This window comes from Pseudomonas sp. UYEF17 (assembly GCF_040546125.1).
GTDB classification, from domain to species: Bacteria; Pseudomonadota; Gammaproteobacteria; order Pseudomonadales; family Pseudomonadaceae; genus Aquipseudomonas; species Aquipseudomonas putida_Z.
Window position 1 is genome coordinate 1 of sequence record NZ_JBEPNE010000021.1, and the last position, 57,352, is coordinate 57,352.

Genomic DNA, 57,352 nt, shown 5'->3' on the forward strand with positions numbered 1-57,352 from the left:
ATGGCTGGGCCGGCCTCTTCGCGGGTAAACCCGCTCCCACAGGGACTGTGTCGCACTTGAGGCCTATGCAAATCCTGTGGGAGCGGGCGAGCCCGCGAATGACGATTATCTGCGTAGCCAGGGTGTAGTGGTCTGATTGAAGCGGCGGCCTGGCCATCTTGTATGGCTGGGCCGGCCTCTTCGCGGGTAAACCCGCTCCCACAGGGACTGTGTCGCACTTGAGGCCTATGCAAATCCTGTGGGAGCGGGCGAGCCCGTGAATGACGATTATCTGCGTAGCCAGGGTGTAGTGGCATCTTGCATGGCTGGGCCGGCCTCTTCGCGGGCATGCCCGCTCCCACAGGGACTGCGTAGCATTTGAGGCCTATGCAATTCCTGTGGGAGCGGGTTCACCCGCGAAGAATCCACCGCCGGTCCCTCAGGCTGGCACTGCCCGACGAATAATTCGTTAGCCTGCTTTCATTTCCTTCGCGCAACGGCCATGATGGGGCCACGCCCAACCGCCCGCCCGCGAACGTGCCCATGACCGCGCAACAACCCGCCCCCGCCAGCAACACGCTGCACATCACCCTGCAGATCCTGTCGATCGTTTTCTACACCTTCATTGCCTTCCTCTGCATCGGCCTGCCGATCGCCGTGCTGCCCAGCCATGTGCACGACCAGCTGGGGTTTGGCGCGGTGGTCGCCGGGCTGACCATTGGCCTGCAATACCTGGCCACGCTACTCAGCCGCCCGTTTGCCGGGCGCGTGGCCGATACCCTGGGGGGCAAGCAGGCGATTCGCTTCGGCTTGCTGGGGATTGCCGGCTGCGGGGTGTTGACCCTGCTATCGGCCTGGACCCTGACGCTACCGCTGCTGAGCCTGGCGCTGTTGCTCGGCGGGCGCCTGCTGCTGGGCATCGCCCAAGGGCTGATCGGCGTGGCCACGCTGAGCTGGGGCATCAGCCAGGTCGGGCCCGAGCACACCGCCAGGGTGATTTCCTGGAACGGTATCGCCTCCTATGGCGCCATCGCCATTGGTGCCCCCTTGGGCGTACTGGCCGTGGACGGGCTGGACTTCAGCGTGCTGGGGCCGGCATTGCTGGTGCTGGCGGTATCGGCCCTGCTGGTACTGCGCAAGCGGCCGGACGTGGTGGTGGTGCGTGGCGAGCGCCTGCCCTTCTGGTCGGCCTTCGGCCGGGTCGCACCCTGTGGCCTGGGCCTGACCCTGGCCTCTATCGGCTACGGCACCCTGACCACCTTCGTCACCCTGTATTACCTGGAGCGCGGCTGGGCGGGCGCGGCCTGGTGCCTGAGTGCCTTTGGCGTGTGCTTCATCATTTCCCGGCTGCTGTTCGTCAACGCGGTCAACCGTTTTGGTGGCTACAACGTGGCGGTCGCGTGCATGGCCACCGAAGTGCTCGGGCTGAGCCTGCTGTGGCTGGCACCGTCGCCGCCGTGGGCGCTGATCGGTGCCGGGCTTACCGGTTTCGGGCTGTCGCTGGTGTACCCGGCGCTGGGGGTGGAAGCGATCAAGCAGGTGCCCAGCAGCAGCCGCGGCGCAGGGCTGGGTGCCTACGCGGTGTTCTTCGACATGGCCCTGGCCATCGCCGGGCCGGTGATGGGCGCGGTGGCCGCTCACCTGGGTTATGCCTCGATCTTCTGCGTGGCCGCCCTGCTCGCCCTGGCCGGTGTCGGCCTAACGCTGTTGCTGGCGCGGCGCGCCGCTCGCGGCTGAACGCTCGGCCGGCTGCGGCGCGCCCAACGCCTGGCTGAAAAACACCGCGGCTTCACGTTGCAGGGAATGGTGGATGTGCCGGCGGTCCACGCCTGCGGCATCCTTGCACAGCGCCGGCATCCGCACGGACTGCTCGGCATCGCAATGGGCCATGAACACGAAGTGGCCGGCGCCGGCCAGCAGGCGATAGTCCGGTGTGACCGGCAACTTGCGGGCCAGGGCTTCGGCGTTGCGGTCCACCGCCACCAGCTGGTCGCTGTCGCCACTGTAGATCAGTGCCGGCACCTGCACCCCGGCCAAGGCATGGCGCCCGAACAGCAGGCTAAGCGGCGCCATCAGCATCACCGCCCCCACCCGCTGGTCGGCCTCTGGCACCAGCTCGCTGCGGTCGGCAATCAGTACGCCGTGGGTCCTGCAGGCGTCGGCGTCGTTAGGGCGCTCCAGGCAGTACTTGCGCAGGCGGTCCAGATCGGGGCGCGCGCCTGAGAGAATCAAGGCGGTTTCACCGCCGGCCGAGTAGCCGATCACCCCAACCTTGCCACCGTTCAGGTAGGGCCCCAGCAAGGCATCATCGCGGGCGGCCGTAATCGCGGCACTGACTTGCAGCGGCCGGCCATACAGGTTGCTCAGGGTGCCCAGGCGGCTGTGGTCGCGGGCGTTGTCGCCGGGGTGCACCACCGCCACCACGATAAAGCCCTGGCGCGCCAGCGACGTCGCCAGGTAGTGCAAGGCCAGCGGGCTGCCGGTATTGCCGTGGGACAGCACCAGCAACGGGAACTGGCCCAACGCTACCGGCGCCTCTTCACTCACATCGATCGGGTAGCCGTCTATCCGGCTGCTGCGGGTATTGCCGATGGCCGGGTAGAACGCCAGCGCCTGCATGGGCCGGGCGTCGACCGGGTCGGCCAGGGTCATATGGTGCAGGCCGGCAACCCAGGGCGCGGCCTCGGCTTGGGCCAGCAGGCTGCCGAACAGGGCCAGCGCCAACACGCAGCGTGGGAGAGTCATCGGCCGGCGGTTCCTTGCAGGGCGAAGAGATAGCCCAGCATAGAACCGGCCTGGGCTGCACCGGATGAAACCTGGATGAAAGCGAAGTCATGCACTTCACGCTCGCGCCCTATGCATTTGCGCTTTTCGTCGAACCCGTGGCATAGATGCAGGTCCACGTCTCTACGTGACCGTTTCGCGCCAATGAAGGAGATTCATGCATGAGCAAGCCCGCCTACGTGCCACCCAAGGTCTGGCGCAACGACGCAGCGTCCGGCGGCCAGTTCGCCAGCATCAACCGCCCGGTTGCCGGCCCGACTCACGACAAGGACCTGCCGCTGGGCAAGCACCCGCTGCAGCTGTACTCCCTGGCCACGCCCAATGGCGTCAAGGTCACCATCGCCCTCGAAGAGCTGCTCGCGCTGGGCCACCCGGGCGCCGAATATGATGCCTGGTTGATCCGCATTGGCGAGGGTGAGCAGTTCTCCAGCGGCTTCGTCCAGGTCAACCCCAACTCGAAGATCCCCGCCCTGCTCGACCGCAGCGTCGAGCCGCCGGTGCGGGTGTTCGAGTCGGGTTCGATCCTGCTGTACCTGGCGGAAAAGTTCGGTGCCTTGCTGCCGAAAGCGCCAGCTGCACGCACCGAAAGCCTGAACTGGCTGTTCTGGCAAATGGGCGCGGCGCCATACCTGGGCGGCGGCTTTGGCCACTTCTACGTGTATGCGCCGGAAAAGTTCGAGTACGCGATCAACCGCTTCACCATGGAAGCCAAGCGCCAGCTGGATGTGCTTGACCGGCGCCTGGCCGAAAGCCGCTACCTGGGCGGCGAGGAATACAGCATCGCCGACATCGCCGTGTGGCCGTGGTATGGCCAGCTGGTGCGCGGCCACCTGTACGGCGCGGCGGAGTTCCTGGCGGTGGACGAGTACCCGAATGTGCAGCGCTGGGCCGAGGAGATTGCCTTGCGCCCGGCGGTGCAGCGTGGCACACGGGTGAACCGGACCTGGGGGGATGAGGCCAGCCAGGTGCCGGAGCGGCATGCAGCGGCAGACCTGGACGGTTGACGCGGCACCCTTGTGGGAGCGGCCTTGCGTCGCGAAAGGGGTGCGAAGCGCGCCCAGGGTCTTCGTAACACAGTGAAATCATTGGGGCCGCTTTGCGGCCCTATCGCGACACAAGGCCGCTCCTACAAGGGGTCGCGCCGGGCTTGGGAGGCCCGACAATGCCCGCCTGCAAAAAACCATTTGCCCCCGCGCAAACCTGCGCCCGCCAAGCCCTTCTTGTACACTCCTCGCATTAGCCCCCACCTGCACATTTTTTTGGTGAACGCATGATCGAGGTAACCGAGGTTTCCATTGCCGAGCTGCGCGACGCGCTCGAGTCGGGCCGCACGACGGCGGTCGAGCTGGTCCAGGCCTACCTGGCGCGCATCGACGCCTACGATGGCGCCGACACCGCCACTGCCCTGAACGCCGTGGTGGTGCGCAACCCCGAGGCGCTGAAAGAGGCCGAAGCCTCCGACGCCCGTCGCGCCAAAGGCCAGGTCCTGAGCCCGTTGGACGGTATCCCCTACACCGCCAAGGACAGCTACCTGGTCAAAGGCCTGACCGCTGCCTCCGGCAGCCCGGCCTTCAAGGACCTGGTGGCCCAGCGCGACGCCTTCACCATCGAACGCCTGCGCGCCGCCGGCGCCGTGTGCCTGGGCAAGACCAACATGCCGCCCATGGCCAACGGTGGCATGCAACGCGGCGTGTATGGCCGCGCCGAAAGCCCGTACAACGCCAACTACCTGACCGCACCGTTCGCCTCGGGCTCGTCCAACGGTGCCGGCACCGCCACCGCCGCCAGCTTCAGTGCCTTCGGCCTGGCCGAAGAAACCTGGTCCAGCGGCCGTGGCCCGGCGTCCAACAACGGCCTGTGCGCCTATACCCCGTCGCGTGGGGTGATTTCGGTGCGTGGCAACTGGCCGCTGACACCGACCATGGACGTGGTGGTGCCGTATGCCCGCACCATGGCCGACCTGCTGGAAATCCTCGACGTGGTCGTAGCCGACGACGCCGACAAGCGCGGCGACCTGTGGCGCCTGCAACCTTGGGTGCCAATCCCGGCGGCTTCGACGGTGCGCCCGGCTTCGTACCTGGACCTGGCCGTGGATGCCAGCGCGCTCAAGGGCAAGCGCTTTGGCGTGCCGCGCATGTACATCAATGCCGATGCCGAGGCCGGTACTTCCGAGAAGCCTGGCATTGGCGGCCCGACTGGCCAGCGCATCAACACCCGCGCCACGGTGATCGACCTGTGGCAGCAGGCCCGCCAGGCACTGGAGGCGGCTGGTGCCGAAGTGCTGGAAGTGGACTTCCCGCTGGTGTCCAACTGCGAGGGCGACCGCCCGGGCGCACCGACCGTGTACAACCGCGGCATCGTCAGCAAGGAGTTCCTGCATGACGAGCTGTGGGAGCTGTCGGGCTGGGCCTTCGACGACTTCCTGCGCGCCAACGGTGACCCCAGGCTCAACCGCCTGGCCGATGTCGACGGGCCGCAGATCTTCCCCCACGACCCGGGCACCCTGCCCAACCGTGAGGACGACCTGGCCGCCGGCATGGACGAGTACGTCAACATGGCCAAGCGTGGCCTGAAGACCTGGGACCAGATCGAGACCCTGCCCGACGGCCTGCGCGGCCTGGAGCAGACCCGCAAGATCGACCTGGAAGACTGGATGGACAACCTGGGCCTGGACGCGGTGCTGTTCCCCACCGTGGCCGACGTGGGCCCGGCCGATGCCGACGTCAACCCGGCATCGGCGGACATCGCCTGGAGCAACGGTATCTGGGTGGCCAACGGCAACCTGGCGATCCGCCACCTGGGCGTGCCGACCGTGACGGTGCCGATGGGCGTGATGGCCGATATCGGGATGCCGGTGGGGCTGACCTTTGCTGGCCGGGCTTACAGCGACAATGCGCTGCTGAGCTTTGGTGCGGCCTTCGAGGCGACCGGGTCGCGTCGGATGATCCCACCGCGTACTCCGGCCCTGGGCTGAGTACTGGGGCTGCATCGCCGCCTATCTACCTCGATGCGCAATTCCTGTAGGAGCGGCCTTGTGTCGCGATAGGGCTGCAAAGCAGCCCCAACAATCTGAGCTTGTACGCTGAAATCCTGGGGCTGCTTCGCAGCCCTATCGCGACACAAGGCCGCTCCTACAGGGCTGTGCAGTCCACAATAGATCGTAAAATTCAACTTTATGTGTAAAAATACACAAAACGTTGATTTTACGATCTGCCATGCCTATCACCCCCAGCGAAGAACGCCAGCTCACCCTCACCGTCCTCAAGGCCGCCATCCAGGCGCTGGGCAGCGTTGCCGCGCGCAACATGGAAATCCTCCTGCACGACCTCGACCACCCGGAACACTCCGTGGTGGCGATCGTCAACGGCCACCTTTCTGGCCGCAGCGTCGGTAGCCCGATCCTCGCCGCCCCGGAACAGGACCAGGGTTTCAAGGCACTGATGCAGGCCTCGGCCGATCAGCACGGCTGTGAGCCGGTGGTGCTGCCCGATTACCCCACCACGCTGAAGGGCCGCACACTGCGCAGCGCCACGGCCATCTTCCGTGACAGCAGCGGCCACCCCTTCGCCAGCCTTTGCGTCAACACTGACGTCACCGGCCTGGATGCCGCCATTAACTTTCTCCAGCAGTTCCAACCGCTGGGGGCCACACCTGCCGTCAGTGAACCCGCCGACATGGAACTGCTGATGAGCGAGATAATCCAGGCATCCCTGCAGCGCAGCGGCCAGGGGCGGATGAACAAGCAGGCCAAGGTCGAGGCCGTGCGCGTGATGCAGGAGCGTGGCCTGTTCATCGTCAAGGGCGGCGTGGAAAAGGCCGCCAGCGCCCTGGGTGTGACCCGCTACACCGTTTACAACTACCTCGAGCAACTGCGCGGAGCCAGCCAATGACCTTGCATATTCATACCCCCCTGATCGAATCCCGCCCGCTGTCGCTGGCCGCGGGCAGCAACGTCTGGCTCAAGCTCGATGCCCTGCAGCCCTGCGGCTCGTTCAAGCTGCGCGGCGTGGGCCACGCCTGTGAGGTGCACCATGCCCGTGGCGCGCGGCACTTCGTGTCTTCCTCGGGCGGCAACGCGGGCCTGGCAGTGGCCTATGCCGGGCGCAAGCTCGGCGTGCCGGTGACCGTGGTAGTGCCCGAGACCACCACCGAGCGGGCCAAGGACCTGCTGCGCCTGGAGGGCGCCAAGGTGGTGGTGCATGGCAGCTCCTGGCAAGAGGCCAACGCCCTGGCGCAGACCTTGGTCGGCCCGGATGACGCCTTCATTCACCCATTCGACGACCCGCTGCTGTGGGCCGGGCATGCCAGCCTGGTGGATGAAGTCGCCGAGGCCGGCGTGAAACCGGATGCCGTGGTGTTGTCGGTAGGCGGTGGTGGTTTGCTCAGTGGCGTGGTCGAGGGGCTACAGCGCAACGGCTGGGGCGATGTGCCGGTGCTGGCGGTGGAAACCGAGGGCGCGGCATCGCTGCATGCGGCCATGCAGGCGGGGCATTCGGTGGAGCTGGAACGTATTGCCTCGGTGGCGACCTCGCTGGGGGCCAAGCGTGTGGCAGACCAGGCGCTGGTGTGCGTGAAGGAGCATCCGGTGCACAGCCATCTGGTCACTGACCGCGCTGCGCTGGAGGCATGCGAGCGGTTCCTGCTGGACCATCGCGTGCTGGTGGAGCCTGCCTGTGGGGCTGCTTTGGCGTTGGCCTATGCACCGAGCGCCCTGGCGCAGTACCAGAATGTGCTGGTGGTGGTTTGCGGCGGGGCTACCGCCACGCTGGAGCAGATCCAGGCGTGGTTGCAGCAGGTTGATTGAGGTTGCCTGTACCGGCCTCTTCGCGGGTAAACCCGCTCCCACAGATTGGACTGCACAGGATTGAAGTAGCAACAGGACTGTGCAAGGTTTGAAGCAAGCGCAGCCCCTGTGGGAGCGGGTTCACCCGCGAACACGGGCGTAGCCCGTGCCATCCAGCACAGAACGTTGCTCATCGGATTCTCCTTGCGGCACCCGGCTGCTGATTACGATAGTCACATGCCGCTGTTCTACTGAGCCCGCCGCAACCGGAAAAATCCTCTCGCAACAGCGTCAACCACGACGAAATGCGTAACCCACCCTTTCGGTCTGCGGCAAGTGAAGGCACAATGCGTGTCCTTTTTTTGGCCGGCCTGGCCGGGGGCCTTTAAATGATCAAGACGCCGTACTACCTCATCGATAAAACCAAGCTGCTGGGCAACATGGAGAAGATCGCCTACGTGCGCGAACACTCCGGTGCCAAGGCGCTGCTCGCCCTCAAGTGCTTTGCCACCTGGTCGGTCTTCGACCTGATGCAACAGTACATGGACGGCACCACCTCTTCGTCGCTGTACGAGCTCAAGCTCGGCCGCCAGAAGTTCGCCGGCGAAACCCACGCCTACAGCGTGGCCTGGGCCGACGACGAGGTCGAGGAAATGCTCGATAACTGCGACAAGATCATCTTCAACTCGATCGGCCAGCTGCAGCGCTTCGCCGAACAGTCCGAAGGCAAGGTCCGTGGCCTGCGCGTCAACCCGCAGGTCAGCAGCTCCGACTACCTGCTGGCAGACCCTGCCCGCCCGTTCAGCCGCCTGGGCGAATGGGACCCGGCCAAGGTCGAACAGGTGATCGAGCAGATCTCCGGCTTCATGTTCCACAACAACTGCGAGAACGGCGACTTCGGCCTGTTCGACAAGATGCTCACGCACATCGAAGAGCGCTTCGGTCACCTGCTGCACAAGGTCGAGTGGGTAAGCCTCGGTGGCGGCATCCACTTCACCGGTGAAGACTACGCGCTGGACGCCTTCTGCGCGCGCCTGAAAGCCTTCTCGGAAAAATACGGCGTGCAGGTGTACCTGGAGCCGGGCGAAGCAGCCATCACCAACAGCGCCTCGCTGGAAGTGACCGTGCTCGACACCCTGTACAACGGCAAGCACCTGGCCGTGGTCGACAGCTCGATCGAAGCGCACATGCTCGACCTGCTGATCTACCGCCTCAACGCCAAGATGGCCCCCAGCGACGGCGCGCACACCTACATGGTCTGCGGCAAGTCGTGCCTGGCCGGTGACATCTTCGGCGAATACCAATTCGATCGTCCGCTGGCCATCGGTGATCGCCTGTCGTTCGTCGACGCGGCGGGTTACACCATGGTCAAGAAAAACTGGTTCAACGGTCTGAAAATGCCATCCATCGTGGTCAAGCAACTCGACGGCAGCGTCGAAGTGGTGCGCGAGTTCGGTTTCGAAGACTACGTTTCCAGCCTGTCGTAAGACCGGCTTTCAGTAAGGAGCAAGGGATAAATTGAAGAAGAACGTTCTTATCATTGGTGCAGGAGGTGTCGCCAAGGTGGTGGCCCACAAGTGCGCGCAGCATAACGACGAACTGGGTCGTATCGCCATCGCGTCACGGAACATCTCCAAATGCCAGGCCATCATCGACAGCGTCAAGGCCAAGGGTAGCCTCAAGGTACCCGCCGACATCCAGGCCTTCTCGCTCAATGCCCTCGATGTCGAGGCAACCAAGGCGCTGATCCGCGAGACCGAATCGCAGATCGTGATCAACGTTGGTTCCGCCTTCCTCAACATGTCGGTGCTGCGTGCCTGCATCGATACCGGTGTCGCCTATCTGGACACCGCCATCCACGAAGAGCCGGGCAAGATCTGCGAGACCCCGCCGTGGTACGGCAACTACGAGTGGAAACACCTCGAAGAGTGCCAGGCAAAGAACATTACCGCCATTCTCGGCGTCGGTTTCGACCCGGGTGTGGTGAACAGCTACGCCAAGCTGGCGCAGCAACAGTATTTCGACAGCATTGACTCGATCGACATCCTCGACGTCAATGCCGGTTCGCATGGCAAGTACTTCGCCACCAACTTCGACCCGGAAATCAACTTCCGCGAGTTCACCGGGCAAGTGTGGAGCTGGCAGAACAGCCAGTGGACCAGCAACACCATGTTCGAGGTCAAGCGTACCGACGACCTGCCGGTGGTAGGTTCGCAGAACCTGTACCTGACCGGCCACGATGAAGTTCACTCGATTTCGAAGAACCTCAACGTGCCGAACGTGCGTTTCTGGATGAGCTTCGGCGAGCACTACATCAACGTGTTCACCGTGCTGAAGAACCTGGGCCTGCTCTCCGAGCAACCGGTGAAAACCGCCGAAGGCCTGGAAGTGGTACCACTGAAAGTGGTCAAGGCCGTGCTGCCGGACCCAGCCTCGCTGGCCCCGGGCTACACCGGCAAGACCTGCATCGGTGACCTGGTCAAGGGCACCAAGGATGGCCAGCCGCGCGAAGTGTTCATCTACAACGTGGCCGACCACGAAGAAGCCTACGCCGAGACCGACAGCCAGGGTATTTCCTACACCGCTGGTGTACCGCCAGTGGCTGCCGCCCTGCTGGTCGCCCGTGGCGAGTGGGATGCCAAGCGCATGGTCAACGTCGAGGAGCTGCCAGCAGAGCCGTTCCTCAAGGCGCTGGACGTGATGGGCCTGCCGACCCGCGTCAAGGATGAAAAAGGCGATCGTCCCTGGGACGCTGAAGCCTAAGCAGCAAGACAGAGGGGGCGCCATCAAGGCGCCCCTTCTGTTTTTGCAGGCCCGGCCTCTTCGCGGGCACGCCCGCTCCCACAGGGTTTTCGCCGGCCTCAGGTGGGGCCCTGTGGGAGCGGGCGTGCCCGCGAAAGGGCCGGCACAGGCTTACCTCTACTTCCGAGCCTCCAGAATCAGGTTGAACGGTGTCTGCGTCGCCCGCCGGAACCGACCAAACCCCGCCTCCTCGAACACCGCCCGCAACCGCGCTTCCCCCGCTTGCGCACCCAGCCCCAACCCCACCTCCTGCGACAACGAGTTCGGCGTGCAGATAAACGTCGACGCCGCATAGAACAAGCGCCCGACCGGTGTCAGGTTGCCCTCCAGCGAATCCTCGGCATAAGGCTCCACCAGCATCACCGTGCCGTCGGCCTTCAACGCACGGTAGGCATGCTTAGCAGCCCCCACCGGGTCGCCCATGTCGTGCAGGCAATCGAAGAAGCACACCAGGTCATGGTCATGCCCCGGGTAGTCCTTGGCGCTGGCCTGCTGGAAGCTCACCCTCCCCGCCAACCCCGCCTCGCGCGCACGCTCGTTGGCGGTGGCGATGGAAGGCCCGTGGTAGTCGTAGCCGACGAAGGTGGATGCCGGGAACGCCTGGGCCATGACCAGCGTGGAAGCGCCATGCCCACAGCCCACATCCGCCACCTTGGCGCCCGCCTGCAGCTTGGCCACCACGCCCTCCAGCGCCGGTAGCCATTCGGCCACCAGGAAGGTGCGGTAACCCGGCCGGAAGAACCGTTCGGTGCCGCTGAACATGCAGGGGTGATGGTCGCCCCAGGCCAGCCCGCCATCGCCGCGCATGGCCGCGACCAGCTTGTCCTTGTCGTGGAACAGCGCGGCCACCACCGCCGCACCACCGGCCATGTAGGCCGGGGAATCCTCCAGCGCCAGGGCCATGGCCTGCTCTTCGGGCAACACGAAACGGCCCTTGTCATGCACCATGTAGCCCGAGGCGGCCTGGGCGCTGAGCCATTCGCGCACCAGCCGCGGGTGGCAGCCGGTCTTTTCCGCCAGCGCCTCGGGGGTGGTCGGCTGGCTGTCGGCCATGGCCCGGTACAACCCCAGCTCATCGCCAAGAATCACGTTGGCCAAGGTCGCCGCCGCGCCCATGTCGCCCACCAGCTTGCCCATGAAGTCGTGAAGCCTTGCCTCGTCCATGACCTGCCCTCCTCTGCAAAGAAGGCCATCGCCAGCGAGGGACATCCGCTCCGGGGAGGCGGTGGTCGGTTGAATGGTATGGGCCTGCCGAGCGTTGCCCGATGCAGGCCACTTGTAAGTCTAGATGCCTTGATCAGAGGGCTTTGCCTGCCCGGCCAACTTTTCCAGCAGTACCTTGGCCAGCGCCTTGTCCGAGAACGGGTTCTGCCCGGTGATCAGTTCGCGGTCCACCACCACATTGGGTTGCCAGGCCTTGGCGTAGGCCATGTCGCCCCCTGCCATTGCCACGGCGTTGGCCGGGTAGAACAACAGCCGCTGGTCCTTGAGCGAAGCTTCGAACACCTGCTCCTCCGGGTCGGAGAAGATGGTCATTTTGTAACCCTTGTACAGCCAGTCGGTGGCTGCCGGCTTTTCACCACGCGCCAGCGCCGACTGGTAGCTCGCCGGGTCCTGCTGGGCCGAGAGCAAGGCGATGGGGCCGTGGCAGATGGCGGCTGTGGGCTTGCCGGCCTGGTGGAAATGCCGCAGCAAGGCGCCCACGTCCGGGTTGTTGGCCAGGTCGATCAAGGGCGCATGGCCGCCGGGGATGAACAGCCCGGCATAGCGGCCCAGGTCACCTGCCAGGACCTCTTTCACCGACAGGGTATCGTCAATGCCCGGCAGGCCTTGCACGACTTTCTCGATCCGGCGCATCTCCACCGCATCACCGGCAAAGTAGCGCGGGTCGATCGAACGCTGGTCGACGCTAGGGGCATTACCTTTGGGGGTTACCAGCACCAGCTTGTAGCCAGCCTTGAGCAATTGGTCGGCAGGCACACCGAACTCGTTGAGGTAGTAGCCAGTGGCGTAGCGCTTGCCGTCCTGCAGGGGCAGCTGGTGCTCGCTGGACAACAGCACCAGCACCTCTCCCTTGGGCGCAGCGTGGGCGCCGGCGGCAAGCAGGGTGCTGGCAACAGCCAGGGCAAGCCGGGACATCTTGGTCATGCAACAATCTCCTGATCAGGCAAAAAGAGCTGTCCGCTCATATCGGCGGGATGCGTTCATGCTAATGGCAAGGCTATGATTCGATAATTCGAAAGCTCTCATGTCTGCGATCCAGAAAATGAATATCTCCAGCAAGGACCTCAACCTGCTGTACCTGTTCCATGTGCTGTATCAGGAACGCAACGCCACCCTCGCAGCCCAGCGCATGGCGCTGAGCCAGCCCGCGCTCAGCCACAAGCTCAACAAGCTGCGCCATCAGTTTGGCGACCCGCTGTTCGTCCGCGCGCCCAGGGGCCTGACCCCGACGCCACGCGCCCACGAACTGGCGCCCGAGGTAGAACGCCTGGTAGTGGGCCTGGAAGGCTTCTATGAACGCTGCGAAGGGCAGGACTTCCTTGCCCGCCCTGCCCGCCTGCACCTGTACAGCACCGATTATGTAGAACAGACGCTGTTGCCCAGGCTGCTGCCGATCCTGCGCAGCCAGGCGCCGAACCTGACGCTGGTCACCCACAACACCCGTGGCCAGCTCCCTCGCGAAGAGCTGGAGAAAGGCACCTGTGACCTGGCCGTTGCCGGGTTCTATACCGACCTCCCGGAAACCTTCCACCAACAGCGCCTGCTCACCGAACACTTCGTTGTGCTGGCCTCGCGCAGTCATCCAGCCGCGGACCAAGGCCTGGGCCTGGATACCTTCCTCGCCAGCGACCACCTGCTCACCACCCTCACCGGCGACCTCGATGGGCTGGTCGACCGCGCCTTGCGCAGCCAGGGCATGCAACGACGGGTCGTGGCTGGCCTGTCGAGCTTCGTGGCCCCCACGCGCCTGCTGCGCGGCACCGACCTGCTGCTCACCTGCCTGAGCTCGCTGGCCATCGAAGCCACCGAGCGTGATGACGACCTGCGCATGTACCCGCTGCCGCTGCCATTGCCCGCAATCGAGGTGATGCAGATATGGCATGAACGCACCCATGCCGACCCGTTGCGGCGCTGGTTCCGCCAGCAGCTGTGGAACGTCGCCCAGGTAGCAGCGGCCTGCGCAAGTAACAATATCTAAACAACGTTGTGACATTTTTTTTCAGCTTTCTCGCCAAGGAGCTGTCAAATGAAGGTCACGGTTTTCGGTACCGGCTATGTCGGCCTCACCCAGGCAGTGTGCCTGGCCCAGGTGGGGCACTCGGTGTTGTGCATGGATGTCGACGCCGAGCGGGTCGCCAGCCTCAATGCAGGCCATTGCCCGATCTTCGAGCCCGGCCTTGCGCCGATGCTGGAGAAGAACCTGGCCTGCGGTCGCCTGCGTTTCACCACCGACGCCAGCGAAGCGGCCAACTACGCCAAGTTGCAGTTCATTGCCGTCGGCACCCCGCCACAGGCCGATGGCAGCGCCGACCTGAAGCACGTGTTCGCCGTAGTCGACAGCATCCTCGAACATGCCGACGGCCCCAAGCTGATCGTCAACAAATCCACCGCGCCGGTCGGCACGGTGCACCGCATCAAGGCGCGCATCGCCCAGGCCGTGGCCGATACCAGCCGCTTCCACGTCGTCAGCAACCCCGAGTTCCTCAAGGAAGGCTCGGCAGTCGATGACTGCATGCGCCCGGAGCGCATCATCATCGGTGGCGCGGAACCTGCCGAGGTGGAGTTGCTGCGCGAGCTGTACCTGCCGTTCAGCCGCAACCGCGAAAAGCTCATGGTCATGGATGCGCGCAGCGCCGAGCTGACCAAGTACGCGGCCAACTGCATGCTGGCGACCAAGATCTCGTTCATCAACGAAATCGCCAACCTGGCCGAGCATCTGGGCGCCGACATCGAAATGGTGCGCCGTGGCATCGGTTCGGACCCGCGCATCGGCTACGACTTCATCTATGCCGGCTGCGGTTTTGGCGGCTCGTGCTTCCCCAAGGACCTGCAAGCCCTGCGCCGCAGCGCCGAGGCCGAAGGCTTCGAGCCGCAACTGCTGCGTGCGGTGGAGTCGGTCAACGAGCAGCAAAAGGGCCGGCTGTTCAGCAAGATCCAGCGCCACTACCCACGCGGTCTGCGGGGCAAGGTCTTCGCCTTGTGGGGGCTGTCGTTCAAGCCCAATACCAATGATATCCGCGAGGCCTCCAGCCGGGTCCTGCTGGAAGCGCTGTGGGCCGCCGGCGCGCGGGTGCAGGCCCATGACCCGCAGGCCATGGAAGAAATCCAGCGGCACTATGGCCCGCGCGCCGACCTGCAACTGGTGCCGTGCAAGGACGATGCTCTGCACGGCGCCGATGCCCTGGTGATCGTCACCGAATGGCAGGATTACCGCGTGCTCAACCTGGACAAGGTGCCGCAACAGCTGGCCGACCGGGTGGTGTTCGACGGGCGCAACCTGTTCGAACCCGAACACATGGCCGCCGCCGGCCTGACTTACTACGGCATCGGCCGTGGCCAGGTGCAGCCAGCATGCCCGTACTGATTACCGGCGTGGCCGGCTTCATCGGCTACCACGTTGCGCGGCGCCTGTGCGAAGCAGGCATCGAGGTGGTCGGCATCGACAACCTCAATGCCTACTACAGCGTCCAGCTGAAGCTGGCGCGCCTGCAGCAGCTGTTCGGCTTTGCCAATTTCCGCTTCCACACGCTCGACATCGCCAACCCGAGCGAACTGCAACAGCTGTTCGCCGGCCAGGCGTTCAGTGAGGTGATCCACCTGGCAGCCCAGGCCGGGGTGCGCTATTCGCTGGACAACCCCGGCGCCTATGGCCAAGCCAACCTGGTCGGCTTTCTCAACATCCTCGAGGCCTGCCGCCAGCAGCCGCCTTGCCACCTGATCTATGCCTCCAGCAGTTCGGTGTACGGCGCCAACGCCAAGCTGCCGTTCAGCGTCGACGACCCGGTCGAGCAACCGTTGTCGCTGTATGCCGCCAGCAAGCGCGCCAATGAACTGATGGCGCACAGCTACGCGCACCTGTACCAGCTGCCGACCACCGGCCTGCGCTTCTTTACCGTATACGGCCCCTGGGGCCGCCCCGACATGGCGCCGTTCAAGTTCACCCGCACCATCCTCGAGGGCCGGCCGATCGAGGTCTACAACAACGGCCTGATGGGGCGCGACTTCACCTACATCGACGACATCGTCGAGAGCATTGTGCGCCTGCGCCTGAAGCCGCCACTGCCGGCCGAGGGGCAGCCGCCCTGCCAGCTGTTCAACATCGGCCGAGGCCAGCCGGTACGCCTGCTGCATTTCGTCGAATGCCTGGAGCGTGCCTTGGGCATCAAGGCCCGACGCGACTACCTGCCGCTGCAAGCAGGTGATGTGCTGGAAACCTGGGCCGACGTCGGCTCGCTGGCACGCTGGATCGACTACACCCCCGGCACATCGCTGGAACACGGCGTCAACGCCTTCGTTGGCTGGTACCGGGATTTCTACCGGGTCTGAGCCGCGCAATCACAACAAGATCACAGGTAGCCTCATGACAGATCCACTTGACCTCTCGGTGCTCATTCCCGCCAGGAACGAGGTCGACAACCTGCCGTCACTCTTGATGGAAATACGCACCGCACTGGCGGCTGAAGACCATGAAGTACTGGTGGTCGATGACGGCAGCAGCGACCGCACCCTGAGCGTACTGCTGCAACTGAAAAGCCAGGGCTACACGCAACTGCGCATCCTCCGTCACGAGCGCTCGCTGGGCCAGAGCACCTCGCTGTGGCATGCCGCCCAGGCGGCGCGCGGGCGCTGGCTGGCGACCCTGGACGGTGACGGCCAGAACGACCCGGCGGACATCCCCGGCATGCTGGCCCTGGTGCGCGCCAACCAGGACCTGGCCGGCGGCGTCAAGCTGGTGGCCGGGCACCGGGTCAACCGCCGCGACAGCGCCAGCAAACGCTGGGCGTCGCGGCTTGCCAACGGCCTGCGCAGCCGCTTGCTCAAGGACGCCACGCCAGACACCGGCTGCGGGCTGAAGCTGATCGAGCGCGCGGCCTTCCTGCGCCTGCCCTACTTCGACCACATGCACCGCTTCATCCCGGCGCTGATCCTGCGCCACAACGGCCGCATGCTGGTGCACCCGGTGAACCACAGGCCACGTCAGGCCGGGGTGTCCAAGTACGGCAACCTGGACCGCGCCCTGGTCGGCATCCTCGACCTGTTCGGGGTCTGGTGGCTGATCCGTCGCACCCGCCTGGACACGCGCCCCCAGGAGTTCGAAGGATGACCCGCGAAACCCTGTGGCTGGTCATCGGTTTCGCCGGCCAGGCCGTATTTACCGGGCGCTTCGTGTTGCAGTGGCTGTACAGCGAGTTCAAGCGCCGCAGCGTGATCCCGGTGGGTTTCTGGTACCTGAGCATGCTCGGCAGCGCGCTGCTGCTGACCTACGCCATCTATCGCCAGGACCCGGTGTTCATCATCGGCCAGAGCTTCGGCTTCCTGGTCTACCTGCGCAACCTGCAGCTGATCGCCCGCCACCAGGAACAGAAGGAATAGCCCTTGCCTAGGTTCAACACGCTCGGGGCCGAACGCCTGGCCCTGATTGCCCTCGCGGTGTTGCTGGTGGGCGCGGGTATCGGCTGGCGCCAGCCAATGAACGTGGATGAAGAACGCTTTCTCGGCGTCGCCCTGGAAATGCTGCAGAGCGGCAACTGGTTCATCCCGCACCGGGCGGCGGAAATCTACGGCGACAAGCCGCCGCTGTTCATGTGGACCGTGGCCCTGTTCAGCCACCTCTCCGGCTCGCCCAAGGTTGCCCTGTACCTGCCAGGGCTGCTGTCGGCGGCGACCATTACCTGGGTGCTGCATGACCTGGGGCGGCGCCTGTGGAACCGGCGCATCGGCGTGATCGCCGCCTTGTTGTTCCTGGCCACCTACCAGAGCTACAGCATCCTGCGCACCGGGCAGATCGACAGCTTCCTGTGCCTGTGGGTGGCACTGGGTTTCTACGGCATGCTGCGCCACTTGCTGCTCGGGCCGGCCTGGGGCTGGTTCTACCTGGCCTGCGCGGCGATGGGTCTGGGCATCATCAGCAAGGGCGTGGGCTTTGTCCCGGCGCTGCTATTGCTGCCCTATGCCTGGGCGGTGCGGCACCGCTGGCACGGGGTGGTGGCCATGCCCGGCCAGGGTTGGCGCTGGAGCCTGGGGCTGGCGTGGCTGCTGGCCGGTTGCGCGGTGTGGCTGCTGCCATTGCTGGTTTCGATCGCCCATGGTGGTGGCGCGGCGGAGCTGGCCTACCTGAAGGAAATACTCCTGCGCCAGACCGCCAGCCGCTATGCCAATGCCTGGGACCATCGCGAACCGTTCTGGTACTTCTTCGTCAAGGTCATCCCCAAATACTGGCTGCCACCGGTGCTGGCCCTGCCCTGGCTGGTACCGGCCTGGCGCCGGCAGCTGCAAAAACGCGACGGGCGCTTTCTGCTGCTGCTCGGCTGGGTGGTGCTCGTGCTGTTGTTTTTCAGCCTCAGCAGCGGCAAGCGCAAGCTGTATATCTTCCCGGCGCTGCCGGGCCTGGTGCTGGCCATCGCGCCACTGCTGCCGTGGCTGCTCAAGCGCTGGCTGCAGCGCCGGCCAGCCTGGCGCAAGGCGTTCACTGCCGTGGCCCTGGCATGGTTCGCGCTGTGGTTCGCACGCGGCTTCGTCGAGCCGCTGAAGGAAGGCCGCAACCCGCATGAAACATTGATGAGTGAAGCCGCACGGGCCACCGGCGGCGCCGAGTTGGTGCTGGTCAACTGGCGCGAGGGGCATTGGCTGTTTGCCCGGCAACCGATCGTGCACTTCGGTTTCACCGGCCAGTCCAGGGCGGACACGGCCGCTTACTGGCTGCGTCACAACCCCACGGCCTTCGCCCTGGTCCCGGCTTCGGAACTGGGCCGCTGCTTCAGTGCCGACAAGGCACGCAGGCTGGGCGAGACCTCGCGCGCAGAGTGGTATGTGGTCGGTGCCGATGCCGATAACGGCCAGTGCCAGGCCACGGCCCCCAGCCACGTCTACCACTTCGCCTGGACGGGCTCGCCTTAGTGCCTGCCAACGTTTCTGCAGGACTTCGCGGGCACGATTGCTCCCAAAGGTTTGGCGCCGAGCTCAAGCTACGCGCTATCCCTGTGGGAGCGGCCTTGTGTCGCTCCCACAGAGGATCGCGCCACTTTTTCGGGGGCAGTCCAGGTTCCTGCCCGCCAAGGTAGTCGGGCATGGCCGGCGCACAATCGCTTGCAATCCGTCACATCTCAAAATACTGTATGAATATTCAGTATCACAGGTCAGCCCCATGCAACTCATCGCCAAACTCGGCATCCTTGCCGATGCTGCCAAGTACGACGCATCCTGCGCCAGCAGCGGCGCGCCCAAGCGCAACTCGCGCGGGGCTGATGGCCTGGGTGCTACCAATGGCATGGGCATCTGCCACAGCTACACTCCCGATGGGCGCTGCGTCTCGCTGCTCAAGGTGCTACTGACCAACTTTTGCCTCTACGACTGCCAGTACTGCGTCAACCGCCGCTCCAGCAACGTGCCACGCGCGCGCTTCAGCCCCGAGGAAGTGGTCCGGCTGACCCTGGACTTCTACCGGCGCAACTGCATCAGCGGCCTGTTCCTCAGCTCCGGCATCATCCGCTCGGCGGACTACACCATGGAGCAGTTGATCCGCGTGGCGAAGCTGTTGCGCGAAGAACATGAGTTTCGCGGTTACATTCACCTCAAGACCATCCCCGATGCCGACCCGTTGCTGATCGAAGAGGCCGGGCGCCTGGCAGACCGGCTCAGCGTCAACATCGAGCTGCCGACCGACGCCAGCCTGAAACGCCTGGCACCGGAGAAACAGGCGCACACCATTCGCCAGGCCATGGGCGTGATCCACCAGGGCCAGCAAGCCGTGGCCCACGAACCCAAGGCGCCACGCTTTACCCCGGCCGGGCAAAGCACCCAGGTGATCGTCGGGGCCGACAGCACCGATGACAGCACATTGCTGCGCAATGCCGAATCGCTGTACCAAGGCTATGGCCTCAAGCGCGTGTATTACTCTGCCTTCAGCCCCATCCCTGACAGCCCCGGCAGCGTCCCCCTGGCCGCACCACCGCTGCTGCGCGAGCACCGCCTGTACCAGGCTGACTTCCTGCTACGTGGCTATGGCTACAAGGCCGGCGAGCTACTGGGCCAGAGCGGCAACCTGGCACTGGACATCGACCCCAAGCTGGCCTGGGCGCTGGCCAACCGCGAAGTGTTCCCGCTGGACGTGAACCGTGCCGAGCCGGCGCTACTGGCGCGCATCCCCGGCATCGGCCTGCGCAGCGTGCAGCGCCTGGTAGCCCTGCGACGCGAACGGCGCATTCGCTACGATGACCTGATCCAGCTGCGCTGCGTGCTGGACAAGGCGCGGCCGTTCATTGTCACCAGCGACTACCGCCCGGCCCAGGCCGAGCTGCGCAGCGGCCTGCTGAGGGCGCGCTTGCGTGAGCCGCAGGCGCCGGTGCAGATGGGCTTGTGGGGATGATCGCGCTCGACTGCGACGGCCTGTTCGCCACCTGGCGTGACCAGGCCCGGGTGTTGTTGGGGCATGGCATCGACCCGTCGGAAGTTACCTGGGCACAAGGGCCGGTGGCTGATTTGCTGGCCGTACCGACAGCGCTGCCGGAAGGCTCCGGTCCTTTTCGCGCCAAGGTGCCAGCGGCGCTGCTGAGCCAGCTGGAACAGGCCGCCCGCTACCGTGGCGAGCACCGCTGGAACCTGCTTTACGAGGTACTTTGGCGGGTGGCCCATGGCGACCGCACTGCAATGCTGGCGGGTGACCGACTGGGCAGCGAGCTGCAAAGACGGATCAAGCAGGTCAATCGCGAAGCGCACCACCTGCATGCGTTTGTACGCTTCGTGCCACTACCCGAAGTATTGGCTGAACAGCTGCAACTCGACCTGGTGGCCTATCACGAGCCGGCGCATGACATTCTGGAAAGCGCCAGTGCGCATTTCGCCGACCGCCTGGGGCGTTTGCGCTGGATGATTGCCACGGCGCACGACGGCATACGCTTCGATGGCCAGGCATTCGACTACCAGCGCCAGTGCCCCGAGCCTTGGCGCCAGTGGGCCCGCAACGCCGAAGACCCTGGCGCCGAATTGTGGCGCACCTACTATCGCCATACCTTCAACCCTGCCCGCCTCAACCCCGACGCCTTGCGCCTGCACATGCCCGGGCGGTTCTGGCGTCATTTGCCGGAGGGCATGCTGATTCCGCAGCTCGAAGGCCTGGCTCGGCAAGGCAAGCAACGGGACGGCCAAGCCCTGGAAGTCGCCTCCCAGGCTGGCAAACAGATCAGCAAGCCCACACGGTAGTTGCGTATTCGCAAACCTTGATCAGTGGGGATTTCTTCGCGGGCATGCCCGTCCCCACAGGTATTGCACTGTTCTCAACGTGTGTGGAGATCCTGTGGGAGCGGGCGTGCCCGCGAAGCAGCCAAACCATACTCAAGCCGAACGATCAGCCGCCACAGCCGTCATAACCTGAGCCGCTGCCGACACGCAAAGAGGACGCGAAATGACCCAACCCGACCCGTCATACGTCAAATGGCTCGAAGACCGCGCCATGCTCAGGGCCTCCCAGCAACGCACCCACCTGTACTCGGGCCAGTCGCGCCTGTGGCAACAACCCTACGCCGAAGCCCAGCCCCGCCGCGCCACTGAAATCGCTTCGGTCTGGCTGACCGTCTACCCCGACGCCATTATCGCCCCCGAAGGCTGTTCGGTGCTCGCTGCCCTGGCCCACGAAGCGCTGTGGAAGCGCCTGTCGGAGATCGGCATCCAGGGCCTGCACACCGGCCCGATAAAGTTGTCCGGCGGCATTCGTGGCCGTGAACTCACCCCCAGCGTGGACGGCAACTTCGACCGCATCAGTTTCGACATCGACCCGCTGTACGGCAGCGAGCAGGAGCTGATCCAGATGAGCCGCATGGCCGCCGCACACAACGCCGTGACCATCGACGACCTGATCCCCTCGCACACGGGCAAGGGTGCCGACTTCCGCCTGGCCGAGCTGGCCCACGGCTCCTACCCGGGGCTGTACCACATGGTCGAAATCCGCGAGGAAGACTGGCCGCTGCTGCCCGAAGTGCCTGCCGGGCGCGACGCGGTCAACCTGCTGCCGGCCCAGTGCGACGAGCTCAAGGCCCGCCATTACATCGTCGGCCAGCTGCAACGGGTGATCTTCTTCGAACCAGGTGTGAAGGAAACCGACTGGAGCGCCACGCCGCCGGTGACCGGTGTGGATGGCAAGACCCGGCGCTGGGTGTACCTGCACTACTTCAAGGAAGGCCAGCCGTCGCTCAACTGGCTGGACCCGACCTTCGCCGCCCAGCAGATGATCATTGGCGATGCCCTGCACGCCCTGGACTGCCTGGGTGCACGCGGCCTGCGCCTGGATGCCAACGGCTTTCTCGGCGTGGAGACCCGCGCCAGCGGCACTGCCTGGTCGGAAAGCCACCCACTGTCGATCGTCGGCAACCAGCTGATCGGCGGCATGATCCGCAAGGCCGGTGGTTTCAGCTTCCAGGAACTGAACCTGACCCTCGACGACATCGCGCAGATGTCCAGGGGCGGTGCCGACCTGTCCTACGATTTCATTACCCGGCCGGCCTACCAGCATGCGCTGCTGACCGGTGACACCGAATTCCTGCGCCTGATGCTCAAGGAGATGCATGCCTTTGGCATCGACCCGGCCTCGCTGATCCATGCCCTGCAGAACCATGACGAGCTGACCGTGGAGCTGGTCCATTTCTGGACCCTGCATGCCCATGACATGTACCTGTACAAAGGCCAGACCTTGCCCGGCGGCATCCTGCGCGAGCACATCCGCGAAGAGATCTACGAACGGCTGTCGGGCGAGCATGCGCCGTACAACCTGCGCTTCGTCACCAATGGCATAGCCTGTACCACGGCCAGCCTGATCGCTGCCGCACTGGGCATCCGCGACCTCGGGCAGATCGGGGTTGCAGAAATCGAGCTGATCCAGAAGGTGCACCTGCTGCTGGTCATGTACAACGCCATGCAGCCGGGGGTGGTGGCGCTGTCCGGCTGGGACCTGGTGGGCGCCCTGCCCTTGCCCGCCGAAGCGGTCGCGCAGCGGATGCTGGATGGCGATACCCGCTGGATTCACCGCGGCGGCTACGACCTGGCCGGGCTGGAGCCGCAGGCCCAGACGTCGGTGCGTGGCATGCCCCGTGCCCGGGCGCTGTATGGCAGCCTGGACAGCCAGCTGGACAACGGCGATTCGTTTGCCTGCAAGGTGAAGAAACTGCTGGCGGTGCGCCAGGCCTATGGCATCGCCACCAGCCGCCAGGTGCTGGTACCTGAAGTCAGCAGCCCCGGCTTGCTGGTAATGGTGCATGAACTGCCGGCCGGGCGTGGCATCCAGATCACTGCGCTGAACTTTGGCCAGGAAGTGATTGCCGAGGAGCTGCAACTGACCGGGTTCACGCCGGGGCCGGTGGTGGACATGATCAATGAAACGGTCGAAGGGGATTTGACCGAGGATGGGCGCCTGATGGTGAACCTGGACCCGTATGAGGCGCTGTGCCTGCGGATCGTCAACAGCAGCGGCCATGTCTGAATTGTAATTGCCCCATTGCCTTCGCCGGTGAAGCTCAGAACGGTAGCCACGCGATACCTGTGGGAGCGGGCGCGCCCGCGAACACCGGCGCAGCCGGTGCCATCCACCGCGTCGCCTGCTTCGCGGGTAAACCCGCTCCCACAGGGACCCCACCAGCTGAAGGAGTGCGCCGTACCTGTGGGAGCGGGCGCGCCCGCGAACACCGGCGTAGCCGGTGCCATCCACCGCGCCGCTTGCTTCGCGGGCATGCCCGCTCCCACAGGGTGGACCCACCAGCTGAAGGAATGCGCCGTACCTGTGGGAGCGGGTTCACCCGCGAACACCGGCGCAGCCGGTGCCATCCACCGCGTCGCCTGCTTCGCGGGTAAACCCGCTCCCACAGGGACCCCTCCAGCTGACAGAGTGCACCATACCTGGGGGAGCGGGCGCGCCCGCGAACACCGGCGTAGCCGGTGCCATCCACCGCGTCGCCTGCTTCGCGGGTGAACCCGCTCCCATAGGGTCACCTCCAGCTGACAGAGTGCACCATACCTGTGGGTTTCAAGTGTCCAGACAAATGGCCGGCTTGCTTTTACCGCTCCACGGGCATAGCGTTCGGAAGTTTTCTTTTCCGTGCCTAGGAGCAACTCCATGTACACCGGCATCGTCCAGGCCGTCCGCCCTCTGCTTGATGTGACCACCTACCCGGGCCACAACCAGTTCACCATCGACCTCACCCCCGAACTGCTCGACGAGCTGAAGATCGGCGCCAGCGTCAGTGTCGAAGGCACCTGCCTGTCGGTCACCGAAATCCACGGCACCCAGGTCAGGTTCGACGCCATGACCGCCACCCTCGAGCGCACCAACCTGCGCAACTTCAAGGCCGGCCAGGGCGTCAACATCGAACGCTCGGCGAAGATGAACGCCGAGATCGGCGGCCACCTGATGGCCGGCCACATCGCCACCACCGCCGAAATCGTCGAGCTGTCGATCAAGGAAACCGGCGCCTTCATCAAGTTCCGCATGCCACCGGAATGGGGCAAGTACGTGTTCCCGCGCGGCTTCATCGGGGTCAACGGCTGCAGCCTGACCGTAGCCGATGTCGAGGACAACGTGATCACCATCAACCTGATCCCGGAAACCCTGCGCCAGACCACCTTCCCCAGCTACAAGGCCGGCGAGCTGCTCAACATCGAAGTGGACCACCAGACCATGGTGCTGGTCGATGTAGTGGAGCGCACCATCAAGAGCACCCTGGCCCGCGAAATGCCTCGCTGAGTTCCCGAGGATGCTGCCCAACACCCTTCCCGCGCGCACAGCCAAGCGGCTGCGCCTGCAGATGCTGCGTGGTCGCGTGGGCCTCGGCCTGGTCGCCGGCCTGTCCGTACTTGCCGGCATGACCGATGCCATCGGCCTGCTGGCGCTGGGCGACTTCGTGTCGTTCATGAGTGGCAACACCACGCGCCTGGCCGTTGCCATCAGCGATGCGGACCTGGCCCTGGTGCTGCGCCTGAGTGCTGCTGTGCTGGGCTTCGTCGTCGGCAATGCCCTGGGCGTGCTGCTGGCGCGCGCTTTCCGCCGTCGGGCGTGGCCGGTGCTGCTGGTGGTCGCCGCCCTGCTGGGCTTTGCAGCCGCATGGCCCTTGGCAGCCACCTTTCCAGCGCTGCTCGCTGCCACACTGGCCATGGGCATGATCAATGCCGTGGTCGAGCAGGTGAACGGCCTGCCCATCGGCCTGACCTACGTCACCGGCGCCCTGTCACGCTTCGGTCGTGGGCTGGGGCGCTGGCTGCTGGGCGAGCGGCGCGATGGCTGGCGGGTGCAACTGGTGCCTTGGGCCGGCATGCTGCTGGGCGCCGCGCTGGGTGCCTGGCTGGAGCACCACCTGGGCCTGCAGGCACTGACCGGCAGCTGTGCGCTGGCCTGCGTGCTGGCCCTGGTGTCGCGGTTCATTCCACGGACCTGGCAGCGTGGCTACATGCCACACTGATCACTCGATGCGCGGGTGCTGCTGCACCAGCAACTTGCGCTTGGCCTCCAGTTCGGCAATCTGCGCATCGATGTCCTCGATCCTTTGCTCGATGTTGTCGTGGTGCTCCTGCAGCAGCTCACGCGCCTCCTCGATATCCGATGCTGCCGGTGCAGCGCCGCGCAGCGGTTTGTTGGCCGTTTCCTTCATGGTCAGGCCGGTGACCAGCCCCACCGCGGCGATCACCATCAGGTAATAGGCCGGCATGTACAGGTTGCCAGTACTTTCCACCAGCCAGGCGGCGATAGTCGGGGTGAGGCCGGCGATCAGCACCGAGATATTGAAGGCGCTGGCGAGGGCGCTGTAGCGGATGTGCGTGGGGAACATTGCCGGTAGCGTCGAGGCCATCACACCGATGAAGAAGTTCAGCAGCACGGCAATGATCAGCAGCCCGGCAAAAATCACCCCCAGCACGCCGCTGTTGATCAGCATGAATGCCGGGATTGCCAGCACCAACAGGCCGATACTGCCGACGATGATGAACGGTCGACGGCCGAACTTGTCGCTGAGCAGCCCGATCATCGGCTGCACGAACAGCATGCCGACCATGATCGCGATGATGATCAGCACGCCATGGTCTTCGCTGTAGTGCAGGTTGTGCGACAGGTAGCTGGGCATGTACGTGAGCAGCATGTAGTAGGTGACGTTGGTGGCGATCACCACGCCAATGCAGGTCACCAGGCTGCGCCAGTGCTGGGTGGCCACTTCCCTGAACGACACCTTGGGCCCGGTCGCCAGGCCTTCGCGGTCGCCTTTCTCCAGCTTGTCGACGTGCTGCTGGAAGGCTGGCGTCTCCTCCAGCGCATGGCGCAGGTACAGGCCGATGATGCCCAGCGGCAAGGCGAGGAAGAACGGCAGGCGCCAACCCCACTCGAGGAACTTGTCCTCACCCAGCACCGTAGAGATCAACACCACCACACCGGCACCCAACACGAACCCGGCAATCGAGCCGAAGTCCAGCCAACTGCCGAGAAACCCCCGTTTTCGGTCTGGGGCATATTCGGCGACGAAGATCGACGCGCCGGTGTACTCGCCCCCCACCGAGAAGCCCTGGGCCATCTTGGCCAGCAGCAGCAGGATCGGCGCCCAGATACCGATGCTGGCATAGGACGGTATCAGGCCGATGGCGAAGGTGCTGAGCGACATGATCACGATGGTCGCAGCGAGGATTTTCTGCCGCCCGAAGCGGTCACCCAAGGCACCGAAGAACAGCCCGCCCAGAGGCCTGATCAGAAACGGCACCGAGAACGTGGCCAACGCCGCGATCATCTGCACGCTCGGGTCGGCATTGGGGAAGAAAACCTTGCCCAGGGCGTAGGCGACGAAGCCGTAGACGCCGAAGTCGAACCACTCCATGGCATTGCCCAGGGCTGCCGCGGTGATTGCCTTGCGCATCTTGGCGTCGTCGACAATGGTGATGTCCTTCAGGCCGATTGGCTGGAGGCTTTTCTTGCGAGGTTTCATGTCCGTATCCCTGTCGATGAATGCTCTAAGGGATGAGATACAACGGGACACTAAATAATTCAGCGCTTACGGTTTTTTTGTGCTTTTCCTCACCGGTTGCGGCGCAGGCAAAGAAAAGCCGCTGCGATGGCAGCGGCTTGCATGGGCAACGGCTCGCGGTCAGATGCCTTCGCGGGCCAGGTCCATGGCGAAGTAGGTGAGGATCAGGTCGGCACCGGCACGCTTGATCGCGCCAATGCTTTCACGCACCACCCGGCCTTCATCGATGGCGCCAGCCAGGCCGCCGAACTTGATCATCGCGTACTCGCCGCTCACCTGGTACGCCGCCAGCGGCAGGCGCGAGGCGGCACGGATATCGGCAATCACGTCGAGGTAGGCACCGGCCGGCTTGACCATCAGCACATCCGCCCCTTCCTGCTCGTCGAGCAGCGACTCACGCACGGCTTCGCGGCGGTTCATCGGGTTCATCTGGTAGCTCTTGCGGTCGCCCTTCAGCGCGGTACCACCGGCTTCACGGAACGGGCCATACAGCGACGAGGCGAACTTGGTGGAATAGGCCATGATCGCGGTGTCGTGGAAGCCGGCACCATCCAGCGCGCTGCGGATGGCCTGGACCTGGCCGTCCATCGCCGCCGACGGGGCAATGAAGTCGGCACCGGCAGCAGCGGCGATGACCGCCTGCTTGCCCAGGTTGGCCAGGGTGGCGTCGTTGTCCACGCCGTGGTCGTGCAGCACGCCGCAGTGGCCGTGGCTGGTGTATTCGCAGAAGCAGGTGTCGGACATCACCACCATTTCCGGCACGGTGTCCTTGCAGATGCGCGACATGCGCGCGACCAGGCCGTTTTCGTTCCAGGTGTCGCTGCCGACGGCGTCCAGGTTGTGCGAAACGCCAAAGGTCATCACCGACTTGATACCGGCGCGGGCATAGCGCTCGATTTCCTGGGCCAGCAGCTTCTCGGGGATGCGGTTGACTCCCGGCATGCTGGTGATCGGCACGAAGTCATCGATGCCCTCTTCGACGAAGATCGGCAGGATCAGGTCTTCAAGGCGGAACTCGGTTTCCTGGAAGATCGTGCGCAGGGACTCATTCTGGCGCAGGCGGCGTGGACGAACGGACGGGAATTGGTTGGACATGACAGCTCCAGGGAATTTGAACGGCGTATACCTTATGCCTGTCGCGCGCCAGTGAAAAGGCCAGATGACGAGATATTGTCTTGCGTCAAAGGCAATGGCTGCATTTTTCCTGTGCCGGCCTCTTCGCGGGTAAACCCGCTCCCACAGGATTCGCGCTGTGCTTGTGGGAGCGGGTTTACCCGCGAAGAGGCCAGTGCAGGCAACCTATTATTGCAGCCAGGGCGGCGCAGGCTCCTCTGCCCTGGCCGCCCCATGCTCAGCCTCGGCCCGCGCGGCGCGCCGGCGCGCATCATCCAGCCGGGCCGCATCGATCTCGCGCATCACCCCGGCCACGTCAGCCGCATGCTCGTCATCCTCGAACAGCCCCGTCAGCGGGCTGTCCGGGCGCAGTTCGCCCGCCTCGTACAAGGCCCACATTTCCTGCGCATACCGGGTGCTTTTCAGCTCCGGCGCAAAGCGCCCGAAATAATGGGCCATGTTGGCCACATCGCGCTGCAGCATGCTGAAGGCATGGTTGTTGGCCGCGGCATCCACCGCCTGCGGCAGGTCGATGATCACCGGCCCGTCCGGGCCAAGCAGCACGTTGAACTCCGACAGGTCGCCATGCACCAGCCCGGCACACAGCATCAGCACGATCTGGCGAATGACGAAGGCATGGAACGCCCGGGCATCCTCGGCCTCGAGGTGCACGTCGTTCAGGCGTGGCGCCGCGTCACCGTCGGCATCCGTCACCAGCTCCATCAACAGCACGCCGTCCTGGAAATCGTAAGGCTTGGGAACCCTCACGCCAGCGCCGGCCAGGCGGAACAGCGCCGCCACTTCGGCGTTCTGCCAGGCGTCTTCGGCTTCCTTGCGGCCGTACTTGCTGCCCTTGGCCATCGCCCGGGCCTGACGGCTGTTGCGAACCTTGCGGCCTTCCTGGTACTCGGCAGCCTGGCGGAAACTGCGCTTGTTGGCTTCTTTATAAACCTTGGCGCAGCGCACCTGGCTGCCACAGCGCACCACATACACGGCGGCTTCCTTGCCACTCATCAACGGCCGCAGTACTTCGTCGACCAGGCCGTCTTCGATCAGGGGTTCGATTCTTTTGGGTGTCTTCATCAGGCTGCGTTCGGGGTCCTGGCTGTGATGGTGGACATCCTCTCACAGCCTGATGCGACTTGCTCGTCTGTCTTCAGGCCGAACGGCTCAGGCGCCCTGCCCTACGCGGCCAACCACCACCTCGCGCGCCCGGCGCCGTGTGACCAGAAGGCCCGAACACACCACCAGTACCGCCAGCACCATGGTCGATACCACTTCCAGGCGGTGATCCGGGCGGAACAGCATCAGTACCAGCACGCCGCTGATGAAGAGGATCACGCCCCACGTCAGCCACGGGAACAGCCACATGCGGTAGCCCAGTGTCTTGCCCTGTGCGGTCAGGCGCTGGCGCAGGCGCAGCTGGGAAACGGCGATCACCAGGTACACCAGTAAGGCAATGGCGCCGGAGCTTGCCATGAGGAAGCCGAACACCTTGGCCGGTACCAGGTAGTTGGCGATCACTGCCAGGAAAGCTGCGCCAGTGGACAGCAGCACAGCTACCACGGGGGTGCCGCTGCGGCTGGTCACCTGGGCACAGGCCGGCGCATCACCGCGGCGGCTCAGCGAGTAGACCATGCGCGACGCGGTATACAGCGACGAGTTGAGGCAGCTGGTCACCGACGTAAGCACCACGAAGTCGATGATGGCCTTGGCATTCGGCACGCCCAGGGTGTCCAGCACCGTGACATAGGAACCTTCGGTGGCCAGGCGCGGGTCGGTCCACGGCACCAGCGCGATGACGATGAAGATCGACAGGATATAGAACAGGGTGATCCGCCAGATCACCGAGTTGGTGGCCTTGGAAATATGCTTGCCCGCTTCGTTGGATTCGGCCGCGGCGATGGTCACCACCTCGGCGCCGAGGAACGAGAACATGGTAATCAGCATGGCGCTGAGCACCGCACCAAAACCGTTGGGCATGAAGCCGCCGCTATCCCACAGGCGCGACACGCCGCTGACACCAGAGCCTGGCAGCAGGCCGAAGATGGCACACACCCCCAGCGCGATGAAACTGACAATGGCCACCACCTTCACCAACGCCAGCCAGAACTCGAACTCACCGTAGTTCTTCACGCTGAACAGGTTGGTGGCAGTCAGCAATAGAGTAATCACCAACGACAAGACCCAGATCTCCAGCTGCGGGACCCAGGAATTGATGATGGTGGCGGCGATATTGGCCTCGATGGGGATGATCAGTACCCAGAACCACCAGTACAACCAGCCGATGGTGTAGCCGGCCCACTTGCCGATGGCGAGGTCGGCATAGGTAGAGAACGAACCGGTGTCCGGCGAGGCAACGGCCATTTCGGCCAGCATGCGCATCACCAGCACCACCAGCGCGCCGGCCAGGATATAGGCCAGGATGGTGGCGGGCCCTGCTTCGGCAATCGCACGGCCGGAGCCGACGAACAGGCCGGCACCGATCACGCCGGCAATGGACAGCATGGTGACATGCCGGGATTTCAATCCATGACTCAAATTGTTCTTGTGGGTTTGCATGGCGCTACCTTGTTGTTTTTGTCATGCCCACGCAGGGGCCGCCGGCTTGCACGTCACCGACGCAGGCGCGAAAAAGCCCGCCCTGCCCCAGGTGGTGAGTAGGGCAGTACGGGTTGAGTAAAACGAAACCGCAGAACGTATTACGGGTAGGTCAGCCGGCAGCCCGCTGACGAGGCGCCAGGTCGGCCTTGGGGAAACTGCCGCCCTGGCGGCCAACCTGCTCGCATACCTTGTCGACGATGTAGGCGCCGATCGGGATGGCGGAGGTGGCGGCCGGCGACGGTGCGTTGCACACGTTGACGCTGCGAGCGGTGTTGACGAACAGGAAGTCGTCGATCAGCTTGCCGTCACGCGACACGGCCTGGGCTCGCACACCGGCCGGGTAAGGCGTGAGGTCGGCCTTGGTGATGCTCGGGCAGTACTTCTGGACCTGCTTGAGGTAGCCGCCCTTGAACAGCGAGTTCTTCATCTCGATCAGGCCAGGGCGGAAGTTCTTCGCCAGCACCTTGAGGATGCCGGGGGTGGTCAAGGTCTGGAACAGGTCGCTGGGGCTGACATCGCGCTTGCGGTAGCCCTCGCGCTTCATCGCCAGCACGGCGTTGGGGCCAACGGTGACGGTGCCGTCGATCATGCGTGTCAGGTGCACGCCCAGGAACGGCATGGACGGGTCGGGAATCGGGTAGATCAGGTGGTTGACGATCTGATTGTGCTGCTTGGGCAGCAGGTAGTACTCGCCACGGAACGGGCAGATGACGAATTCGGTACGCAGGCCCAGCATGCTCACCACGCGGTCGGCCATCAGGCCCGAGCAGGTCACCAGGAAACGACTGCGCAACTCATCGTCATGATGGTCGCCACGCGTGCGCACGACCACTTCGCTGGCCAGCTCCTGCAGGCCGACCACCTCGGCGCCATAGCGGATTTCACCGCCGGCGCGCTGGAACTCGGCGCCCATGGCCGCAGTCACTTCGGCGTAATTGACGATGCCGCTGGAGGGCACGAAGATGCCGCCCATGCCAACGATATTGGGCTCGCGCTCGCGCAGCTCGGCCGCCGACAGCCAGTAGCGCTCAAGGCCATTGGCCGCGGTGCGCTCCCACAGCGCCTTCATGCGCTGCATTTCCAGGTCGTTGGTGGCCACCAGCAGCTTGCCGCACTCATCGAAGCGGATACCGTGCTGGGTGCAGAAGGCCTTGGTGGCCTTGTTGCCTTCCAGGCAGAAGCGCGCCTTGAGGCTGCCGGGGGTGTAATACACGCCGGCGTGGATCACGCCGCTGTTGTGGCCGGTCTGGTGGCGGGCCGGGCCGGACTCTTTCTCCAGCAGGAGAATCTTCGCATCCGGGTAGACCTTGATCAGGTGCATGGCCGTGGACATGCCCACAATGCCACCGCCAATGATGATGAAATCGTACACAGCCTTACCTCACACGCAGGCATTGCCTGACTGGCTCACCAAGGCCCGCGCGGGCCCTGGTGGCATCGTTTTGTGCAAAGGCGCGTGGGCGGGCGCCCGCCCCGCGCCCTGTCATTATTGCCCGCGCTGGTACAGCGGTTTGGGGAAGGCCACGTAGCCGCGCTGGCGCATCAGCTCGCGGCGTAGGCCTTCGTGCGGCGTGAAGCGGTCGCGGCCATGCAGCCAGAACAGGTTGTTGATCAGCAGGAAGCTACCCACGCCAACCGGTACCGAAAGCTTCTTCTCGCTGCCTTCCAGCGATTCGGACAAGGCGTTCAGCCAGATGCCCTCCTCGTAGTTTTCCGGCTGCACGAACTGGTCGATGTAGCGCATGGTCGGGCGGCCTTCGGCATCGGTGTCGAATACCGAGTGGAACACATCCTCGGACACCTTCTTGCTTGGCGGTGCGGTCCAGCGCATCTCGCGACGGGCCAGCGGGTGGCGGAAGAATTCGTCGCACTGTTCCCAGTCGTCCAGGTGCAGCAGCAGCGAGTTGCCGCCTTCCATGTTCTTTTCGTCGATCTTCAGCATCAGCACGTAGTCGGTGATCTGGTTGACGAAGGTGCCGTCGTTGTGCAGCTCCATGACCCGGTGCGGCTGGCGCAGGTAGCTGTCGGAGTTGTCGGTGTTGACCACCACGAAGCGGGCGTAGAACTGGCCACTCATGGCGTCGTAGTTGGAGCGGCCGATCAGGTGCGCGCAGGCGGTTGTGAACTTGACCATGTCCTCGGCCTGGCTCACGTCATCCAGGCCGACCGGGGTGATCAGCATGCCGCCGCTGGCGCGGTTGAGGATGGTATTGAGCAGCACCGGCCGCAGGGTGCCCTGGCACAGCTCGTCGAGGATCTCGCCAACCCGGAAGCGCAGGAACGACTTGTACTCCAGCGCCTGCACCGGCCACTGGGCAACAGCCTGGACGAACGCTTCGACCGTTTCGCGGGCAAAGGTGAGCTCAAGCAGGCGCGGCGACTGTTTCGAGGGGGCGATGGTGAAACCACGCGGTTCGAGCGGCAGTGGCATCACAAGTTCGTCGATCTGCGTAAAAGCGTTCATGGCAGTGTCCTGGCAGAGAAAGTGAGTGGCGCCGTCCGGTCATGACCTGGATCAGTGCGGGCGAGCTAAAATTATCGCCATAAACGCAAAATGTCTACATTTTTATTTTTCAAAGACAAAATGCGTGTTTGTCCATTGTTTTTCGCCAGCGAATGCTTTCGGTATGATCGACAAAACCGTTTGAGGAACAGGACCTTGGAAGCGCTCGCCCCCCGACAAAACTCAGCATTCAGCGGGTATGAGAGGCTCAAGAAGGACATCATCCGCGGCGTGTTCAAGCCCGGAGAAAAGCTGTTGATGAGCACCCTGAAGGAACGCTACGACCTGGGCGTGGGCCCGCTGCGCGAAGCACTGTCGCAGCTGGTGGCCGAGCACCTGGTCAACGCGATCAGCCAGAAGGGCTACCGTGTGGCGCCCATGTCGCTGGACGAGATGAACGACATCTACGATGCCCGCGCCAACCTGGAGGCGATGATCATCACCCTGGCCATCGAACGTGGCGACGACGCCTGGGAGGCGTCGGTACTGGCCCACTCGCATACCCTGGCCAAGGTGGTGGAAGTGAAGACCCGCGAGCAACGCCTGGATGTATGGGACGAACGGCACAAGGCGTTCCACACGGCCATTGCCTCAGGCTGCGGCTCCAAGCACCTGCTGCAGGCGCGCACCTACCTGTTCGACCAGGCCGAGCGCTACCGGCACCTGTGGCTGACCCAGACGGTGTTTTCCGAACAGGCCCTGGAGCTCAAGCGCCAGGAGCATGCGGCATTGGTCGAGGTGATTCTGGCCCGGGACGCCAAGCGCGCCAGCGCCATGATGCGTTCGCACCTGATGACTCCGGTGCCGATCATTGCGCAGATCATGCATGCCGAGGGTATCGGCGCACGCTGAGCGCTTTGCCCTGGCCTGCGCGGTCCTTTGTAGGAGCGGCCTTGTGTCGCGAAAGGGCTGCGAAGCAGCCCCGGCAATTTGTGCATTTGTGCTGAAATCCCGGGGCTGCTGCGCAGCCCATTCGCGACACAAGGCCGCTCCTACAAGGGGGCGGTCAGCCGGTCAGGTGGCCAGATGAATTTTTCTTAAATCGCCGTTTGGCTATTCTTTGGCACAATCAAGTCTCCATTAGATGCCCGGGAACCAGCATGCCTCGCGTACTGACCATCGAAGACGACGCCGTCACCGGCCAGGAAATCGTCGCCGAACTTACCAGCCACGGCCTTGAGGTGGATTGGGCCGACAATGGCCGTGAAGGCCTGGCCAAGGCCATTGCCGGCGGCTACGACCTGATCACCCTGGACCGCATGCTGCCCGAGGTCGATGGCCTGACCATCGTCACCACGCTGCGTAACCTCAAGATTGCCACGCCGATCCTGATGATCAGCGCCCTCTCCGACGTCGACGAGCGGGTGCGCGGCCTGCGTGCCGGGGGTGACGACTACCTGACCAAACCGTTCGCCTCCGACGAGATGGCCGCGCGGGTCGAAGTGCTGCTGCGCCGCAACAGCGTGCCCATGACCCAGACCCGCCTGCAGGTCGCCGACCTGCAACTGGACCTGATCAGCCACGAAGCCCGCCGTGGCGAACAGACCCTCAACCTGCTGCCCACCGAGTACAAGTTGCTGGAGTACCTGATGCGCCATAGCGGCCAGGTGATCACGCGGATGATGATTTTCGAGGAAGTCTGGGGCTACCACTTCGACCCGGGCACCAACCTGATCGACGTGCACATCGGCCGCCTGCGCAAGAAAATCGACTCACCCGGCCAGTCGCCGCTGATCCGTACGGTACGGGGCTCCGGCTATGCCATTGCTGAACCCGTCTAAGGGCTGGAGCTCCTCGACCAGCCGCCTGCTGGCGCTGTACAGCTTTCTGTTCGTGGCCTGGAGCAGCATCCTCATGGGGGTGCTGTACTTCGAGGTGTCCAGCTACCTGAACAAACTCACCCGCCATTCGATGCTGCAGCGCCAGCACCTGTTCGCGCACATGAGCGGCAAACAGCTGGACGACGCCCTGGTCGCCAGCCAAGCCTTCGAAGAGCGCAGCTTCGACGCCTACGGCCTGTTCGACAACCAGCTCAACCCGATCGGCGGGCGCATTCGCGCCATCCCGCCGGAGCTGGGGCTGGACGGCAAGGTTCACGAACTCAAGCGCTGCCTGGACGCCGACGACCCGCACATGCCGCGTGACAGCTGCGACGCGGTGGCGATCAAGGTGCAGGATGGCCGCTGGCTGGTGCTGGTGCGCGACAACGGCTCGCTGTTCGTGGTCACCCGGATCATCCTGCATGCCCTGCTCTGGGGGATCTCGCTGACCCTGATCCCAGGCTTTGCCGGCTGGTACCTGCTCAGGCGCCGCCCGCTCAAGCGCATTCGCGCGATCCAGGCCCAGGCCGAACTGATCGTCGCCGGCGACCTTACCCACCGCCTGCCGCTGTCGGCCCGGCGTGACGAGCTGGACATGCTGGCGGCCATCGTCAACGCCATGCTCGACCGCATCGAACGGCTGATGCACGAGGTCAAGGGCGTATGCGACAACATCGCCCACGACCTGCGCACCCCGCTCACACGCCTGCGCGCCCAGCTATACCGCATTCGCCAGCAAAGTGACGTCGACTCCACCCAGGCCGAGGCACTGGACCAGGCCATCGGCGAAACCGACACCCTGATGGCGCGTTTTCGCGGTTTGTTGCGTATCAGTGAACTGGAAGACCGCCAGCGGCGGGCCGGTTTCGTCCAGCTTGACCCGCACGAACTGCTGGTGGAGTTGCACGACTTCTACCTGCCACTGGCCGAAGATGGCGGCATCCGCCTGGAACTGCAGCAGCCAGCCGAACTGCCGGCGTTGCATGGTGACCGCGAACTGCTGTTCGAGGCACTGGCCAATCTGGTGGGCAACGGCATCAAGTTCACGCCCGAGGGTGGACTGGTGCGGATTACTGCGACGCAGGACGACAAGGGCCTGCACATGGCCATCGAGGACAGCGGGCCGGGTATTCCGGAAGAGGAACGGGCGGCAGTGCTGAAGCGCTTCTACCGTAGCGATGAAGGCCACCGCCATGCAGGGTTCGGGCTGGGGTTGTCAATCGTTGCGGCGATCGTCGACCTGCATGGGTTCGGGCTGGAGGTGGAGGAAAGCGAGCTGGGTGGGGCGAGGCTGGTACTGCACTGCCCGCTTGCGGGGCTGGTCAAGTAAAGGCCGGGGGCCGCCATGCGGCCCATTCGCAGCACAAGGCTGCTCCTACAAAGGGACCGCGTATCCCTGTAGGAGCAGCCTTGTGCTGCGAATGGGCTGCAAAGCAGCCCCAACTGCATCGATCAGTCGGCCAGACGCCAGGTAGTCCCACCCTTGCTGTCTTCCAGCACCACACCCATGGCGGTCAACTGGTCGCGAATGCGGTCGGACTCGGCCCAGTTCTTGTCCGCACGCGCCTGCAGGCGCGCCTGGATCAAGCCCTCGACCTCAGCGGCATCCACCTTGCCTTCGGCACCGGCGCGCAGGAAGTCATCGGCTTCCAGCTGCAGCACACCCAGCACATCACCCAGCTCGCGCAGGCGACCGGCCAGGCCGGCAGCGGCCTCAAGGTCGCTGTCGCGCAGGCGGTTGATCTCGCGCACCAGGTCGAACAGCACGGCGCAGGCTTCGGGGGTGCCGAAGTCGTCGTTCATGGCCACGCTGAAGCGCTCGACAAACTCTTCGCCACCCTTGGCCGCCACCCGTGGCAAGCCGCGCAAGGCGTGGTAGAAGCGCTCCAGTGCGCCCTTGGCATCGCGCAGGCTGTCTTCCGAGTAGTTGATCGCGCTGCGGTAGTGGCTGGCCACCAACAGGTAGCGCACCACTTCAGGGTGGTACTTCTCGAGCACGTCGCGGATGGTGAAGAAGTTGTTCAACGACTTGGACATCTTCTCGCCATTGATCCGGATCATGCCGCAGTGCATCCAGGCATTGGCGTACTGCTTGCCAGTGGCCGCCTCGCTCTGGGCAATCTCGTTCTCGTGGTGCGGGAACTCCAGGTCGCTGCCGCCACCGTGAATGTCGAAGCTTTCACCCAGGCAGCAGGTGGACATCACCGAGCACTCGATGTGCCAGCCCGGACGCCCCGGGCCCCATGGCGATTCCCAGCTCGGCTCGCCCGGCTTGACGCCCTTCCACAGCACGAAGTCCAGCGGGTCCTGCTTGGCTTCGTCAACCTCGATACGGGCACCGATGCGCAGGTCTTCGATCTTCTTGCGCGACAGCTTGCCGTAGCCGACGAACTTGCCGACGCGGTAGTACACGTCGCCATTGCCCGGTGCGTAGGCATAACCCTTGTCGATCAGGGTCTGGATCATCGCGTGCATGCCGGCGATATGGTCGGTGGCACGCGGCTCCTGGTCCGGCGGCAGGATGTTCAGGCGGCGCTCGTCTTCGTGCATCGCGTCGATCATGCGGGCGGTCAGGGCGTCGAAGCTTTCGCCGTTCTCGTTGGCCCGGTTGATGATCTTGTCATCGATGTCGGTGATGTTGCGCACATAGGTCAGCTCGTAGCCGCTCTTGCGCAGCCAGCGGGTGACCAGGTCGAAGGCCACCATGCTGCGGCCATGGCCCAGGTGGCAGTAGTCGTATACGGTCATGCCGCACACGTACATGCGCACCTTGTTGCCATCCAGCGGCTTGAAGGTTTCCTTCGCTTTGCTCAGCGTGTTGTAGATGGTAAGCACGGCGGTTCCTCAGCTGCCCCAGGAGTCACGCAGGGTGACAGTGCGGTTGAACACCGGGCGGCCCGGCTGGCTGTCTTTCAGGTCGGCGCAGAAGTAGCCTTCGCGTTCGAACTGGAAGCGGTCCTCGGGCTGCGCCTGGGCCAGCGACGGCTCGGCACGGCAGCCGCTGAGCACTTGCAGCGAGCCTGGGTTGATGTTGTCCAGGAAGCTGCCGCCCTCCTCGGTCTTTTCCGGGTTCGGCGAGCGGAACAGGCGGTCGTACAGGCGCACTTCGCACTCGACGCTGCCCTCGGCCGGCACCCAGTGGATCACGCCCTTGACCTTGCGGCCTTCCGGGTTCTTGCCCAGGGTGTCCGGGTCGTACGAGCAGCGCAGCTCGACGATGTTGCCGTCGGCATCCTTGACCGCCTCGTCGGCGCGGATCACGTAGCTGCCGCGCAGGCGCACTTCACCGGCCGGTTCCAGGCGCTTGTAGCCCTTCGGCGGCTCTTCCATGAAGTCGTCGCGGTCGATGTACAGTTCACGGGAGAACGGCAGCACGCGCACGCCCATGTCTTCCTTCGGGTGGCGCGGCAGTTCGAGCTGCTCGACCTGGCCTTCCGGGTAGTTGGTGATGACCACCTTCAGCGGGCGCAGCACGCACATGGCGCGCGGTGCGGTGCGGTCCAGGTCGTCACGGATGCTGAACTCGAGCATCGACATGTCGACCACGCCGTCGGAACGGTTGGTGCCGATCATTTCGCAGAAGTTGCGGATCGAGGCCGGGGTGTAGCCACGGCGACGGAAGCCGGACAGCGTCGACATGCGTGGGTCGTCCCAGGCTTCGACGTGCTTTTCGTCCACCAGCTGCTTGAGCTTGCGCTTGGAAGTGATGGTGTAGTTCAGGTTCAGGCGGCTGAACTCGTACTGGCGCGGGTGTGCCGGCACCGGCAGGTTGTCGAGGAACCAGTCGTACAGCGGACGATGCCCTTCGAACTCCAGGGTGCAGATCGAGTGGGTGATGCCCTCGATGGCGTCCGACTGGCCGTGGGTGAAGTCGTAGTTCGGGTAGATGCACCACTTGTCACCGGTCTGGTGGTGGTGGGCATGGCGGATACGGTACAGGATCGGGTCGCGCAGGTTCATGTTCGGCGAGGCCATGTCGATCTTGGCCCGCAGCACGCGCTCGCCATCCTTGAACTCGCCGGCTTTCATGCGGGCGAACAGGTCGAGGTTCTCGTCAACGCTGCGCTCGCGGAACGGGCTGTTCTTGCCCGGCTCCTTGAGGTTGCCACGGTATTCCTTGGCCTGCTCTGGGGTAAGGTCGCAGACGTAGGCCTTGCCACGCTTGATCAGCTCGACCGCCCAGTCGTGCAACTGGTCGAAGTAGTCGGAGGCGTAGCGCACGTCGCCGGCCCAGTCGAAGCCCAGCCACTTGACATCGCTCTGGATGGCGTCGATGTACTCCTGGTCTTCCTTGGCCGGGTTGGTATCGTCGAAACGCAGGTGGCAGACGCCCCCGAATTCCTTGGCCAGGCCGAAGTTGACGCAGATCGACTTGGCGTGACCGATGTGCAGGTAGCCATTGGGCTCCGGCGGGAAACGGGTGACGATGCTGCTGTGCTTGCCCGAGTCCAGGTCGGCCTGGATGATCGGCCGCAGGAAGTTCGCAGGGACAGCGGGGGCGCCTTTGGCAGCGGCGTTGGGCGCGTTGTCGGCAGTGGGCTTGCTCATAGGATCCTTGAATGCACGTGTCCGGCCTGGGTAGGCCGATTGAATCAAAGGGCCTATCATAGCCGAAGCAGTCAAGCTGCTGACAGTCGGGCCCGGACAAACTGGCGTGATTTATCACGGCTTTTTGCCGCAGCCTGGCAAAATGGCCAGTGCGCGCCATGTGTCGCGATCGCCTGATCCTGCGTCAGGTGATAACCCGCGCCCTGCGCACCCTAATTCCGATTGCCTTGAAAGAGCGAGTTTCAGCATGTCCAAAGTCAAACTGAGCACCAACCACGGCGACATCGTCCTGCAACTGGACGCCGAGAAAGCGCCGCTGACTACCGAAAACTTCGTTCAGTACGTCAAGGACGGCCACTACAATGGCACCGTGTTCCACCGTGTGATCAAGGGCTTCATGATCCAGGGCGGCGGCTTCGAGCCTGGCATGAGCCAGAAGAAGACCCGCGCCAGCATCCAGAACGAAGCCGACAACGGCCTGAAAAACAAGAAGTACAGCATCGCCATGGCCCGTACCATGGAGCCGCACTCCGCCTCGGCGCAGTTCTTCATCAACTCGTCCGACAACGACTTCCTCAACCACAGCGGCAAGAACGTGCAGGGCTGGGGCTACGCGGTATTCGGCGAAGTGATCGAAGGCCGTGAAATCGTCGACGCCATCGAAAAGGTCGCCACCGGTTCCAAGGCTGGCCACCAGGACGTGCCGAAGGACGACGTGGTCATCGAGAAAGCCGAGATCGTTGAGTGATCCTGCTGATCTCCGATCTGCACCTGCAAGAAGAACGCCCGGAAATTACCCGGGCGTTTCTTGATCTGCTCGATGGCCGTGCCCGCCACGCCAAGGCGTTGTACATCCTTGGCGACTTCTTCGAAGCCTGGATCGGCGACGACGCCATGACGCCCTTCCAGCAGTCGGTCTGCCAGGCCATGCGGCGGCTGAGCGACAGCGGCACGGCCATCTACCTGATGCATGGCAACCGTGATTTCCTGATTGGCCAGGCCTTCTGCGACGCTGCGGGCTGCACGTTGCTGCACGACCCCAGCGTGATCGAGCTGGGTGGTGAGCAGGTGCTGCTGATGCATGGCGATACCCTGTGCACCCGCGACCTGGCCTACATGAAAATGCGCCGCTTGCTGCGCAACCCGCTGAGCCTGTGGGTGTTGCGGCACCTGCCGCTGTCGGCCCGCTACAAGCTGGCACGCAAGCTACGCAGCGAAAGCCGCACGCAAACGCGGATGAAGTCCACCGAGATCGTCGATGTCACGCCGGAGGAAGTGCCGAAGGTGATGGCGGCGCATGGTGTACGTACCTTGGTGCATGGGCATACCCATCGGCCGGCGATACACAAGCTGGTGGTCGACGGGCAACCGGCACGGCGTATCGTGCTGGGCGACTGGGACCGCCGTGGCTGGGCCTTGCAGGTTGACGAGCAAGGGTTTCAGCTGGCGCCGTTCGAGTTTTCCTGACCGACCGAGTCGCCTTCTTCGCGGGCATGCCCGCTCCCACAGGTACTGCACCAGGGCCACAAGCGGTGCGGTACCTGTGGGAGCGGGCGAGCCCGCGAAGAGGCCGGTATGCCCTACTGCTGGACCACTGCCCCCTTGTCCCGCTCACTGATCACCACTTCCCGGTACTCCGGATCCGCCTTGATCTGCGCCTCGGTAAACGGAATCACCGCCAGTTGCCCGGCCGCAAACGCCTTGGTCTGGTCACCGGCATGCACCGAAGCCGCTTCACTCGACTGGGAAAACGCCAACAGCCCACGGGCCTGCGGCCCCTTGTCGGTAAAGCTGACCAGTTGCAGGTAGCTGGTACCACTGACCACCAGCCGCTTGCCCTGCCCGTGCGGCACGCTGTAGATCGCGTTGTACACGCCCAACGCCTGCGGGCCACCCGGCACCGGCGTGCCATCGCTCGCCTGTTGCACCTGCCCCCAGCGCGCGTCCCCTGCCATGCCGCTGTCACGCACCCGCTTGAGCGACGCCAGCGCGGCCTGGTGCAGCAGCTTGCGCACGGCCGCCTGCTCTACCGCCAGCCCGCGGGGGGTGTGCTGCGGGTCGGCCGGGTCGAAGGCCACCCGCCAGCTTTCCGGGTGCTCGGCCAGGGCATCGAACAGGTTCTGGAAATGCACCAGGCCAATGCCGCTGTCCAGGTCAGCCTTGCCATTCCAGGCCGCCAGGCTGCTGCATACCGCCCGCACATCCGCATCGGCGCCCTTGCACCACTGCAGCAGGTCAGGCATTAGCAGGCTGGCCAGGTACACCTCGTCATCGGTCACCATGCGCTGCAGGTCGTCAACGCCCAGGCGGGCCGTACCCTGTAGGCGTTGCAGGGCAAAGCGGCCACGCATGCCCAGCGGCTGGTCACTGCGGCTGACCAGCGGCGAATAACCGGTCAGCGGCTGCGCCGGGTTGGCCATCCAGGCCGGGTCGTTGGAGTTCTGCACGAAGTCCTCGCGCTCCAGGCTCGGCAGCAGCCGCGCAGGGAAGATCCCCGGCTGCGCGGCCTGCGCATCGACCTTCCACTGGCACGCGCTGCGTGAGCCATCCAGTACCACCAGGCGCCCTTGTGCCTGCGGGTTGCTGCACGCACTCAGCAGTTGCTGATCCACATATGGCACCACTGACTGGTTCAGGTACAAGGCCTTGCCTGCCGGGTCCACCGCCAGCGTGTTGACCCAGGGAATACCCTGCAGCTGTTCGATCGAGCCTTTCAACGTAGCCAGGCTGTCGGCATGGTTGATCTGGTACCACTGCTGCAACACCCGAGTGTTCTCGAGGTTGGCGTCGCGCAGGCTGTAGGCGGCATGCGCATCCCAGTCCAGGCGACCCGGCCATTGCACCACCGGACCGAACTGCGAGCTGTAGACCTGGCGCTGTACCTGGCTCAGGCTGCCATCCTCGGTCTTGACCGCAACGCTGACGGTTTGCCGGGCCAGCGGTAGGGACTTGCCATCGAGCAGGTAACGAGTCGGGTCCTTGGGGTCGAGTTGCAGGCGGTACAGGGTGAAGTGCTTCGATGTGTCGACGGTGTGCGTCCAGGCCAGATGCTGGTTGAAACCGATGTTGACCACCGGCAGGCCCGGCAATGCCGCCCCCATCACATCGAGCTGGCCGGGAATGGTCAGCTGCATCTGGTAGAAGCGCATGCCCCCCATCCACGGGAAGTGCGGGTTGGCCAGCAACAGGCCGCGGCCATTGGCCGAACGTTGCGCCCCAACGGCCACTGCATTGCTACCGCGCTCCGTGGCAAAACGCTGCTGCCTGGCCAGCGCCTCGGCAAACCCTGCCGGCGCCTGCTGGCTGGCCAGCGTTGGCGGTTGCGCCCCCGCCAGCGCTTCGACGAACTGCCCGACACCACCTTCGGCGAGCAGTCGACGGGTCAGCTTGACCAGGTCCTCGCTGCTGATCGGCCGCAGCCACTCGCCGTTGCCACATTCGGCAGGCAACCCCTGGCTGCGGCGCTCGGCCAGCGCCCGGTTGTAGCCGCTGGCATAACCTGCCAGCAGCGCCTGTACCGGCGCGGGCTGCGCCTGCAAGAACGCATCGACTGCCGCCGGCGTGTTGAGCCAGGCGAAGAACACATCGCTGGCCAGGTTGTCACGCTGTTCCAGGGTCTTGCCCTTGGCACCGAAGTAGCGTGAGCGCTCGCCACTGACGGTCAGCACTTCATTGGCCAGCAGGCACAGGTTGTCCTGGGCGTAGGTATAGCCGATGCCATAGCCCAGGCCGCGCTCGTCCTTGGCCACGATGTGCGGCACCCCGTAACTGGTTCGGCGAATCTGCGCACTGGCATCGGCTGCGGCGGACTGCACCGGCACTGCGCCGACGCTGAAGGCTACCAGGGCGGCGGCCAGGCCTGCGCAAGTCATGGGACGGGAAAGTGGAAACACGGGCACTCCTCGGGTTCGGGGGTCATCCCGATCAGACGAATGGCCAGATGAAAATTTTACGTATTGCAAGGCAATGGAACGTCTTGAACAGAACCAGGCTTTTTTTTGCGCGTGGGCTGCAGTTTTTCCGTTCTCATTCGTCCTAGTAAGTGAGGCACCCAAATTTCGGGTTCGTCCACGAAAAGGAGCATTCACATGTACAACCCGCAACCCTCGATCCAGGCTGGGCGCGTCCCAGGCAAAGCGCCCAGGGAACAGGACGTTTTGGCTGACGAACGCATCGGCAACGAACAGATCCGCGAGCTGTTGCGCAGTTTCGGCCTGCGTACCAGCCTGATCCGCCTCAAGGTCATCGATGCCTTGCACGCCGCCGACCGCAATGGCCGCAGCATTGGCGTGCGCGGCGTGCACGCGCAACTGGAACAGCTGGATATCCCGCTGTCGTTCCTCAGCGTGCGCGAAGTGCTCAAGCGGCTGTGCAGCGAGGGCGTCATCCAGCTGGGCAGCGACAAATGCTACAGCCTCGACCCGCAGGCGCGCGCCGTGCTGGAGCGAACGCCTGTGCGCTGAGCGCATGGCCGGCCATGACTGGCCGGCCCGCCAGGATCAGGGCTTGACCTTGCGCCGCAGGATGCCGTTGATCACCACGACCACCACGGCGATGGCAATGGCCAGCATCTGGAAGGTCTGCTCACTGATCGTGCCCTGCTTCTGCAGGTGGGACAGGCCCAGCATCAGGCCCAGTACCACCAGGATGATCAGAAGGGAATATTTGAGGCGCTGCACGTGTGTCATCGAAGGTTCCTTGCAACATCAGGGGCAAATGGCTCGCAACGAGCCGCGGCAATGATACAACGGCCACCGGCCCCGGCGCTGCATTTCCTGCTGGGTGGGGCGGCGCCTGCCTGAAAGCATGGGGCTCCCAAGCACCCATGCCGGAGGCACCATGTACAAACCCCTTCTGTTCGCGTCGCTATTGCTGACCCCCTTTTCCCTTCATGCGCTGGACACCCGCCAGACCTCGGCCGAGCAACTGCTCGAACTGGGCCGCGAACTGGCTGCCCAAGCTGGCGCCAGCCAATGGCAACAACTGTGGCAGCGCGTGCGCCAGGCCGGTTACCTGCAGGCAAACGGTGCGTCGGTGCATTTCACTGCCCCCCCGGCGCAACTGCCCGAGCTGGCCCGGCAAACCCTGGCCCAGGCCGACCAGGTACAAGCGCAGCAGCAGACCCAGGCACTGTACCTCCGCAGTTTTGCCGACCAGGTCATCGGCCATCGTGACGGGCAGCCGCTGCATGCGCTGTGCCTGCTGGTCGATTGGCGGACGCTGCCACAAGGCATGCGCGATTCCCCCCAGGCCTACCTGCGCAGCGCCAGCCTGCTGAGCAGCTATCCGTGCGATTGAGGGTTACCACACCCAACGCCCTGCACAGGGAGTGACGTGATGGGAAATCACCCGCCACAGCCAAATGTTGAAGCCATGTCCTACAGCGCCGGATATCGCTGCCTGCAAAACCTGTTCGCTGAAGCTACAACCCCCAACCCATATGCCGCCTAGCGACGCGCCTCGGCTGTCACAGAAAATCCGGTCACACCTTCGACATAACGCCGCTGGTGATCGGGTAGCACAGCCCATCCGCCCCGAAGGAGCGCCATATGCAATTACCAGACTTGAGCCAAATCGATATCAGCCAACTGCCCCACTCGCTGCAGGCCCTGATCGACTGCATCGGCATCGAAAACGCCTACCAGCTGACCTGCGCCTACGGCGGCAGGCCCAAGTACATCCCCAAGCACCGCGAGCGCACCAAGCTTGCCGACGTGCTGCCGGCCGAAGCGCTCGACGCGCTGATCAAGCGCTTTGCCGGTGTCGCCTTGGAAATCCCCAAGGCGGACCACTTCCTGCGCCAGTTGCGCAACCTGCAGATCCAGAAGGAAAGCGCCAGCGGCTTGTCCCGCAGCCTGCTCGCTGACAAGTACGGCCTGAGCCTGCGCCAGATCGGCAACATCCGCCGCCAGGAACATTGCACGCGCTGAAGCCCAGGCATCGTGACCACGATTGATAGCCACGTTTTAACCCAACCAGAAAGAGACCCCCGCCATGTCGATAGATAACAGCCTCATCGGCTCCGTAATCAATGCCCTGCCGATGGACCGCATGATCGCAGGCCCCCTGCAGGCCATGGTCCAGGCCCAGGTCACCGCCAGCAAATCCTACGCCGACTTCCTGATGCAGGTGTGCGTCCAGGACGGCAAGGCCGTGGCCATCCAGTTCGACTACGACGAAACCATCGTCGACGAACAAGGCGAGTACAAGGGCGTGGTCAGCAAGACCATGAAAGTGCCGCTGGTGGCAGCCATCACCCACCCGAACATTTCCATCGAAGAAGGTAATGTCGAGTTCGAGCTGGTCATCAACCAGATGTCGGAAGACGTTTCCAGCAAGGACATGAACGCCGAAGCGACCGGCTCGCTGGGCTGGGGGCCGTTCAGGCTGAACGTGAAAGGCAGCGTCAGCCACAAGTCCACGCAAACTCGCAAGACAGACACTCGCGCGCGCTACGCTTTCAACACGACCTTGAAGCGCCAGGAGCCGCCTGAAGCGATGATGCGGGTGATCGAATTCCTGACCGACGCCGCGACAAAGCCAACCGTCGTCAAAACCGCCACATTGGACAGCCAGGACGAAATTTCCCAGGCAGACACCTTGAAGAGCCCCGCAGCTGACGGCACGCCTGCCCCTGGCGCCGGTATGCCTTGAGACGCACCTCCCTGCCCCGAACAGCCCCCCTGACCGGCAACAAGGGGGGCCCCACCTGGCCTGAGGAGTCGAACCATTGGATAAATCCCCCGCCCCCATGACCTCCATCGACCTGCGCGAGATCACCCGCGGCCTGCAGGAAGCCGCCAGTGCTACCAACAGCCTGATCGCGCAGCAGTACATCAACCTGTTCGACCAGTTCTTCGAGTGCGACACCGAGGCGTTGGGCGCGCCCATGAAAGCCAAGATGGTCGAGGTGGCCATGGACGGCCAGCACATCATGCGTGTACCGCTGTTCGCGCTGGTGTCGCCAAAGGGCCTGGCCCTCGAGCGCATGCAGGTCGACCTGTCGGTTCGGGTCAAAGGCACCGAAGCACAACAGGCACTGCTGACCGGGGGCGAGAACAAGGCCGCGAGCTTCAAGGTCACCATCGGCGGCCAAGGCCGTCAGGGCGACAGCCGCGACCCCGATGAAGTGCAGATCCGCATGCAGTTCCAGGCCAGCGAACCACCAGAAGCCCTCAACCGGCTGATCGAGGAATACACCAGCCTGATCGTCCCGGTACGCGCCCCCAGCCCGCCGCCCTCGTCCGACACCAATGAGTTCATCGAGGCGGCCATCGTCCGTTGACGGCCGCCCCCGCGACGGCTCAGAAGTCGCGCTTGTAGAAGATGTCCAGTGAGCTGGCCAGCCCGCTGGCAGCCTCGAGGTACACCTTCTTGCTCAGCTTGTAGCGCAATGCAATGGTGTTCGCAGGCTCGAACACCCCTACCCCATAGCGCAGGCTCAGCTTCTCGGTGAGGTTGCCGCTGGCGACCACGCTGGTGGTATTGCCCGAACCTTCGGTGTCCAACTGGAAGTCGTCGATACCCAGGCTCGAGGCCAGGCTGCCAGTGATGCCGGCGCTACCCGCCAGGCCCAGGCCCAAGGCCGCTTCGGCGAGCATGTTGTTGTCTTCGCCGGAAGCGCCCAGAGGCCGCCCCAGTACCAGGTACGACAGCGCCTGCTCCTGGCTCATGGCCGGCTCCGAGAACACTTTGCTGGTGGGCTGCTCGGCACTGCCGCTCAGGCGGATACCGGCAATCACGTCGTCGACCTTGCGGATCGCTTCAATGTCCAGATACGGCTGGTCGATCGGGCCCGCGAACAGCAGCCGCGCACGGCGGATGGTCAGGCGCTGGCCGTAGGCACGGTAGCGGCCGTCGGACAGGCTAAGCTCACCACGGGTATCGAGGTTGTCGCCGATGTGCACATGGCCGAGCAGGTTGGCCTTGAGACCAAAGCCACTGAACGAAAGCTTGTCGCGGCCCACTTCGACATCGATGTCCATCGCCATCGCCATGGGTGGCTTGCCCTCTTCGGTCTGGTGACCAACGATCACCGTGTCATCCGAAACCTTGACTGTGGACGGTGGCAGCTCGCGTACAGTGATCGTGCCCTTGGGCACCTGTACCTTGCCGGTCACCGCCAGCTTGTCGTCGATCAGGCGCAGGGTCAGGTCCGGGGCGACCTCCAGCGTTGCATAGGGCTCGACCGTGACGGGCAGTTGCTGGCCCTGCAGACGCAGGTCCATGCCCAGGGCCTGGCCCCAGGTGAGGTTGCCATTCAACTGGCCCCGCCCCGCCTCGCCGCTGCGCCAGCCGCCATTGAGCTGTACCTGCTCGCCGGCAATCAATGCCTGCAATGACAGGTCCTCGAGGCTGACCGGCAGCTCGGCGCCGCTGACTTCGCCACCGCTGAGCATCAGGTTGCCGTTGACCTGCGGCGCCAGCAAGGTGCCCGACAGCCGGCCACTGCCATTGAGCTGCCCGGCCAGGCGCTCGACCATAGGCACGAACGGGCGCGCCACCGACAGGTCGAGACCGGCAAGGCGGAAATCACCCGATAGCGGTTTGTTCTTGCCCAGTGGATCGAGGCGGGTGTTGACGTTCAGCTCGCCCAGGCGCTCGCCGCGGAACGCCAGGCGGGTATCGATGCGCCGTGGCGCCAGCGTGCTGTCCAGGCGCAGGGCCTGGTACGGGAAGTCGATCCAACGGTCCTTGTCGCGCACGCGCAGGCTACCGCCACTGGCGTCGACGACGATGTTGCCCTTGGGGCCACTGGCCGGGATGTCCAGATTGATGTCGGCATTGAGCAGGCCCTGCCAGGCGAAGTCCTTCGGCAGCCACTGGGCCAGGCTGTCCAGCGGGAACTGCTTGAGGTGGTAGCGCAAGCGTGGTTCGGGGGCCAGACGCTGGTCGTCGCCACACAAGCTGGCCTGGCCGGAGCGCCAGCAGTGCGCAGCAAAGTCCAGCTGGCCGCTGGTCAGCCGCTGCAGGCGCGCCGGTGCCTGCAACTGCCAGTCCTGGCCGCCGGCCTGGATTCGCCCACTGGCCAGGCGCCCACGCCAGTCACCCTTGTTCAACTGGCCGTCCAGGCCGAGGTCGAGCTTGAGCTGCGGGCCGTCCAACGCCAGGGTCAACGCTTGCTGGCGAATGTCGCCTTTGCCGTGGGCCTGCAAGGTGCCCAATGCCGTGTCACCCAGGTGAATGCCGCTGGCCTTGAGCTCGATCACGCCGCGCTGGGCGTTATCCAGGCGGGCATCCAGGTCCAGCTGCTGCAGGCGGTTTTCCGCCTGGGCCAGGCGCTGGCCCTGCAGGGTCAGCGTACCTTGCGGGGCTTGCAAGGTGCCGGCGACGTCCAGCCGGCCCTTGACCTGGCCCTGCAACCTTGGCCATAACTGGCCCAGGCGCGGCAGGTCGAGGTCGACCCGCCCGGCCAGGCGCTGCTGCAGGCTGCCACTGCCATTGATGCGGTTATCCCCCAGCTGGATTGCCAGGGCGCCCAAGGTCCAGCTCTGCCCTGCCCCCTGGGCCTCGACCTTGAGCATTGCCGGCTGGCCGCGCAGGCGGCCTTTCAGGTCAAGCTGGGCATCGAGGCTCAGGGCGTCGCCTTTCATCTCGCCTTTGCTGCGCAGCGGCCCCGCCAGGGTACCCGGCAGCTCGGCCAGCCAATAGGCTGGGTCGAGCGCCGACAACTGCAGGTCGACATCCCATGCCAGGGTGTCGGCAAAGCGCACGGCGACACTGCCGGCAGCCTTGCCTTGCCCGGCGCTCAGCGCCAACTGCGGCAGCTTCACCTGGTTCAGGTCACCTTCGAACGGGCTGGCCAGGCTGAACGCGCCGGCCGGGCCATCCAGGTCGCCATTGAAGGTACCCTGGTAGTTGCCATCGCGATAATGCACCTGGGCCATGAACCGCTTGAGGGTAACCTCGGGCGGCGTCTCCAGTGGATACAGGCGCAGCCACGGGAAGTCCTGCCAGTCCAGTCGGGCGTCGGCGACCAGGCCTTGCTGCCAGTCAGCCGTGGCTTGCAACTTGACCCGCTGGGTATCGCTGGCGTTCAGGTCCAGGGCATCGAGCCTGGCGCCTTTGCTGTCGACCAGCCCGGACAACAGCACGGCGATCGGCGACTGCTCGGCCGGCAGGCTGGCCGACCCCGACAGTTGATAGCCCTTGAGCAGGTCGCCCCGGGCGTCGAGCTTGAGCTGGTTGAACTGCACGGTGTCGGGCAACGAGGCAGCCGGTTTGAATGCCTCGGAGCGGATCTGCAAGGTCGCTGGCAGGTGCTCGGCCAACGCCTGCAATTGCCCGTTCAGCGTGGCGTCGAGGTAACCACTGCTGGTGCCGGCGAGTTTCAGGGTTTTCTGCAGCTCGCCGGTGGCGGTCAGCGCCAGCTGCCAAGGTTTGCCGTCCACCGCTGGCAATTGCAGCTGCGCCTGGAGTTGCACCGGCCAGCCAGCTTCGGGCTGCAGGTCGCCCTGCAGGTTCAATTGCAGGTCATCGCGCTGCAGGTGCAGGCTGTCGATGCGCAGCCCGGTATTGGTCCAGTGCGCCGCCAGTTGCAAGTCGCCAAGCAGGTCGCTGCCATCCAGGCGCAACTGGCCAACCTTGACCTCACCCAGTTCGATGGCCAGTGGCAAGCGCAGGGCTGGCAACTGCAGCGGGCCGCTGTCGGCCGATTCGGCGCTGGGCGCAAAGGCCATGTCGATGCGCTGTGCCTGCAACTGGTCAATGCACAAGGTAGAGCGCAGCAGGCATGCCGGCGACCAGGCCAGCAGCGGTGCCTGCACCTCTACCGTGCTGCCGGCATCGGCCCAGCTCAGCCGGCTGGCTTGCCAGCTACCGGCCAGGCGGCCCTGGAAGTCAGCCACCTCAAGCCCGGGCACCTTGCCCAGCACCCAGCGGCTGCCGGCCTCGGTCCCCAGCAGCAGGCCGAATACAAGGCCCAGGCTTGCGGCGACCCCGAGCAGGCCCGCCAGAATGTACTTGATCACGCGTTTCACAGCTCAGGCCCCATGGAAAAGTGCAGGCGAATTCCCCCTTCATCATCCAGCGCCTTGGCCAGGTCCAGGCGCAGCGGCCCGACCGGCGACACCCAGCGCACGCCAAAACCGACACCGGTCTTGAGGCTTGGCAGCTCCAGGTCGTTGAACGAGTTGCCCTGGTCGACGAAGGTTGCCAGCCGCCACTTTTCGGTCAGCGAATACTGGTACTCGACACTGCCGGCGACCAGGTAGCGCCCGCCAATGCGGTCGCCGTCGCTGTTCTTCGGTGACAGGGTCTGGTAGTCATAGCCACGCACGCTCTGGTCGCCACCGGCGAAGAAGCGCAGCGACGGCGGAATGTTGTTCTTGAAGCCATTGGTCGCGCTGCCACCGAACTGCACCCGGCCGAGCAAGCGGTGGTCATGGCCAAGCGTGGTCAGGCCCTTGAGCAGCACGTTGCCATGCAGCAGGTTGGTGTCCGAGACCAGCCCTTCCTTGGCCACCTGTACATCGAACTGCAGGCGGTAGCCGTTATGCGGGTCGATGCGGTTGTCACTGCGCAGGAAGGAGTAGCTCACCCCCGGCATCAGCAGGTTGCTCAGCCCGGAGTCATCACCCAGGCGGTACTCCTCGCGCTGGTACTTGAGGGAAATCACCCGCTGCCAGCCGCTTGGCAGTTTGCTGTGCCACTCGGGGCCCACCGTCAGCAGTTTGCTGAGGGTATCGGTGCCGGCAATTTCTTCGTTCTGGTAGCCGCCGGCAAAGCGCAACTTGTCGGTCAGCGGCGGGTCGAGGGGGATGTCGTACCAAAGGCCGACGTTCTGCCGGGGCGCCGACAGTTCGGTTTCCCAACCGTAGCTATGGCCCTGCGGGTTGACCCAGTGGCGGGTCCAGTTGGCCTTGCCGCGCGGCCCGACGTCGGTCGAGAAGCCCAGGCCCAGTCCCATGGTGCGGGGCTTGCGGGTTTCCAGGCGGACATCCACGGGGATTTCTTCGCCCACGGCGGCGGTGGGCGCCGCATCCACGCGCACGCCTTCGAAGTAGCCGCTCGATTGCAGGTCGTTGTTCAGCTCGGCGATCAGTTCCGAGTCGTAAGGTGTACCCGGCTTGAACGAGACCATGCGCTGCAGCAGGTCGTCGTCCAGCGGTGTGTTGCCACCGAAGGTGACGGCGCCCAGGTGATAGCGCGGGCCGCTCTGGTAGACCAGTTCGATATCGGCCACGCCCGCCTGAGGGTCGACCGCCAGGCGCTGGCGGCTGAAGCGCCCACTGAAGAAGCCATAGCGCGACGCCTGGTTCTGGATCAGCCGCTTGGCATCCTCGTAATGGCCGTGGTTGAGTTGTTCGCCCGCGCGCAGGGCCTTGCTGTCGGGCACGCGAAAGGCCTTCATCTCGCTGGCGGGGCCTTCGATGCGTACGGTCACGTTGCGCAGGCGAATCGGCTCGCCGGGGTCGATGGTGATGATCAGTTGCGGGGAACGGTCAGCCTCGCTGGCGGGCTTGACCTCTGTGTCGATCTGCGCCTGGTAGTAGCCAAGTGCCTGCGCGGCTTTGCGCGCCTGCTCCTGGGCGCCGCGACTGAAGCGCAGCAGCGCTTCTTCATCGCGGTCGCCAAGGGAACCGATATAGCCTTCGACATTGGCCCTGAGCGCCTTGTTGGCCGGTTTGACCTTCACCAGCAACTCGCTCTGGCCCCATGCTGCGAAACTGGCGACCCAGATAACCAGGCCCCAGGTCAATCTTCCTGAATACGTCATGCGGCGCATGCTACCAGAGCCGGGCGCTCAAGGGAGCCGCCGCGCGGTCTGCTCAGGCAAAAGCAGAATTGGAAGAGACCGGATTGGGATGGAAGAACACCCTCTCACGGATTGGTCCTACAGCCACCTCGCCAATTTCCTCATAACCCTGGCGCTGGTAAAAGGCCAGGTAGTGCTCGTTGCCGGTGTCCAGCACCACACCCTGGGTACCAGGGTCGTCTGCGCACCAGTCATGCACAGCTTGTAACAACTGCTCGCCGTAGTGCTTGCCCTGAAATTGCGGGTGCACGCCCAACAGCGGCAGCACATGCACCTCGTCGGTGGGCAGGCAGGTGGCCAGGGCGGCCTGGTAGTCCATGTAACGGCGCGTACAGCGCAGGCCGGTGCCCATCATCATGCGCAGGCGCCAGGCCCAGCTGTCGGCCACGCCCAACCGGCGCATAGGCGGCACGATCAGGGCCAGAGCGATCAGGCGGTCCTCCACCAGCAGGCCGATGGCGGGCAGTTGCAGGTAGAAGTGCTGGCGTACCCACTCGCGCACCATCACCCGCAGGCGCCGCTCATAGCCTGGGCGCTGGGCCTCGAAGATATAGGCGAAGGTAGGTTCGTGACGGTAGGCGTTGTACAGCAACGAACGCGCCTCGCGGCTGTAACCGTCATCGAGCAGGCAGACACGGGCCGGAGCGGCAGTGGTTTCGGGCATTGCGGGCAGTCCTCCTGGAATGGGCTTACAGTGCCCTGGGAAGGACGTTAGCAGCAGGCTCCCGAAGCCGCCATGCTGGTGATGGCAAGCGATGTCGGCTAGCATCGCGCCTTTTACCGGGATTATCTTTCCATGAAGATCGTCTGTTTCAACATCAACGGCCTGCGGGCCCGCCCGCACCAGCTGGCGGCGCTGATCGAAAAGCACCAGCCGGACGTGATCGGCCTGCAGGAAACCAAGGTCAGCGACGATCAGTTCCCGCTGGCCGACGTGCAGGCGCTGGGCTACCACGTGCATTACCACGGCCAGAAAGGCCACTATGGCGTGGCCCTGCTGTCGCGCCAGGCACCGCTGAGCCTGCACAAGGGCTTTGCCAGCGATGAAGAAGACGCCCAGCGCCGCTTCATCTGGGGCACCTTCGCCGATGCCGATGGCAACCCGATCACCATCATGAACGGCTACTTCCCCCAGGGTGAAAGCCGCGACCACCCCACCAAGTTCCCGGCCAAGCAGCGCTTCTACAGCGACCTGCAGGCGCTGCTGGAAGGCCAGTTCCGCAACGACCAGCCACTGCTGGTGATGGGCGACATGAATATCTCGCCGCAGGACTGCGACATCGGCATCGGCCCGGACAACGCCAAGCGCTGGCTCAAGACCGGCAAGTGCAGCTTCCTGCCGGAAGAGCGCGAGTGGATGGAACGTTTGAAAGGCTGGGGCCTGGTGGACAGTTTCCGCCACCTGTACCCGGAAGTTTCCGACCGCTTCAGCTGGTTCGACTACCGCAGCCGCGGCTTCGAGGACGAACCCAAGCGCGGCCTGCGCATCGACCTGATCATGGCCTCGCAGCACCTGGTGCCGCGGATCAAGGCGGCGGGTGTGGACTATGAACTGCGCGGGATGGAAAAGCCGTCGGACCATGCGCCGATCTGGCTGGAATTGAGCTGATCACCAGCTGAACGCACAGCACCTGTAGGAGCGGCCTTGTGTCGCGATAGGGCCGCATGGCGGCCCCAGGATGTCAGCTTCGATGCACAAATTGCTGGGGCCGCGTTGCGGCCCTATCGCGACACAAGGCCGCTCCTACAAGGGCCAGCGTTAACCGCCCCGCACTCGGCTATCGCCAATAGCGCGAATCATCCACCACCCTGGCATGCCCCTCGAACAGCGCTGGCAGCTGCTCCTTGAGGTAGTCGATCCAGGTGCGCACCTTGGCATCCAGGTAATGCCGTGACGGGTAGATCGCATACAGCGCGCTCTCGCGCAGGCGATACGGCGCCAGCAGCCGGCACAACCGCCCCTGCTCGATCGCCTGGCTGGCGGTGTAGAACGGCAGCAGGCCAATGCCCATGCCCAGCTCGCTGGCCACCAGCATGGCGTCGGCGACGTTGGTGGAAAAACTGTCGTTCGGTGCGATCACGCACTGGTCCACCCCTTGCGGGAACACCCAGTCACCTTCGTACATCGGATAAGCCATGCGCAGGCAACGGTGCTGGTGCAGGTCTTCCGGGCGCTCCGGCACACCGTGGGCCATCAGGTAGCTCGGTGCCGCGCAGGGGATGCTGAAAATGTTGCCCAGCGGCACGGCGATCAGCTGCGAATCCGGCAGCGCCCCGTCCACGGTAATCACCACGTCATGCCCTTCGGCCAGCGGGTCGGGGTTGCGCTGGGACAGGGTCAGCTCGATCACCACCTCTGGGCACAATGCGTTGTAGCCGGCCACCAGCGGCATCAGCAACAGGCCCAACCCGTGCGGGCAATGCAAACGCAGGCGGCCTCGAGGCGTGAGGTGCGCGCCACGGGCTTCGCCCACCGCCTCTTCGGTCAGCAACATGATCTGCCGCGAGCGCTCGAGAAACCGCTCGCCCGCCTCGCTCATGCGCAAACGCCGCGTGGTGCGGTGCAGCAGGCGGGTTTGCAGCTGGTTTTCCAACTCGGCAACGATGCGCGAAACCTGCGCGGCAGAAATGTCCAGGGCATTGGCGGCCGCAGCGAAGCTGCCACATTCCACCACACGGGCGAAGGTACGCATGGCATGCAGCATGTCCATGAAGGTGTGCTCCTTGTTCGGTCTTATTCTTGCGTTACAGGCAGGAATCTATCACGGGTTAGCCCATTTATTGTGGATGACCAATGAATGGATCATTAGCCATACATTGAAAAAAGGAGCCTGCCATGAAACGTTCGATCGCTGTCCTTGCCGTTGCCGCTACTCTCGCCTCGTTCGGTGCCCTTGCCGACACCGGCAGCAACCAGCCGGTCAGCAGCAGCAACTACGAATACGGCATGCCGCTGGACGTGGCCAAGGTCATCTCCATCACCCCGGCCAGCAACGCCGCCGACTGCCAGGTTGGCACCGCGCACATGGTGTATGTCGACCACCAGGGCCAGAAGCGCGAAATCGACTACCGGGAAATGGGCAACTGCTCGCAGCAGTGAGTCAGGCCAGCACCTCGGTGATCCAGCCGACCTGTTGCCTGAAGTCGTCGATTTTCGCCTGAGGCACCGCACCGCGGGCCCGCTCGAAGTTGGCCAGGGTCTGCTGCTTCTGCCGCAGCATGCGCCGCCACTTGACCAGGAACGCCTCGCTTTTCTCCTGCACCAGCACCGGGCCGAAGTACAGCTGTTCAGCGGTGTACGCCGCCCCGCCCGGCTCGGCGACGATGATCTCGTAGTCGAAGCGGTTTTCCCGCAGCAGCTCTTCGCTGACGATCCGGTAACCATTGCCCACCAGCCACTGGCGCAGTTCGCGCTCGGCGCCATTGGGCTGCAGCACCAGGCGGGTGACGCCAGCCAGGCGCTGCTTGCCGGCCTCGAGGATTTCGCACATGGTGTCGCCACCCATGCCGCAGATACTGATCACCGTGATGCGGTCTTCCGCCTCGACCGCTGCCAGGCCATCGGCCAGGCGCACGCTGACCCGCCCTTCCAGGCCGTTCCTGCGCACGTTGCGCTGGGCCGAGGCGAACGGCGTCTGCGCCACCTCGCCGGCTACCGCCGCGTCCAGCACGCCGCGCAGCATCAAGGCCACCGGCAGGTAGCCATGGTCCGAGCCGATGTCGGCCAGGCGCGCGCCTTGCGGTACTTGTGCAGCCACGCGCTCCAGGCGCCTGGACAATGTCTGTTCGTTCAACCTAAACCCCTGCTTTGCAATCGGCCGCGATTCTGACGGCGAACGCCGCGCATTTCAAACACCGGGGTGCCCTCGACCGTGCCGGCGCGCTCGCGTAGGCTTGCCGCTTTCCTTCCGTAGCAAGGCAAGACACACCATGGCACAAGCAGACATCATCTACACCCCGGACCCGGACGCCGAGTCGATTTCCTCCGACGTTGCCGAATACAACGGCGTGCTGGTCACCACGCAGATCCCGACCCACGCCGATGGCAGCCTGGAACTGGGCGGCATCGTCGAGCAGAGCGAGTGCACCCTGCAGGCGCTGAAAGTGGCGCTGGAGAAGGCCGGCAGCGGCATGGACCGCGTGCTGCACCTGACCATCTACCTCACCGACATGGCCGACCGCGCGGCATTCAACGAGGTGTACCAGCGCTTCTTCAGCAAGCCCTGGCCGGTACGCGCCGCCGTGGGCGTGGCTGCACTGGCATTTGAAGGCATGCGCGTGGAAGTGACCGCAATGGCCGCCAAGCGCTGACTTTTGCCTGAGGCACGATCCTTGTAGGAGCGGCCTTGTGTCGCGATTGGGGTGCGCAGCGCCCCCAGGTTCTCAGCTGCGCAGCAGATATTGCCGGGGCCGCGTTGCGGCCCTTCGCGACACAAGGCCGCTCCTACAAGCACCCCGATGATGCCGCCAGCCCGTTTCGCCGCTACAATGCCCGCCTAAACCGTGACAGCCCGAACCTATAACGACATGTCCCTTCCAAAGAATCACCTGGAACTGCTCAGCCCTGCCCGTGACGTGGCCATCGCCCGCGAAGCGATCCTGCACGGCGCAGACGCCATCTACATCGGTGGCCCGAGCTTCGGCGCGCGCCATAACGCCTGCAACGAAGTCAGCGATATCGCCGAACTGGTCGAGTTCGCCCATCGCTACCATGCACGCGTGTTCACCACCATCAACACCATCCTCCACGACAACGAGCTGGAGCCCGCGCGCAAGCTGATCCACCAGCTGTACGACGCCGGTGTCGACGCGCTGATCGTGCAGGACCTGGGGGTGATGGAGCTGGATATCCCGCCGATCGAGCTGCACGCCAGCACCCAGACCGACATACGCACCCTGGAACGGGCCAGGTTCCTCGACCAGGCCGGCTTCTCCCAGCTGGTGCTGGCGCGTGAGCTGAACCTGCAGCAGATCCGCGCCATCGCCGCCGAAACCGACGCCGCCATCGAGTTCTTCATCCACGGTGCGCTGTGCGTGGCCTTCTCCGGCCAGTGCAACATCTCCCATGCGCAGACCGGCCGCAGCGCCAACCGCGGCGACTGCTCGCAAGCCTGCCGCCTGCCCTACACCCTGAAGGATGACCAGGGCCGCGTGGTTGCGTTCGAGAAGCACTTGCTGTCGATGAAGGACAACAACCAGACCGCCAACCTGGCCGACCTGGTCGATGCCGGTGTGCGCTCGTTCAAGATCGAAGGCCGCTACAAGGATGTGGCCTATGTGAAGAACATCACCGCCCACTACCGCAAGGAGCTCGACGCCATCCTCGAAGGCCGCCCGGAGCTGGCCCGCGCCTCCAGCGGCCGCACCGAGCACTTCTTCGTGCCCGACCCGGACAAGACCTTCCACCGCGGCAGCACCGACTACTTCGTCACCGACCGCAAGGTCGACATCGGCGCC

General features: G+C 64.5%; 50 protein-coding genes (1 of these 50 cut by a window edge). 32 read left to right on the forward strand and 18 right to left on the reverse strand.

All coding sequences use genetic code 11. The features are described from left to right. Positions 1-522: 522 nt before the first annotated feature. Positions 523-1,716 (forward strand): MFS transporter, encoded by a 1,194-nt coding sequence (locus ABIB24_RS23160; protein ID WP_137163806.1) that lies wholly within the window; start codon positions 523-525, stop codon positions 1,714-1,716. Here ABIB24_RS23160 and ABIB24_RS23165 read toward each other — a convergent pair. Then, complete coding sequence (locus tag ABIB24_RS23165; RefSeq protein ID WP_075045120.1) at positions 1,678-2,724, reverse strand: alpha/beta hydrolase family protein; 1,047 nt, start codon at positions 2,722-2,724, stop codon at positions 1,678-1,680. The genes ABIB24_RS23160 and ABIB24_RS23165 overlap by 39 nt on opposite strands. Before the next feature lie 200 nt (positions 2,725-2,924). On the opposite strand from ABIB24_RS23165, the gene yghU reads away from it, so the two are divergent. The 6 genes from yghU (at position 2,925) to ABIB24_RS23195 (ending at position 10,309) form a co-directional block, all read left to right on the forward strand. After that, entirely contained in the window at positions 2,925-3,767 is an 843-nt protein-coding gene (yghU, locus tag ABIB24_RS23170) for a glutathione-dependent disulfide-bond oxidoreductase (RefSeq protein WP_286919454.1), read from the forward strand. 266 nt (positions 3,768-4,033) lie between these two features. Beyond that, entirely contained in the window at positions 4,034-5,737 is a 1,704-nt protein-coding gene (locus ABIB24_RS23175) for an amidase (RefSeq protein ID WP_075045118.1), read from the forward strand. Between the two features lie 241 nt (positions 5,738-5,978). Beyond that, on the forward strand, positions 5,979-6,653 hold the full coding sequence (locus tag ABIB24_RS23180; RefSeq protein ID WP_354317311.1) for a helix-turn-helix transcriptional regulator: 675 nt from the start codon (positions 5,979-5,981) through the stop codon (positions 6,651-6,653). Next, positions 6,650-7,567 (forward strand): pyridoxal-phosphate dependent enzyme, encoded by a 918-nt coding sequence (locus ABIB24_RS23185; RefSeq protein ID WP_354317312.1) that lies wholly within the window; start codon positions 6,650-6,652, stop codon positions 7,565-7,567. The genes ABIB24_RS23180 and ABIB24_RS23185 overlap by 4 nt, the downstream gene beginning before the upstream one ends. 368 nt (positions 7,568-7,935) lie before the next feature. Continuing rightward, positions 7,936-9,033, forward strand: a complete 1,098-nt coding sequence (locus tag ABIB24_RS23190) for a carboxynorspermidine decarboxylase (RefSeq protein ID WP_354317313.1) — start codon at positions 7,936-7,938, stop codon at positions 9,031-9,033. A 31-nt stretch (positions 9,034-9,064) separates the two neighbouring features. Further along, the gene (locus tag ABIB24_RS23195; protein ID WP_003248123.1) at positions 9,065-10,309 is read left to right on the forward strand and encodes a saccharopine dehydrogenase family protein; all 1,245 of its coding nucleotides are present in this window, start codon (positions 9,065-9,067) and stop codon (positions 10,307-10,309) included. A 156-nt stretch (positions 10,310-10,465) separates the two neighbouring features. Here the strand turns inward: ABIB24_RS23195 and ABIB24_RS23200 are convergent, their stop codons facing one another. Together ABIB24_RS23200 and ABIB24_RS23205 are read right to left on the reverse strand one after the other, a co-directional pair. Next, positions 10,466-11,512 carry a class I SAM-dependent methyltransferase gene (locus ABIB24_RS23200; RefSeq protein ID WP_075045114.1) on the reverse strand — a complete coding sequence of 349 codons (1,047 nt, stop codon included), beginning with the start codon at positions 11,510-11,512 and terminating at the stop codon, positions 10,466-10,468. Positions 11,513-11,632: 120 nt separating this feature from the next. After that, positions 11,633-12,496 (reverse strand): type 1 glutamine amidotransferase domain-containing protein, encoded by an 864-nt coding sequence (locus ABIB24_RS23205; RefSeq protein ID WP_354317314.1) that lies wholly within the window; start codon positions 12,494-12,496, stop codon positions 11,633-11,635. Between the two features lie 118 nt (positions 12,497-12,614). On the opposite strand from ABIB24_RS23205, the gene ABIB24_RS23210 reads away from it, so the two are divergent. The 11 genes from ABIB24_RS23210 (at position 12,615) to ABIB24_RS23260 (ending at position 25,008) form a co-directional block, all read left to right on the forward strand. After that, positions 12,615-13,550, forward strand: coding sequence for a LysR family transcriptional regulator (locus tag ABIB24_RS23210; RefSeq protein WP_025338962.1), 936 nt, complete (start codon positions 12,615-12,617; stop codon positions 13,548-13,550). A gap of 48 nt (positions 13,551-13,598) precedes the next feature. Further along, positions 13,599-14,936 carry a UDP-glucose dehydrogenase family protein gene (locus ABIB24_RS23215; protein WP_354317316.1) on the forward strand — a complete coding sequence of 446 codons (1,338 nt, stop codon included), beginning with the start codon at positions 13,599-13,601 and terminating at the stop codon, positions 14,934-14,936. After that, on the forward strand, positions 14,924-15,898 hold the full coding sequence (locus ABIB24_RS23220) for an NAD-dependent epimerase/dehydratase family protein (protein WP_354317318.1): 975 nt from the start codon (positions 14,924-14,926) through the stop codon (positions 15,896-15,898). Before ABIB24_RS23215 ends, ABIB24_RS23220 begins: the two co-directional genes overlap by 13 nt. A 34-nt stretch (positions 15,899-15,932) precedes the next feature. Continuing rightward, a complete protein-coding gene (locus ABIB24_RS23225) occupies positions 15,933-16,676 on the forward strand; it encodes a glycosyltransferase family 2 protein (protein ID WP_274079857.1) in 744 nt (247 codons plus the stop codon). After that, entirely contained in the window at positions 16,673-16,945 is a 273-nt protein-coding gene (locus ABIB24_RS23230) for a lipid-A-disaccharide synthase N-terminal domain-containing protein (protein WP_025338958.1), read from the forward strand. Before ABIB24_RS23225 ends, ABIB24_RS23230 begins: the two co-directional genes overlap by 4 nt. Before the next feature lie 3 nt (positions 16,946-16,948). Beyond that, positions 16,949-18,469: an ArnT family glycosyltransferase gene (locus tag ABIB24_RS23235; RefSeq protein ID WP_354317320.1), complete on the forward strand. Its 1,521-nt coding sequence runs from the start codon at positions 16,949-16,951 to the stop codon at positions 18,467-18,469. Between the two features lie 247 nt (positions 18,470-18,716). Further along, entirely contained in the window at positions 18,717-19,937 is a 1,221-nt protein-coding gene (locus tag ABIB24_RS23240; RefSeq protein WP_317410039.1) for a putative DNA modification/repair radical SAM protein, read from the forward strand. After that, positions 19,928-20,770, forward strand: a complete 843-nt coding sequence (locus ABIB24_RS23245; protein ID WP_025338955.1) for a TIGR03915 family putative DNA repair protein — start codon at positions 19,928-19,930, stop codon at positions 20,768-20,770. Before ABIB24_RS23240 ends, ABIB24_RS23245 begins: the two co-directional genes overlap by 10 nt. A 202-nt stretch (positions 20,771-20,972) precedes the next feature. Then, positions 20,973-23,039, forward strand: coding sequence for a maltose alpha-D-glucosyltransferase (gene treS / locus ABIB24_RS23250; RefSeq protein ID WP_274120905.1), 2,067 nt, complete (start codon positions 20,973-20,975; stop codon positions 23,037-23,039). Between the two features lie 630 nt (positions 23,040-23,669). Further along, a complete protein-coding gene (locus ABIB24_RS23255) occupies positions 23,670-24,296 on the forward strand; it encodes a riboflavin synthase subunit alpha (RefSeq protein WP_354317323.1) in 627 nt (208 codons plus the stop codon). A gap of 10 nt (positions 24,297-24,306) precedes the next feature. Beyond that, positions 24,307-25,008 (forward strand): YoaK family protein, encoded by a 702-nt coding sequence (locus ABIB24_RS23260; RefSeq protein WP_274079663.1) that lies wholly within the window; start codon positions 24,307-24,309, stop codon positions 25,006-25,008. On the opposite strand, the gene proP is transcribed toward ABIB24_RS23260, so the two are convergent. From proP to glaH, 6 genes are all read right to left on the reverse strand, one after another. After that, positions 25,009-26,511, reverse strand: coding sequence for a glycine betaine/L-proline transporter ProP (gene proP, locus ABIB24_RS23265; protein WP_075045102.1), 1,503 nt, complete (start codon positions 26,509-26,511; stop codon positions 25,009-25,011). 159 nt (positions 26,512-26,670) lie between these two features. Then, positions 26,671-27,645, reverse strand: coding sequence for a porphobilinogen synthase (hemB, locus tag ABIB24_RS23270; protein ID WP_013972900.1), 975 nt, complete (start codon positions 27,643-27,645; stop codon positions 26,671-26,673). A gap of 207 nt (positions 27,646-27,852) precedes the next feature. Continuing rightward, entirely contained in the window at positions 27,853-28,746 is an 894-nt protein-coding gene (locus tag ABIB24_RS23275; RefSeq protein WP_025338950.1) for a PA4780 family RIO1-like protein kinase, read from the reverse strand. A gap of 87 nt (positions 28,747-28,833) precedes the next feature. Further along, a complete protein-coding gene (gene gabP, locus ABIB24_RS23280) occupies positions 28,834-30,225 on the reverse strand; it encodes a GABA permease (protein ID WP_354317326.1) in 1,392 nt (463 codons plus the stop codon). Between the two features lie 151 nt (positions 30,226-30,376). After that, positions 30,377-31,639 carry an L-2-hydroxyglutarate dehydrogenase gene (gene lhgD / locus ABIB24_RS23285; RefSeq protein ID WP_075045101.1) on the reverse strand — a complete coding sequence of 421 codons (1,263 nt, stop codon included), beginning with the start codon at positions 31,637-31,639 and terminating at the stop codon, positions 30,377-30,379. A 114-nt stretch (positions 31,640-31,753) separates the two neighbouring features. Then, positions 31,754-32,731, reverse strand: coding sequence for a glutarate dioxygenase GlaH (gene glaH, locus ABIB24_RS23290; protein ID WP_075045100.1), 978 nt, complete (start codon positions 32,729-32,731; stop codon positions 31,754-31,756). A gap of 195 nt (positions 32,732-32,926) precedes the next feature. Here glaH and csiR point away from each other — a divergent pair, with 195 nt between their 5' ends. From csiR to ABIB24_RS23305, 3 genes are all read left to right on the forward strand, one after another. Next, a complete protein-coding gene (gene csiR, locus ABIB24_RS23295) occupies positions 32,927-33,622 on the forward strand; it encodes a DNA-binding transcriptional regulator CsiR (RefSeq protein WP_015270630.1) in 696 nt (231 codons plus the stop codon). Positions 33,623-33,870: 248 nt separating this feature from the next. Further along, positions 33,871-34,551 carry a response regulator transcription factor gene (locus tag ABIB24_RS23300; protein ID WP_013972905.1) on the forward strand — a complete coding sequence of 227 codons (681 nt, stop codon included), beginning with the start codon at positions 33,871-33,873 and terminating at the stop codon, positions 34,549-34,551. Then, positions 34,529-35,920 (forward strand): sensor histidine kinase, encoded by a 1,392-nt coding sequence (locus ABIB24_RS23305; RefSeq protein WP_354317330.1) that lies wholly within the window; start codon positions 34,529-34,531, stop codon positions 35,918-35,920. Before ABIB24_RS23300 ends, ABIB24_RS23305 begins: the two co-directional genes overlap by 23 nt. Positions 35,921-36,042: 122 nt before the next feature. Here ABIB24_RS23305 and cysS read toward each other — a convergent pair whose 3' ends face one another. Both cysS and ABIB24_RS23315 read right to left on the reverse strand, forming a co-directional pair. Next, positions 36,043-37,425, reverse strand: coding sequence for a cysteine--tRNA ligase (cysS, locus tag ABIB24_RS23310; protein WP_025338944.1), 1,383 nt, complete (start codon positions 37,423-37,425; stop codon positions 36,043-36,045). A 9-nt stretch (positions 37,426-37,434) separates the two neighbouring features. Next, positions 37,435-39,138, reverse strand: coding sequence for a glutamine--tRNA ligase/YqeY domain fusion protein (locus ABIB24_RS23315; protein WP_025338943.1), 1,704 nt, complete (start codon positions 39,136-39,138; stop codon positions 37,435-37,437). A 247-nt stretch (positions 39,139-39,385) separates the two neighbouring features. Between ABIB24_RS23315 and ABIB24_RS23320 the strand changes: the two genes are divergently transcribed. Next, complete coding sequence (locus ABIB24_RS23320) at positions 39,386-39,886, forward strand: peptidylprolyl isomerase (RefSeq protein WP_025338942.1); 501 nt, start codon at positions 39,386-39,388, stop codon at positions 39,884-39,886. Further along, positions 39,883-40,605: a UDP-2,3-diacylglucosamine diphosphatase gene (locus ABIB24_RS23325; RefSeq protein ID WP_137163789.1), complete on the forward strand. Its 723-nt coding sequence runs from the start codon at positions 39,883-39,885 to the stop codon at positions 40,603-40,605. Before ABIB24_RS23320 ends, ABIB24_RS23325 begins: the two co-directional genes overlap by 4 nt. 113 nt (positions 40,606-40,718) lie before the next feature. On the opposite strand, the gene pvdQ is transcribed toward ABIB24_RS23325, so the two are convergent. After that, positions 40,719-43,031, reverse strand: coding sequence for a bifunctional acylase PvdQ (pvdQ, locus tag ABIB24_RS23330; RefSeq protein ID WP_274079660.1), 2,313 nt, complete (start codon positions 43,029-43,031; stop codon positions 40,719-40,721). Positions 43,032-43,226: 195 nt separating this feature from the next. Between pvdQ and ABIB24_RS23335 the strand changes: the two genes are divergently transcribed. Further along, positions 43,227-43,601 carry a fe2+ zn2+ uptake regulation protein gene (locus tag ABIB24_RS23335; protein WP_137163786.1) on the forward strand — a complete coding sequence of 125 codons (375 nt, stop codon included), beginning with the start codon at positions 43,227-43,229 and terminating at the stop codon, positions 43,599-43,601. Between the two features lie 36 nt (positions 43,602-43,637). Here the strand turns inward: ABIB24_RS23335 and ABIB24_RS23340 are convergent, their stop codons facing one another. Further along, on the reverse strand, positions 43,638-43,826 hold the full coding sequence (locus ABIB24_RS23340; RefSeq protein ID WP_003248064.1) for a hypothetical protein: 189 nt from the start codon (positions 43,824-43,826) through the stop codon (positions 43,638-43,640). A gap of 151 nt (positions 43,827-43,977) precedes the next feature. On the opposite strand from ABIB24_RS23340, the gene ABIB24_RS23345 reads away from it, so the two are divergent. The 4 genes from ABIB24_RS23345 (at position 43,978) to ABIB24_RS23360 (ending at position 46,423) form a co-directional block, all read left to right on the forward strand. Next, positions 43,978-44,436 carry a hypothetical protein gene (locus ABIB24_RS23345; protein WP_354317334.1) on the forward strand — a complete coding sequence of 153 codons (459 nt, stop codon included), beginning with the start codon at positions 43,978-43,980 and terminating at the stop codon, positions 44,434-44,436. A gap of 251 nt (positions 44,437-44,687) precedes the next feature. Then, the gene (locus tag ABIB24_RS23350; RefSeq protein ID WP_025338937.1) at positions 44,688-45,068 is read left to right on the forward strand and encodes a Mor transcription activator family protein; all 381 of its coding nucleotides are present in this window, start codon (positions 44,688-44,690) and stop codon (positions 45,066-45,068) included. Between the two features lie 64 nt (positions 45,069-45,132). Then, positions 45,133-45,792: a DUF2589 domain-containing protein gene (locus ABIB24_RS23355; protein ID WP_025338936.1), complete on the forward strand. Its 660-nt coding sequence runs from the start codon at positions 45,133-45,135 to the stop codon at positions 45,790-45,792. A gap of 76 nt (positions 45,793-45,868) precedes the next feature. Continuing rightward, positions 45,869-46,423, forward strand: coding sequence for a DUF2589 domain-containing protein (locus tag ABIB24_RS23360; RefSeq protein WP_137163784.1), 555 nt, complete (start codon positions 45,869-45,871; stop codon positions 46,421-46,423). Positions 46,424-46,442: 19 nt separating this feature from the next. Here ABIB24_RS23360 and ABIB24_RS23365 read toward each other — a convergent pair whose 3' ends face one another. The 3 genes from ABIB24_RS23365 to ABIB24_RS23375 are packed head-to-tail and all read right to left on the reverse strand — an operon-like array spanning position 46,443 to position 52,559. Further along, a complete protein-coding gene (locus ABIB24_RS23365) occupies positions 46,443-50,117 on the reverse strand; it encodes a translocation/assembly module TamB domain-containing protein (protein ID WP_137163783.1) in 3,675 nt (1,224 codons plus the stop codon). Further along, positions 50,114-51,856, reverse strand: a complete 1,743-nt coding sequence (locus ABIB24_RS23370) for an autotransporter assembly complex protein TamA (protein WP_137164794.1) — start codon at positions 51,854-51,856, stop codon at positions 50,114-50,116. The genes ABIB24_RS23365 and ABIB24_RS23370 overlap by 4 nt, the downstream gene beginning before the upstream one ends. A 52-nt stretch (positions 51,857-51,908) precedes the next feature. Continuing rightward, positions 51,909-52,559 (reverse strand): GNAT family N-acetyltransferase, encoded by a 651-nt coding sequence (locus tag ABIB24_RS23375; RefSeq protein ID WP_274079658.1) that lies wholly within the window; start codon positions 52,557-52,559, stop codon positions 51,909-51,911. A 132-nt stretch (positions 52,560-52,691) separates the two neighbouring features. On the opposite strand from ABIB24_RS23375, the gene xthA reads away from it, so the two are divergent. Then, entirely contained in the window at positions 52,692-53,504 is an 813-nt protein-coding gene (gene xthA, locus ABIB24_RS23380; RefSeq protein ID WP_025338931.1) for an exodeoxyribonuclease III, read from the forward strand. 169 nt (positions 53,505-53,673) lie between these two features. On the opposite strand, the gene ABIB24_RS23385 is transcribed toward xthA, so the two are convergent. Beyond that, positions 53,674-54,606, reverse strand: a complete 933-nt coding sequence (locus tag ABIB24_RS23385) for a LysR family transcriptional regulator (protein ID WP_354317336.1) — start codon at positions 54,604-54,606, stop codon at positions 53,674-53,676. Between the two features lie 125 nt (positions 54,607-54,731). On the opposite strand from ABIB24_RS23385, the gene ABIB24_RS23390 reads away from it, so the two are divergent. Continuing rightward, on the forward strand, positions 54,732-54,995 hold the full coding sequence (locus tag ABIB24_RS23390; protein ID WP_075045088.1) for a DUF2790 domain-containing protein: 264 nt from the start codon (positions 54,732-54,734) through the stop codon (positions 54,993-54,995). 1 nt (position 54,996) lies between these two features. Here the strand turns inward: ABIB24_RS23390 and ABIB24_RS23395 are convergent, their stop codons facing one another. Beyond that, positions 54,997-55,689 carry a tRNA (adenine(22)-N(1))-methyltransferase gene (locus tag ABIB24_RS23395; RefSeq protein WP_286918263.1) on the reverse strand — a complete coding sequence of 231 codons (693 nt, stop codon included), beginning with the start codon at positions 55,687-55,689 and terminating at the stop codon, positions 54,997-54,999. A gap of 136 nt (positions 55,690-55,825) precedes the next feature. On the opposite strand from ABIB24_RS23395, the gene ABIB24_RS23400 reads away from it, so the two are divergent. After that, positions 55,826-56,206, forward strand: coding sequence for a RidA family protein (locus ABIB24_RS23400; protein ID WP_015270613.1), 381 nt, complete (start codon positions 55,826-55,828; stop codon positions 56,204-56,206). A 216-nt stretch (positions 56,207-56,422) separates the two neighbouring features. Continuing rightward, positions 56,423-57,352: the 5' portion of a peptidase U32 family protein gene (locus ABIB24_RS23405; protein ID WP_274079656.1), read on the forward strand. It continues 1,071 nt past the right edge of the window; the window shows 930 of its 2,001 coding nt (coding positions 1-930); the start codon lies at positions 56,423-56,425; its stop codon lies beyond the right edge, outside the window.

Bases quoted from the DNA above. Each gene is read 5' to 3' on its own strand.
- ABIB24_RS23160 (WP_137163806.1), top strand. From the start codon at position 523: ATGACCGCGCAACAACCCGCCCCCGCCAGCAACACGCTGCACATCACC.
- ABIB24_RS23165 (WP_075045120.1), bottom strand. From the start codon at position 2,724: ATGACTCTCCCACGCTGCGTGTTGGCGCTGGCCCTGTTCGGCAGCCTG.
- yghU (WP_286919454.1), top strand. From the start codon at position 2,925: ATGAGCAAGCCCGCCTACGTGCCACCCAAGGTCTGGCGCAACGACGCA.
- ABIB24_RS23175 (WP_075045118.1), top strand. From the start codon at position 4,034: ATGATCGAGGTAACCGAGGTTTCCATTGCCGAGCTGCGCGACGCGCTC.
- ABIB24_RS23180 (WP_354317311.1), top strand. From the start codon at position 5,979: ATGCCTATCACCCCCAGCGAAGAACGCCAGCTCACCCTCACCGTCCTC.
- ABIB24_RS23185 (WP_354317312.1), top strand. From the start codon at position 6,650: ATGACCTTGCATATTCATACCCCCCTGATCGAATCCCGCCCGCTGTCG.
- ABIB24_RS23190 (WP_354317313.1), top strand. From the start codon at position 7,936: ATGATCAAGACGCCGTACTACCTCATCGATAAAACCAAGCTGCTGGGC.
- ABIB24_RS23200 (WP_075045114.1), bottom strand. From the start codon at position 11,512: ATGGACGAGGCAAGGCTTCACGACTTCATGGGCAAGCTGGTGGGCGAC.
- ABIB24_RS23205 (WP_354317314.1), bottom strand. From the start codon at position 12,496: ATGACCAAGATGTCCCGGCTTGCCCTGGCTGTTGCCAGCACCCTGCTT.
- ABIB24_RS23210 (WP_025338962.1), top strand. From the start codon at position 12,615: ATGAATATCTCCAGCAAGGACCTCAACCTGCTGTACCTGTTCCATGTG.
- ABIB24_RS23215 (WP_354317316.1), top strand. From the start codon at position 13,599: ATGAAGGTCACGGTTTTCGGTACCGGCTATGTCGGCCTCACCCAGGCA.
- ABIB24_RS23220 (WP_354317318.1), top strand. From the start codon at position 14,924: ATGCCCGTACTGATTACCGGCGTGGCCGGCTTCATCGGCTACCACGTT.
- ABIB24_RS23225 (WP_274079857.1), top strand. From the start codon at position 15,933: ATGACAGATCCACTTGACCTCTCGGTGCTCATTCCCGCCAGGAACGAG.
- ABIB24_RS23230 (WP_025338958.1), top strand. From the start codon at position 16,673: ATGACCCGCGAAACCCTGTGGCTGGTCATCGGTTTCGCCGGCCAGGCC.
- ABIB24_RS23240 (WP_317410039.1), top strand. From the start codon at position 18,717: ATGCAACTCATCGCCAAACTCGGCATCCTTGCCGATGCTGCCAAGTAC.
- treS (WP_274120905.1), top strand. From the start codon at position 20,973: ATGACCCAACCCGACCCGTCATACGTCAAATGGCTCGAAGACCGCGCC.
- ABIB24_RS23255 (WP_354317323.1), top strand. From the start codon at position 23,670: ATGTACACCGGCATCGTCCAGGCCGTCCGCCCTCTGCTTGATGTGACC.
- ABIB24_RS23260 (WP_274079663.1), top strand. From the start codon at position 24,307: ATGCTGCCCAACACCCTTCCCGCGCGCACAGCCAAGCGGCTGCGCCTG.
- proP (WP_075045102.1), bottom strand. From the start codon at position 26,511: ATGAAACCTCGCAAGAAAAGCCTCCAGCCAATCGGCCTGAAGGACATC.
- hemB (WP_013972900.1), bottom strand. From the start codon at position 27,645: ATGTCCAACCAATTCCCGTCCGTTCGTCCACGCCGCCTGCGCCAGAAT.
- ABIB24_RS23275 (WP_025338950.1), bottom strand. From the start codon at position 28,746: ATGAAGACACCCAAAAGAATCGAACCCCTGATCGAAGACGGCCTGGTC.
- gabP (WP_354317326.1), bottom strand. From the start codon at position 30,225: ATGCAAACCCACAAGAACAATTTGAGTCATGGATTGAAATCCCGGCAT.
- glaH (WP_075045100.1), bottom strand. From the start codon at position 32,731: ATGAACGCTTTTACGCAGATCGACGAACTTGTGATGCCACTGCCGCTC.
- ABIB24_RS23300 (WP_013972905.1), top strand. From the start codon at position 33,871: ATGCCTCGCGTACTGACCATCGAAGACGACGCCGTCACCGGCCAGGAA.
- ABIB24_RS23305 (WP_354317330.1), top strand. From the start codon at position 34,529: ATGCCATTGCTGAACCCGTCTAAGGGCTGGAGCTCCTCGACCAGCCGC.
- ABIB24_RS23315 (WP_025338943.1), bottom strand. From the start codon at position 39,138: ATGAGCAAGCCCACTGCCGACAACGCGCCCAACGCCGCTGCCAAAGGC.
- ABIB24_RS23320 (WP_025338942.1), top strand. From the start codon at position 39,386: ATGTCCAAAGTCAAACTGAGCACCAACCACGGCGACATCGTCCTGCAA.
- ABIB24_RS23335 (WP_137163786.1), top strand. From the start codon at position 43,227: ATGTACAACCCGCAACCCTCGATCCAGGCTGGGCGCGTCCCAGGCAAA.
- ABIB24_RS23340 (WP_003248064.1), bottom strand. From the start codon at position 43,826: ATGACACACGTGCAGCGCCTCAAATATTCCCTTCTGATCATCCTGGTG.
- ABIB24_RS23345 (WP_354317334.1), top strand. From the start codon at position 43,978: ATGTACAAACCCCTTCTGTTCGCGTCGCTATTGCTGACCCCCTTTTCC.
- ABIB24_RS23350 (WP_025338937.1), top strand. From the start codon at position 44,688: ATGCAATTACCAGACTTGAGCCAAATCGATATCAGCCAACTGCCCCAC.
- ABIB24_RS23355 (WP_025338936.1), top strand. From the start codon at position 45,133: ATGTCGATAGATAACAGCCTCATCGGCTCCGTAATCAATGCCCTGCCG.
- ABIB24_RS23370 (WP_137164794.1), bottom strand. From the start codon at position 51,856: ATGACGTATTCAGGAAGATTGACCTGGGGCCTGGTTATCTGGGTCGCC.
- ABIB24_RS23375 (WP_274079658.1), bottom strand. From the start codon at position 52,559: ATGCCCGAAACCACTGCCGCTCCGGCCCGTGTCTGCCTGCTCGATGAC.
- xthA (WP_025338931.1), top strand. From the start codon at position 52,692: ATGAAGATCGTCTGTTTCAACATCAACGGCCTGCGGGCCCGCCCGCAC.
- ABIB24_RS23385 (WP_354317336.1), bottom strand. From the start codon at position 54,606: ATGGACATGCTGCATGCCATGCGTACCTTCGCCCGTGTGGTGGAATGT.
- ABIB24_RS23390 (WP_075045088.1), top strand. From the start codon at position 54,732: ATGAAACGTTCGATCGCTGTCCTTGCCGTTGCCGCTACTCTCGCCTCG.
- ABIB24_RS23400 (WP_015270613.1), top strand. From the start codon at position 55,826: ATGGCACAAGCAGACATCATCTACACCCCGGACCCGGACGCCGAGTCG.